Here is a 49,627-nt window from a genome sequence, read left to right as displayed (position 1 = left end):
TCTTTTTGAAGCTGATCGGGAAGTGGAAGCCGGCTTTGCCTCGCGACAAGCGCGTAACGCGTTTGCACGGAGATCAAGCTCAAACAAGCGATCAGATCATGATGCGATTTCGAACGATCGCGTCATGATCTAGATTTCTGCATCTAGATTTCTGCGATGGCGCCGACATGATCGGCGATCGCAAGCGACGACGTCAGTCCCGGCGACTCGATCCCGAACAGATTGATCAGGCCCTCGACGCCATGGTCCTGCGGACCCTGGATCAGGAAGTCCTGCGTCGCCACGGCGGGCGGAACGATCTTCGGCCGGATGCCCGAATAGCTCGGCATCAGTGCGCGGTCCGGCAGGCCCGGCCAGTATTTGCGGATGGCCGGGTAGAACCGTTCGGCGCGCGCCGGATCGACGGCGTAGTCGATGGCCTCGATCCACTCCACGTCGGGACCGAATCTGGCCTGGCCCGCCATGTCCAGCGTCAGATGAACGCCGAGCCCGCCGGGTTCAGGCACCGGATAGATCAGCCGCGAGAACGGCGCCCGCGCGCTGCAGCTGAAATAATTGCCCTTGGCGAGATAGGCGGGCGGAATCCGTTCCAGCGGCATCCCGTCGATGCCGCGCGCCACCGTTGTGGCTGAAAGCCCGGCGGCGTTGACCAGCAGCCGGCATTGCAGCGTCATCGGAGCTTTGCCGCCGGCGTCGATCTCGATCATGCCGCCGGCCGCCTTGGCGCGAAGCAGCGGCGTATGAAACGCAAAGGCGGCGCCGGCCTCCTCGGCCTCGCCGCGCAGCGAAAGCATGTAGGCGTGGCTGTCGACGATGCCCGTGGAGGGCGACAGCAGGGCGGCGTCGCAGGCGAGCGCCGGCTCCAGCGCGCGCGCGGCCTCGCCCGAGAGCAGCTGCATGTCGAGCACGTCGTTGGCCTCGGCGTGCGCCTTGATCGATTGCAGCTTCTCGGTCTCCTCCGGATTGGCCGCGACGATCAGCTTGCCGCAGTTCCTGTGCGGAATGCCGCGCTCCCTGCAGTAGCGATAGAGCGCGTGCCTGCCGCTGACGCAGAAGCGCGCCATCCAGCTGCCCGCGCGATAGTAAATCCCGGCATGGATCACCTCGCTGTTGCGCGAGGAGGTGATGGTGCCGATTCCCTCGGCCTCCTCCAGCACGATGACCTCGCGTCCGGCCTGCGACAGCCGCCGGGCCACCGCCAAACCGACCACGCCGGCTCCGATCACGACGCAATCGACTCTATCCATGGTTGCCGAGGGATTCGATTGGCCGCGAAGCGACGCCCGGCTCGCCCGGAACACGGGCCGCCGGATAGCTCGCCGTTAAGGAAGCATTTATCATGTCAGGGCAATTGCCGTATTTGACGTCACATTTTTCCGTCGCGCGAACAGGCGTTTACCCGATCCAAACGCGTGAAGCCAGACAATCCTCAGTTGAAATTGCGGGTGGCGGATGGCTGAGAAGAACTGGCACGCGGGCAGCACTATCCTGATTGCTGTGCAGGCCGTCGTGTGCCTCGGCTGCGCGATCGCGCCTGCACGCGCCTTTGCGTTGTCGGTCGATTTCGCCCCGCAAAGCTATGTCGGCAATCTCGATCCCAACCTGATCTGGGAAGCCCTGATCGGCGGCGTTGCCGTCTGCTCGCTTCTTGCGGCGATCGTGCTGTGGATCCACTCCGCATTGCGCCGGGCCAGGCGTATGCAGCTGCGGCGCAACGCCTTCGTCTCCTCCGCGCTCAATAATCTGAACCAGGGCGTGGTGATGACCGATTCGCGGCAGCGGGTCATCTTCTGCAACGACCGCTACCTCGAGATCTACGGCCTGTCGCGGTCGGACCTCTGGCACAGCATGTCCGGTGACGACATCCTCGAGTTGCGTCGCGACCGCGGCGTGCTCGGCGTCAGCAACGAGGAGTTCTACGAGAAGGCGCAGAGCCACAACGGCCTGATCACGGAGCTGCCGGGCGGCCGGGCCATCCTGGTCAAGTATTTCGTGCTGCCGAACGGCGGCTCGGTGGCGACCCATCTCGACGTCAGCGAACAGCGCAAGCTGTCGCGGCAGCTCGCCTCCACCAAGCAGTTCCTGGAATCGGTGCTCGACAACGTCCCGGTCTGCGTCGCCGCGAAGAACATCGAGGACGGCCGCTACATCTTCGCCAACCGCGCCTTCGAGCGCTTCTCGCGCTTCTCGCGCGACCGCATCGTCGGCAAGCGGGCCGACGAGATCTTCCGTCCCGCGACGGCGGCGAGCATCGAGGCCGCCGATCGCGCGGCGCTGGATTCCCCCGAGGGGCAGTTCCGCAACGAGTTCAAGGTCGAGCGCGGGCCGGAGACGCGCGTCCTGTCCTCCGTCCGCGTCCTCGCCCGCAACGAGCAGAACCAGCCGGAATTCCTGATCGCGCTGTTCGAGGACGTCACCGATCGCCGGTCGCTGTCGCGGGAGCTCGAGAGCACCAAGAAGTTCCTCGAGCTCGTGGTCGACAACATCCCGGTGTCGCTGATCGTGGAGCGGGTCAAGGACGGCCGCTATCTGCTCGCCAACCGCAGCGCCGAGGCAATTCTCAATCGCAGCCGCGAAGACGCCATGGGCCTGACCGCGGCGGACATCTTCAACGCCAAGGAAGCCAAGCTCATCATCGCGCGGGACGAGGCGGCGATCAAGAAACGGGGACTCCTCACCGAGGAACATCCGATCTCGACCAAGGACGGCCTGCGGCTGTTCCTGACCCGGCGCATGACCGTGCTCGACGACGCCGGCGAGCCGCAATACCTGATCAAGACCCACGAAGACGTTACCGACCGCAGGCAGACCGAGTCGCGCATGGCGCACATGGCCTATCATGATGGCCTGACCGATCTGCCGAACCGGGCCGCCTTCCTGCAGGCGTTGACGCAGATGATCGAAGCCTGCGAGGGCACGAGCGAGGAATTCGCGGTGCTCTGCCTCGATCTCGACGGGCTGAAGGAGGTCAACGACGTCTTCGGCCATGCGCTCGGTGACAAGCTGCTGGTCGAGGTGGCCCAGCGCTTCCAGGACGTCGCGCGCGGCGGTGTGGTCGCGCGCCTGTCCGGCGACGAGTTCGGCCTGATCATCGACGGCAGGCAGCCGGAGGCCGGCATGGCGCTGGCCCGCCAGCTCGGCGAGGCGCTCGCCCAGGAGTTCCAGATCGACGGCCGGGCGGTCCGCGCCGGCGTCACCACGGGCATCTCCGTGTTTCCGCACAACGGCACCGACGGCGCCTCGCTGCTGGCGAACGCCAGCGCGGCCCTGTTCCGCGCCAAGCAGAAGTCGCGCGGAACCATCAGCTTGTACCAGCCGGAGATGGACCAGCAGATCCGCGACCGTCGCGTGCTGCACCAGGACCTGTCGAAGGCCATCAAGAACGGCGAGCTCTCGCTCGCCTTCCAGCCGCAGGGGATCGCCGGCCACACCGTGGCGGAGAGTGAGATCATCGGCTTCGAGGCGCTGGCGCGCTGGCGGCATCCGGTTCGCGGACAGGTGTCGCCGGCCGAGTTCATTCCGATTGCGGAAGAGAGCGGCCTGATCGTCGAGATGGGCGAGTGGATCCTGCGCGAGGTCTGCCGCGAGGCCGCATCCTGGCCGAAGCCGCTCCAGGTCGCCGTCAACCTGTCGCCGGCGCAGTTCATGCACGGCGACGTGGTCGGGCTCGTGCATTCGATCCTGCTGGAGACCGGCCTTGCCCCGGGCCGGCTGGAGCTCGAGATCACCGAAGGCGTGCTGATCGAGGATTTCGACCGCGGCCTCGCCCTGCTGCGCCGGCTCAAGGCGCTGGGCGTGCGCATCTCGATGGACGATTTCGGCAGCGGCTATTCCTCGCTGAGCTACCTGCAGGCGTTCCCGTTCGACAAGATCAAGATCGACCGCGCCTTCGTCGTCAATCTCGGCCGCAACCCGCAATCGGCGGCGATCGTCCGCGCCGTGATCGATCTCGGACACGGCCTGGAGATGTCGATCATCGCCGAAGGCGTCGAGACGACGGAACAACTCGCCTTCCTCGCCAGGGAGGGCTGCGACGGCGTGCAGGGTTACCTGCTCGGGAAGCCGCTGCCGATCGGACGCTATGCCGGCCTGGTCGGCCGTGCGGAGACGATGGAGCTTGCGCTCAAGACCGGCTAGTGATGGGCGCGGCTCCTCTGTTCGTTCCCTCACGACGGCTTCATGGCGGATTACGATCTCGCGATCATCGGCGGCGGCCTGAACGGCGTCAGCATCGCGCGTGACGCCGCCGGTCGTGGCCTGCGGGTGATCCTGTTCGAGCAGGGCGACCTCGGCGGCGCGGCCTCCTCGGCTACGCCGCGCCTGGTCCACGGCGACCTGTCGGTGCTCGAGCGCCGCGGCTTCTGGCGGGTGCGGCGAGCCCTCGCCGAGCGCGGCACCTGGCTCAAGATCGCGCCGCATCTGGTCCGCCCGATGCGCTTCGCCATCCCCTCCCATTCGGATGAGCGGCCGCCCTGGCTCGTGCGCGCCGGCCTCCTGCTCTATGACCGCCTGACGCGGCGGAACGGTCTGCCGCCGTCGGCGACGATCGACATCACCCACCATCCGGTTGGCAATGCTCTGAAGCGGCCGTTCGGCACCGCCTTCGAATATTCGGACTGCGTGGTCGACGATGCCCGGCTCGTGATCTTGACCGCACTGGATGCGGCCGAACGCGGCGCCGTCATCCGCACCGGCGCGCGCTGCGTGCGTGCGGACCGGACGGATATCTGGCGCCTTGCGGTGGTTGATCGCGGGCATCGTCGGGCAATCACGGCGCGCGCGCTGGTCAACGCCACCGGCGGCTGGACCTCGATGGTCGCCGAGACCGTGCTGCGGCAGAAGCCGCCGGCCGCAGGCGCCATTCAGATCAGCCAGATCATCGTGCGCCGGCTGTTCGAGTCCGACGATGTCTACGTGTTCCAGCACAGCGACGGGCGGCTGATCTTCGCGAGCCCCTTCGAGCGCGACTTCACGCTGATCGGCACCGCCACGCATCCCTTCAAGGGCGATCCGGGGATTGTCGCCATGCCGGCGGCCGACGTCAGCTATCTCTGCGAGGCGGCCAACCGCTACTTCCGCGAACGGGTCGAGCCGACCGACGTGGTTCGGACCGTCTCCGGCGTCAACCTGGCGCAAGACCCCGCGCAGCGGCGCCTCACGCGGGACGGCGCGCTCGTCGTCGACGCGCGCAGGCGCCGGGCGCCGCTGATCACGATCTTCGGCGGCGACGTCACGATCTCGCGGTTGCGCGCGGAGCGGGCCGTCAGCCGGCTGACGCCGTTTTATCCGATGTCGCCGCGCTGGACGGCCGGCGCCGTTCTGCCGGGCGGCGATTTCGCCTGGCAGCGCTTCGACGACGAGGTCGACGTTGTGCGCGACCGCTGGCGATTCCTCGCCGAGCCGCAGGCCCGGCGCCTGGTGGCGGCCTATGGCTCGCGGCTTTCCGCCGTGCTGGGCGAGGCCACGAGCCGCGCCGACCTCGGTCCGACCTTCGGCCCGGAACTGACGGGCGCCGAGGTGCGCTATCTCATGACGACGGAATGGGCTCGCTTTCCCGACGACATCCTGTGGCGCCGCTCCAAGCTCGGCCTGACCATGTCGCAAGCCGACCGCGACGCGCTGGCCGCGTTCATGGCCAGCGTGTGTTGAAGTCGGTCAGCGAGCGCCAGGCATTCCGCCGGGGTCTTGCGCAGCGTGCCGGATGGCGTGGATGACGATTTCGTCGGCCGCGATTTCATTGAAGATCAGGAAGGGGTAAGGCGTCGTTGTCAACCTTCGAATATCCGGATCGTCGGTTCGGATGCCGATCTCCGGATGCGCCAGCAACAGATCGGCGACGTCCTGGATACGTCGCTGGACGCGTCCTGCTCCCTGTGGGGAAGCTGCTGCAATGTAGGTCAGGATCGAATCGAGGTCTGCGAGAGCGGGGAGGGTATATCGGAGCTTCACAGCCCGTGCTTCGCCCAGGTCGCGCGAACCTGTGCGTCCGTTGCAAATTCGCCGCGTGCGGCAGCCGCCTTCGATGTCGCGATCGCCGATCGTTCATCATCCGACAGTTTCACGGGCGATGACGCCTCACCACCGGCAAGCTGAAGAACGATACGGGCAATATCGTCCTGCGCCTCCGCGGGAAGGCTGCGCGCGATCTCAAGAGCCTGATCCAGCAGCTTGGTCATACAGTAATTATAGGTCGGTCGGGCTGGATATGAAGGGAGATCTTGCAGGGTTCGGCTCGAACCGGTTGAGCCGGGATCGATCCGCCGCTAGCGTGCGGCTGCATTTTCGGAGCCGGCGGGGACCATGGCTGAGGAACTATCCGACATCGAGGCGTCTGCGGATCGGACCGTCGCTGCCGCGGCCGGGCCGGACGCGTATCCGCCGTCGGATGAGCCGCTGCTGCGAATCGAGGGCGTGGTGAAATCGTTCGGCGGGTTTCGCGCCGTCGACGGCGTGTCGCTCGACATCAGGGCCGGGGAGTTCTTCGCGCTGTTGGGCCCCAGCGGCTGCGGCAAGACGACGCTGTTGCGCATGCTCGCCGGTTTCGAGGCGCCGGACGCGGGGCGCATCCTGCTCGGCGGGCGCGACATCGCGCCGACGCTGCCGCATGAGCGCCCGATCAACATGATGTTCCAGAACTACGCGCTGTTTCCGCATTTGTCCGTGCGCGACAACATCGCCTTCGGCCTGAAGCGCATGGGCATGGCGCGCGCCGATATCGCCGCGCGCGTGGCGGAGATGGTCGCGCTGGTCAAGCTCGGGGGGCTGGAGAAGCGCAAGCCGGACCAGCTTTCCGGCGGCCAGCGGCAGCGCGTGGCGCTGGCCCGCTCGCTCGCCCGCCGCCCAAAAGTGCTGCTGCTCGACGAGCCGCTCGCCGCGCTCGACAAGAAACTGCGCGAGAGCACGCAGGGCGAACTGCTGGAGCTGCAGCGCCGGCTCGGCATGACCTTCATCATCGTCACCCACGACCAGGAGGAGGCGATGACGATGGCTGATAGAATCGGGGTGATGGACGCCGGCCGGCTCGATCAGGTCGCGGCTCCGCGCGAGCTCTACGAGGCGCCGCGCTCGCGCTGGATCGCGGAGTTCGTCGGCGACATCAACCTGTTCGACGGCGAACTGCAGTCGCAAGACGGCCATCGCCTGACGATCGCGACTCGCGACGCCGGGGCGTTGCTGGTGGCCGCGCCCGACAGGGCGCTCGACAAGGCCAAGGTGTCGATCGCGATCCGTCCCGAGAAGGTGAAGCTCTCGCGCCGCGGCCCGGCGAGCGACGCGGGCCAGGGATCGGCGATCAACCGGCTGGACGGCGTGGTCACGGACGTCTGCTATCTCGGCGGCACCACCACCTACAAGGTCAGGCTCGACGCCGGCGGAACGGTGCGGTCCTCGATGGCCAATACCGCGCGCATCGACATCGACGCCTACGGCATCGACCAGCACGTGGTCGCCTGGTTCACGCCCGACGACTGCCTGGTGCTCGAGCAATGAGCGCGCGCCGCATCTTCACCCGGCCTGCGCGCTTCGCTGCGATCGCGCCCTATGGCTGGATGGTGCTGTTCTTCCTGGTGCCGTTCGCCTTCGTGCTGAAGATCAGCCTGTCGCAGACGGCGATCGCGCAGCCGCCCTACGAGCCGCTGTTCGACCTGACCGCGGGCTGGCAGGCGGTCCGCGCCGCGCTGGCGGCGCTGTCGCTCGACAATTTCAAGCTGCTGGCCTCCGACAGTCTCTACGTGTTCGCCTATGTGCGCAGCCTCTATGTCTCGCTCACGGCCACCGCGATTCTGCTGCTGATCGGCTACCCCATCGCCTACGGCATGGCGCGGCTGCCGAAGCGCTGGCAGGCGGTGGCGATGGTGCTGGTGATCGTGCCGTTCTGGACCTCGTTCCTGATCCGCATCTACGCCTGGATCAACATCTTGCAGCATGACGGCCTGCTGAACCAGATCCTGCTCGCGCTGCACATCGTGAGCCGGCCGGTGGTCTGGCTCTCCACCGACAGCGCGATGTATCTCGGCATCGTCTATTCCTATCTGCCGTTCATAATCCTGCCGCTCTACGCGACGCTCGCGAAGATGGAGCCGGCGCTGGAGGAGGCCGCCGCCGATCTCGGCGCGCCGCCCTGGCAGGTGTTCTGGCTCGTCACCTTTCCGCTGTCGCTGCCGGGCGTCGGCGCCGGTGCGCTGCTCTGCTTCATTCCGATCGTCGGCGAGTTCGTGATCCCCGATCTGCTGGCCGGCTCCAATTCGCTGATGATCGGCCAGACCCTGTGGCTCGAGTTCTTCACCAACAAGGACTGGCCGGTGGCCTCCGCGGCGGCGATCGTGCTGCTGGTCGTGCTGCTGGCGCCGCTCCTGCTCTACGACCGGCTGCAGCGCCGCCAACTGGAACAGGGGCGCTAAAGGCCATGCGCAGGATCGGCCGCCTCTCCAACTTCAACGTCGTCTCGCTGGCGCTGGGCCTCGCCTTCCTCTATCTGCCGATAATCATCCTGGTGATCTACTCCTTCAACGCCTCGCGCCTGGTGACAGTGTGGGGCGGCTGGTCGCTGCGCTGGTACCATGAGTTCTTCAACGATCGCGCCATGATCGAGGCGGCCTGGATGAGCCTGCGGGTCGCGGTGTGCTCGGCGAGCATCGCGACGCTGCTGGGGACGCTCGCGGCCGTTGCGCTCTCGCGCGGCGGGCGCTTTGCCGGCCGCACGCTGTTTTCGGGCATGCTGTATGCGCCGCTGGTGATGCCGGAGGTGATCACGGGGCTATCGCTTCTCCTGCTGTTCGTGGCGCTGAACGCCGAGCGCGGCTTCTGGACGGTGACGATCGCGCACACGACGCTGACGATGTGCTTCGTCGCGGTGGTGGTGCAGTCGCGCCTCGGCTCGCTCGACAGGAGCCTCGAGGAGGCCGCGATGGACCTCGGCTGCGATCCGGTCCGCGCCTTCCTCGCCGTCACGCTGCCGCTGATCGCGCCGGCGATCGCCGCCGGCTGGATGCTCGCCTTCACGCTGTCGCTCGACGATCTCGTGATCGCGAGCTTCACCACCGGCCCGGGATCCGCGACGCTGCCGATCCGCATCTATTCCGAGGTGCGGCTTGGCGTGAAGCCCGAGATCAACGCGATCTGCACGCTGGTGATCGCTCTCATCGCGGTGGTGATCATCGTCGCCTCCCTGGCCTCGAAGCTGTCGAGCACGCAAGGCGAGAGCGCCGCTCCGCTCTAGGCGCAGCTCACGACTTCACCGCGCCCGCCGTGAGCCCGCCCACCATGTAGCGGCGGAAGGCGTAGTAGATCGCGGCCGGCGGCAGCGCGTAGATGAAGCCCGTGGTCATCAACAGCTCCCACGGCGAATCGTCGGCGGCGAGGAAGTTGCCGAGCGCGACGGGGAGCGTGATCTCCTTGTCGTTGGACAGCAGCAGGAACGCGTAGAGATATTCGTTCCAGGCGAGCAGCACCGCGTAGGTGCCGATCGCGACCAGCGAGGGCATCATCAAGGGCAGATAGACCAGGCGGAAGATCTGCAAGGTGGTGGCGCCATCCATCACGGCGGCCTCGTCGAGCTCGACCGGCAGCTTGTCGGAGGCCTGCTTCAGGACCCAGATCGCGTAGGGCGAGGCGATCGTCACCATGGCGAGGATCAGCGACCAGTGATTGTTGAGCAGGCCGTAATTGCCCATGGTCCGGTACATCGGCACGGCGAGGAATGCGGCCGGAATGAAATAGGTGAACAGCGCGAGATTCATCACCGCGCGCCCGCCGGGCACGCGCAGCCGCGAGATCGAGAAGGCGGCTGCCGTCGCCACGAACAGCGTCAGCGCGCCGACCGCGACCGCGATCACCACCGAGTTCCAGAACTGGACGTAGAAGTCGCGCAGGAAATAATGCTGCTCGTTGAACACGATCGAGAAGTTGTGCAGCGTCGGATGCTCCGGCCACATCCTGCCGGAGAACGCGTCCTCCTTCGGCGAGATCGCGAACAGGAACATGTGATAGATCGGCACCATGGTCCAGATGAACACGGGAATGCCGATCAGCAGCAGCCGCGCCTCGGTCGCGACGTCGCGTAAGGTGGGGAGCTTCATCGCGACAGCCGTTTCATCATGAAGTAGACGAGCGGCAGCACCAGCGGCATCGCGCAGACGATGGAGGCCATCGCGAGCGAGAGCTGGTCGAGCCGGAGGTAGCGGATGCCGAGCGTCGACAGCACGTGGGTGAGGTCGGCGGGCCCGCCGCCGGTCAGGAGGTAGACGCTGTTGAAGTCGCCGAGCGTCCAGATCATCGAGAGCAGCGTGCAGGTGACGTAGAGCGTCTGCATCGACGGCCAGGTGATGTAGCGGAACTTCTGCCACCAGCTCGCACCGTCCACCTCGGCCGCCTCGAACAAATCGTGCGAGATGGCGAGCCGCCCGGTGATCAGGATCAGCGTCCAGAACGGCAGCGATTTCCAGATGTGCACGCCGATCGCCATGGCGAGCGCCACGGTCGGGTCATTCAGCCAGTTCGGGCCGTCATCGCCGGTGAACTTGAAGATGATCTGGTTGACCATGCCCCATTCGGGATTGAGCATGAAGCGGACCGACAGGATGGTCGGGATCGAGGGCACCGCCCAGGGCAGGATGAACAGCACCGAGAGCCATTTGATCCAGGTGCGCTGCTGGATGAAGAAGCCGGACAGGAACAGCGCGATCAGCATCTTGACGTTGATGCCGACGACCAGGAAGATCAGCGTGTTGACGGCGGCGCGCGCGAAGATCGGGTCGTTGTAGAGCGCGACATAGCTTGCCGGCTGGCGCGCCAGCCACAGCCCGTAGCCGACGGGATAGACGACGAAGGCGAGGAACACCAGCATATAGGGCGCGAGCAGCACGATGCCCCAGACCTGCGGCGGCGTCAGCCGCGCCGACAGCGGCGGCGCAGGCATCGCATGATCGCCAGAAAGCGTGATCGCCATATGCGTATCCTACACCGTGGCGTCGTCCCGGCGAACGCCGGGACCCATATTCACCGGCCGCGGTTATTGCGTGAAAGGCGTCGGGCAGCCTTTCCCACAACAAGCGATACGGTTCATGGGTCCCCGCTTTCGCGGGGACGACGGTGCATCCTGGCCTAGCCCGCGACCTGCTTGAGGCGGGCGATCAGTTCGTCGACCGCCTTGTCGACCGGGACCTTCTCGCTCACCACCCGGTTCATGGCCTTGGCCCAGACGTTCTCGTTGTTCAGGATCGTGAACTTCCAGTTCTTGGTGAAGTCGAACGGCGCGGTGCCGCCCATGAACTGATTGTAGACCGCCTTGCGGTGCTTGTCGGCCTGCCAGAACGGGCTCGCCTGGCTTTCCTTCGTCACCGGGAACCAGCGGCCGAGTGCGCCCTCGATATAGGGACGGACGTTCTCCTCCTGCAGCAGGAAGCTGATGAACTGCTTGCCTTCCGCCTTGTTCTTGGCGTTGGCGAAGATCAGCCCGGTCTTGACGTCGGAGCGATACCGGATGGTCGAGCCGTCGGGTGCCTTCGGGAAGGACGCGGTGATGATGTCCTCCTCATAGGCCTTCTTGCCGGCGGCGCGCTGTTCGGGCGTCAGCGCCTGGTTGGTCGAGTCCTCGTACCACTTCGCCGCGATCGAGATGGTGAAGTTGTGGGTCATCACGATCGTCTTGTTGTGGAAGGCGACGTTGTTGTCCGGATCCTTCCAGGTCGTGGAGGAGGGCGGCGTGCAGCCCTTGATGTAGGTGTCGGTATAATCCTTCAGTGCGTGGATCAGCCCGTCGCGCACCTTGGGATCGTCGACCAGGAGCTTGCCGTCGTCGTCGACCAGCTTGACGTGGTAGGCGTCCATGAAGGTGTAGAAGGACTGGAAGGAGTCGGTGGATTCCACGCCCATCGGCTGGCCGACCGCGTAGATGCGCTGGCCGGTGGCTTTACGGATCGCCGGCTGCACCTTGTCGCACCAGAAGGTCCAATAGCCGTTCCAGTCGTTCGGGATGTCGCTCTGCTTGAAGCCCGCCTTCCCCAGCATGTCGCTCCAGATGTTGACGTGCATGCTCTGCTGCTTCAGCGGGAAGCCGTAATAGGCCTTCTTCTTCGCGACGTTGTCGTAGAGCTTCGACGCCTCCAGCGTGTTCGGCGCGAACCGGTCCTGAATCGGCGTCATGACGTCCGAAAGGTCCTCGAGCTTGCCCTCATAGGCCCACTTGCCCTGCGCCTGGACGTCGTACGTGTCGGAATAGGCGACATCGGGTACCGTGCCGGAATCGAGCGCCGCCACCGTCTTCGGAATCATGTCCTGGATGGCGTATTGCGACAGCTCGACCTTGATGCCGGTCTTGGCTTCGAACTTCTTGATCGTGTCGAGCAGCGCGTCGTCTTCGGACTTGTAAAATCCCTTGCCCCACCAGACCGTGATGGTCTTCTGCTGGGCAAGAGCGGGTGCCGCGGCGGCAAACAGCCCGACTGCAGCGACCGCAAGCGAAAGTGCGCCAATAGCCTTGGATCTCACGTTTTTCTCCCTGAAACCGCCGGTGTTTTAACCGGTTGGATAAAACACTAGCGCAGGATGGTAGCGCAATCTAGCGGCATCTTGGCAGACCTAGGTCGCGCGTTTCGAGGGGCGTGGCGCATGCGCGAATCGTGAATTTCACTCGATCGGCGCATCAATCCGCCCCGCTCGATTCGCTTTCATCGAGAGGCTGGATCAATTCGACCGGGCGCCGCCCTTGCCGCCGTCCCTGGCGTTGTCGGCGGCGTCGTCGGGCGCGGCCGGCTTGCCGCCGGTGAAGCGCTCGAGCACGGAGCGCACGGCGTCGCGGGTCTTGCGGTCCTTGACTGCGTCGAGCAGCGGCGCGGAGGCCGGCGAGCGGCGGATCAGGCTTTCCGGATCGGGAAAAATCAGCGGATCGTCCCACGGGCCCTGCACCACGAAGGGCAGTTCGAAGCCGCCTGTCCCGTTCAGGCTCGCGATCCCCTTCATGTCGTATTCGCGCGTCGGCACCGAGGCGGTTCCGGTCAGCGTGATCTTCGCCGCCGGTCCCTCGATGTGGATGTCCTGGGCGGTCGCAATCCCGTCGGAGAACTTCATCGCGATGGTGAGGTTGTCGTAGGGCGTCGAGCCGCTGCGGAAATTGCCGCCGCCCGACAGCGGCCGCCGCTCCAGCCGCTTCAGGAGCTGCTCGGCGTTGAAGCCGCTGATGGCGCCATCATGCGCCGTCACGGTCGCGGTGCCGTCGAGCGACTGCGCGAGACCGAACGGGCTCGAGCCGGAGGCGACCAGGGACACGTTGATGTTGCCGCGGCCGGACAGCTTGCTGATGCCGAACAGTTCGGATGCGCAGGTCTGCAGGTCGACGTCGGTGAACTGGAGCTGCGCCTTGACGTCGGCGACGGTGTCGGAGCGCGCGATGCCGAACGAGCCCCTGGCGATGCCGCCATAGACCTGCGCCTCGCCGACCGACAGTGCGAGCGTGCCGTTGCGCAGGTTGGCGCCGATCGCGGTGCGGCCGAGCTTCGAGGGGCCGACCGTCAGCCGCGCCGCCGACAGGCGCATGTCGAGGTCGGTCGCGAGCAGCGCGTTGAGGTCGAACAGCTGCCGGTTCCAGTCGCGTGCGCCGCTCGCCAGCAGCCGGAAGGTCGAGATGTAGGGCGTGAAGTCGAGCGCATCGGCCGCCAGCGTCGCCTGTAGCGTCTGCCGGCCGTTGTTGGCGTAGGTCATCACGCCCTCGGCGACGTTGCCGTCGAGCTCGACATTGACGTTGGTGAGCGCGATCGAGGCGCCGACGACGTTGGCGCGGGCCTTCAACGCGAAGCGGCCGAAGCCGCCGCTGCCCGGCGCGGGCTGGCCGGTCCAGCGCAGGGCGTTGCGCAGCGACGGGCTGTCGACGGTGAGCGTGCCTTCCATCATCGGGCTGGTGCGGTTGGCGACGCTGCCGTCGAAGGCGACCTTGAGCGGCGCGCTGACCAGCCGCGCCTTCAGTCCGGAGCGGTCGCCGGACAGGGCGGCGACGAAATCGGAGAAGCTGATCGAGCCGTCGACGCGCTCGCCGCGCCAGTCGAACTGCCCGGTCGCGGCAAAGGAGCGCGAGATCGAGGGCCAGGCCAGCGACAGGTCGATGTCCTCGAGCTTCTCTGCGGCGTGGCTCGCGGCGTCGTCGTAGTTCAGCACGCCGTCCTGTACCCTGATCTCGGAAAACGAGACCTGGTTGTCGGCGCCGGGCTTCATCGTGCGCGCGATGGTCTGGATGAAGGGCGTCCAGTTGCTCTGGCCGTCGGCCGCCACGCTGACGCGGATGTGCGGCCGCAGCAGCAACAGGTCGGAAATCTCGAAACGCTGCAGCAGGAGCGGTAGGAGGCGCAAATTCGCGGTGAGCACGTCGACGTGGAGGGCGGGCTCGCTGCCGCTGCCCTTCAGCCCGACGTCGTGGAACGACACGTAGCTTGCCGGAAGCACCGAGACGTCGATCGCGCCGGCGACGCTGAGCTCGAGCCCGGTGACGTCGCGGATCTGGGCCTCCACGGCGTTGCGCAGCGCGTCGCGGTTGATCAGCCAGGAGGCCGCGATCAGGGCGACCAGCGCCAGCCCGAGCAGCGCCGCAATCGGCGTCCCAAGGCGCTTTATTCCGTCGGCCATCGTCAATGGCATGTCCTGGTCGGGTCGGTTGCTGGATGCTCGGAAGGGCGGGCCGGGAATGCGCGCCCCACGCCCAACCCTCGCAACTTGATGGGTTTTCTTGTCGCTTTCAAGGCCGCTGGTAGCGTTATGCCCACGGCGTGGGCAGCTTCTAGCATCGCGGTCGGGGGGCGGAGAAGCCCGTACGTTGACGGCTTTGGAGCATTTCGCCTAATACTCCGGGCCAATCGAGGCGCGCTGCCTCCAGATCAAGGTCCAGTTCAAGGTTTTCCGCATGAACAAGGTCTATCCCGACGCGAAGTCGGCGCTCGACGGCATTCTGAAGGACGGCATGATGATCATGTCCGGCGGTTTCGGCCTCTGCGGCATCGCCGAGACCCTGTCGGACGCCATCCGCGATTCCGGCGTCAAGAACCTCACGGTGGTCTCCAACAATGCCGGCGTCGACGGCGTCGGGCTGAGCCGCCTCCTGGAGACCAAGCAGATCCGGAAGATGATCTCCTCCTATGTCGGCGAGAATAAGCTGTTCGCCCAGCAATACCTCGCGGGCGAACTGGAACTCGAATTCAATCCGCAGGGCACGCTCGCCGAGCGCATCCGCGCCGGCGGCGCCGGCATTCCCGCCTTCTACACCAAGACCGGCGTCGGCACGCTGATCGCGGAAGGCAAGGAAGTGAAGGAGTTCGACGGCGAGAAGTACCTGATGGAGCGCGGGCTGTTCGCCGATCTCGCCATCGTGCATGCCTGGATGGGCGATACCGCCGGCAATCTCATCTATCGCAAGACCGCGCGGAACTTCAACCCGATGATGGCGACCGCGGCCAGGATCACGGTCGCCGAGGTCGAGCACCTCGTGCCGGCCGGCCAGCTCAATCCCGATCACATCCACACTCCTGGCATTTTCGTGAAGCGAATCGTCCAGGTCGGCACCGCCAAGAAACACATTGAATTCCGCAACACCCGCCCGCGGCCCTCGGCTGCGGCCGGAACGGGAGTAGAAATCTGATGGCCTGGACCCGTGAACAGATGGCCGCGCGCGCCGCGAAGGAATTGCGCGACGGCTACTACGTCAATCTCGGCATCGGCATCCCGACGCTGGTCTCCAACTACATCCCCGAGGGCATGGACGTGTCCTTGCAGAGCGAGAACGGCATGCTCGGCATGGGCCCGTTCCCCTACGAGGACGAGGTCGATGCGGACCTCATCAACGCCGGCAAGCAGACCGTGAGCGAGCTGCCCTCGACCAGCTATTTCTCGAGCGCCGATTCCTTCGGCATGATCCGCGGCGGCCACATGGACCTGTCGATCCTCGGCGCCATGCAGGTGGCCCAGAACGGCGACCTCGCCAACTGGATGATCCCCGGCAAGATGGTCAAGGGCATGGGCGGCGCGATGGATCTCGTCGCCGGCGTCAAACGCGTGGTCGTGGTGATGGAGCATTCCGCCAAGGACGGTGCAAAGCTCCTTAAGAAGTGCAACCTGCCACTGACCGGCGAGCGCGTGGTCGACATGGTCGTCACCGATCTCGCCGTCTTCACCATCGACAAGCACGGCACTGGCGGCATGGCGCTGATCGAGCTCGCCGACGGCGTCACGCTCGACGAGGTCAAGGAAAAGACCGAAGCCGAGTTCCGCGTCGCGCTGAAGAACACCTGACGCCGGGAAACTCGGCGCTCGTGTCCCGGACGCGATGCAGCGTGCAACGCTGCTGCGCAGAGCCGGGACCCAGAAAGCAATAGACACGGTGTGGGCGACATGGCCCCCGCTCTGCAGCGCACCGCTGAAGAAGCGCTGCGCTGCGTCGGGGGCACGATGACGCGCGAAGGGAGCCCGCTACGACCTCGCCGACAGCGCCTTGCTCACGCGGTGTGCGACACCGGCCACCCAGGATTTCGGCTCGCGCACCAGGCGGAAGCCGAGATTGGCGGGCGGCACGCCTGCGGCGCAGCCGCCGGCGCGGGCGTCGCGGATGAAGTCGGTGACGTAGGCGCGGTGCGCGCCTTCGGCGACACGCACGCCGCAATTGGCGGTGCTTCGCTCGGCTCGGCCGGCCTCATCGACCCGGCTGCGCACGAAGCAGGTCGAGGTCCACTCCCAGACGTTGCCGGCGAGGTCGAGCACGCCGTGCTCGTTGACGCCGAACTTGCCGAACGGATAGGCGGCGGTGTCGGAGAGGTCGCGATCGGATTCGCGCTCGTAGCGGCTGATCCAGCGCTTCGACGGATCGCTGGTATCGACCGGCAGGCCATCGTCCCTGAATTTGCTGCCGGCGGCAAACGCCCATTCCTCGTCGGTCGGCAGGCGATAATGCTCGCCGGTGCGGCGCGACAGCCAGGCGGCATAACTTTCCGCGTCGTGCCAGCTCACCTGCACGGCCGGGCGGTCCGGCGCGACCACGACGCCGCGGTCGAGCGCGCGGCAGCCGCCGTCGCGCACGCAGAGCTGATAGTCGGCGGAGGAGACCTGGTGCTGCATGATCGCGAGCGGCTTCCTGAAGCGCAGCGATACGAGCGGCGCTTCCGCCTGCCGGTTGCCGCGGGTGAAATCGCCGGCGGCGCGATAGGACATTGCGCCGGGAGCGATCTCCACCAGCGCCGGGCCGTCGCCGGCCCTGCGATTGGCGACGTCGGAGACGAGCGGCGCCAGCGCCAGCGGTCCGGCAAGGCCGGCCGCGCAGGCAACCGCCAGTTTGAGCTTGAACGCGATCAGCATGACATTCACCGAATGAAGACGGGGCCGGATTGCTCAGCCCCAGGAGCGCGACGATGTCGCGCTCCGGCTTCTTGTCTGGAGCATGATCTCTTCGGAAAACCGCGACGCACTCTTCCGGATCATGCTCTCGTCGTCAGTTGGTCTTGGGGGCGGGGATTTCCGCGGGCGCCTTCACCTGGGTCATCAGGTCGTCGTTCCACTTGCCTTCGACCTTGAAGTGGGCGGTGGCGCCGAGATCGGCGGCCTCGATCAGGTTGTGCGTGACATAGGCATAGATGCCGGGCTGCAGGAACTTGTACATCGCCGCTCCCGCAGAGCCGCCGCGGATGAACCAGGTCTCGAGTCCGGTCTCCGGTGCGTTGGAGAATTTTCCGGTCTCCCAGACATAGTCGCCATGGCCGCCGATCAGGTGCGGGCGGCTGTCGCGGTTGGCTTCCGAGTGCACGATCAGCACGTTCTCGCCGACCTTGGCCGTCAGCGCGTTCTTGCCGGTCAGCGCGCCGACCTTGCCGTTGAACACGACGTGCGTCGGAATCAGCTTCTTCATCACCTCTTCGGTGTCGGTGTAGGCCTCGCCGGGCGAGTCGTAGGACTTGAAGTTGCCCTTCTCGTCGCGCGGCACGTACATGTCCTGCTCGCCGATGTAGTAGACCTTGTCGTACTTCAGCGCGTGGCCCTTGCCGTCGTTCAGCCCGTCGCGCGGCAGCACCATCACGGCGCCGTTCATGCCGGAGACGACGTGCCAGGGGATCATCGGGCCGCCCGGGGCGCAGTGATAGACGAAGACGCCGGTGCGGGTCGCCTTCCAGCGCAGCACGACCTGCTCGCCGGGATTGACCAGCGTCAACTCGGCGCCGCCGAGCGCGCCGGTCGCGGAGTGGAAGTCGATGTTGTGCGGCATCGAGTTGGTCGACGGATTGACCAGCGTGACCTCGACATAGTCGCCTTCATGCACGACCATCAGCGGGCCCGGCATAGAGCCGTTGAAGGTCATGGCCTGGAAGGTAGTGCCCTTGTCGTCGATCACGACCTTCTTTTCCTGGACCGTGAGCGTGAACTCCATGATCTTGGGGCCCTGCTTGGTGGCCTGCTCGTGCGCGTGCACGAAGGGCGGCGCGACCAGCTCGACCTTCTGCCGCGGCAGCTTGAGATCTTCGGCGGCGAGCGCTGGCGTCGCCAGCATGAGGGCGGTCGCGGCGGCGCTGATGAGAGCGGCTCTGCGGGTCAACATCGGAGGCATCCTTTTCCTTACGTTCGATGCCCCGCACATTGCGCTGCTCGCGGCAACTTATGTTGCGCTGCGACAAACTTCGGCCGCCTTTGCCTCCGCACCACTACGTAAGCGCGTTACCTGAGCAGGATCGGTGATACGACGTTAACCGTATCGGACTCGCTGATGCCGATCGCGAGCCCGAGCGACCAGCGGCCCGACAGCGGCGCCGACATCTTCACGCACCATTGATCGTGTCCGACGCGTTCCGCACTCGCCGTCACCGGCGCGACGCCGTGCTGGCGTGCGCCTTTCGTGCGGGCGATGGAGATCGGGGGACGGGCGGCTAGAACAGCCGGATGGCGAGCCAGACCGTGGTCCAGACCGTGAGCGCCAGCACGGCAAGAACCGCGACGGTGACGGCGAGCACGCGCGCCGCATGAACGGGGCCGGCGGCGGGCACGGCCGGCTCCGGGCGAAAATCGTCGAAGCGCGGGATATGGCCGCGAACACCCACCAGCCAGAAAACGATGTCGAGTGCGAAAAGCGCCATGACGGCAGCTCCGGACGAGGTCGTGGATTGGCGATCGACCATGGACCGGGGCCCGGGCACTCACTTTGCGCGAGCGCAATGTTCCCGCTTACGCATGAACGCTGCCGGAATTCGATGATCTTTGCGCAAGCGCAAGGTGGGCCATCCGGTTCCGGGTTAGTCGAATTGCGATCAGGGGCCTGACGGGTTCACGGCAATGGGCAATTTTGGAACGGGACTGTCATGAGGGCGGATCTTGCGGCGGGCTACGGCGAAGAGCGTCTGCCGCGCTATACGAGCTATCCGACCGCGCCGCATTTTTCTCCGGCCGTCGGTTCCGATGTCTATGCCAAATGGCTAGCGGAGATTCCGGCCAATCTCAGCGCTTCGCTCTATCTGCACGTGCCGTTCTGCCGCGAGATGTGCTGGTACTGCGGCTGCCATACCCAGATCGCCCGCCGCGACGACCTGATCGCCGCCTATCAGCGGACGCTGCGCCGCGAGATCGAGCTCGTCGCGCAGACGATCGACCGCCGCATCAAGGTCGAGCACATTCATTTCGGCGGCGGCACGCCGACGATCATGGCGCCCGAGTCGTTCACCGACCTGATGGCGGCGCTCCGGCAGGCCTTCTTCGTGCTGCCCGAGGCCGAGATCGCGATCGAGATCGATCCGCGCACGCTGACGGCGGAGATGATCGAGGCGCTCAGGCTCGGCGGCGTCAATCGCGCGAGCCTGGGGGTGCAGAGCTTCGATCCCGGCGTGCAGGTCGCGATCAACCGCGTGCAGAGTTTCGAACAGACCAAGAGTGTCACCGAGAACCTGCGCCGCGCCGGCATCGCGGGCGTCAACTTCGACCTGATCTACGGATTGCCGCATCAGACGGTCGCCTCGTGCCTGGACACGGTGCGGCGCTGTCTCGAGCTGAAGCCCGACCGCTTCTCGGTGTTCGGCTATGCGCACGTCCCGAGCTTCAAGAAGCACCAGCGCAAGATCAACGAGAATTACCTGCCCGATACGCTGGCGCGCCACGACCAGTCCTGCGCCATCGCCAACGCGCTGAAGGAGGCCGGCTACGTCCAGATCGGACTCGACCATTTCGCGCTGCCGGACGACGCCATGGCGAAGGCCTTTGCCGAGCACCGGCTGCGGCGCAATTTCCAGGGCTACACCACCGACGCCAGCGAGTTGCTGATCGGCTTCGGTGCGAGCGCGATCGGCCATCTGCCGCAGGGCTACGTCCAGAACGACGTCCAGATCGGCGCCTATTCGCAGGCGATCGCGAACGGCCGGCTGGCGACCGTCAAGGGTTACGCGCTGACCGACGACGACCGGCTGCGCGCCGACATCATCGAACGCATCATGTGCGATTACCGCGTCGATCTCGGCGAGGTCTGCGCGCGCCATGGCGCTGCGCCGGAGACGATGCTGCAATCGGCCACCCGGCTGAAAGGCCTGATTTCGGACGGCGTGGTCAAGCTCGAGGGTGACCGCCTCGCGGTCGCCAACGATTCCCGCTTCCTGCTGCGCAGCGTCGCCGCCGCCTTCGACGCGCATCTCGACGCCGCCAAGCAGTTGCACAGCCGCGCGGTGTAGCTCGCGCCTCGTCCCCCGCTCGTCATGCGCAGGCGGAGAACTGCGCACCAGCTTGCGCTCCGACAAAGAGATGACGGCCGGATCCGCTACCGTCAAATCGGAGCGGAGTTGCCCATGCCCTTCCGATTTGACGATCTGGTCGACGACGTCATGAGCCAGGCGCCGCAGACCATTCGCGTGTTCCTCGCCTTCAAGATGGCCTGTGTCGGCTGCCCGATCGCCTGCTTCCACACCGTCGACGACGCCTGCCGCGAGCACGGCGTCGACCGCGAGGCGTTCCTCGACGCGCTGTGCGCCTGCGAGCCGGCGTGATCAGCGGGCCGCGCCGCCGTCCTCGGGGTGCTGCTCGGCGAGCACCACGATCTTGTGCGGCTCGCGCAGGATGATGCGCTGGCGGCCGCTTTCGATCAGGCCGAGTTGTTCCCAGCCGCTGAGGATGCGGCTCACCGTGTGCAGCGTGGTGCCGGTCATCTGCGCGATGTCCTGCCGGCTGATCGGGAAATCGATCTCGATGCCGTGATCGAGCTTCTTGCCGGATTGCTTGGCGAGGCGCAGCAAGGCATGCGCCACGCGCTGCTCGACCTGCTGCGTCGACATCTCCACCACGCGGGTGTGGGTCTCCTGCAGTCGGGCGCCGACGGTCTGCAGCGTGTTGGTGGCGAGCCCCGGAAACTTCTGCACCAGCCGCGGCCAGGTGCCGGTCGGCCAGGCCAGCACCACGCTGTCGTCCACCGCGGTCGCGGTCGCCGGATATTGCGTGAGCCCGATCGCCATCGCGAGGCCGAAGGTCTCGCCGGTCGAGACATAGCGCACCACGATCTGCTCGCCGGTCGGCGTGGTCTTGGCGGCGCGGACATGGCCGTGCAGCAGCAGGAAGAAGGAATGCGCGTCCTCGCCCTGCTCGAACACGGCAGTGTTCTTCGCATAGCGCGCCGAGCGGGCCTCGCGCAAAATCTCCTCCAGTTCCTCCGGCTTGAAGCCGGCGAACAGCGGCAGATGCGCAACCAGCGACGTGTCGACCTTGGCCATTCTGTCTCCCGGGCGGGCCGCCCCCTGGCGGAACCGAACCTTTCAATCGCACAGGTGTTTGCGTTAGCGCAAAACCAGTCCCCCGGTCAGCGGTATTTTTGCAAATAAACCCCTGATCTCACCGGAGCTTATACCATGGCTGGCCCCCGTTCCCGCGCCTATCAAGGCTGGCCCTTGTTTGCGAACAGCTTTCGGCCGTTTTTCCTGCTCGGCGCCATCCAGGCCGGGCTGGCGATCCTGGTCTGGCTGCCGGTTTTTCACGGCGAATTGTCGGTCGCCTCCGCCTTCGCGCCGCGGGACTGGCACGTGCACGAGATGCTGTACGGCTACCTGCCGGCGGTGATCACCGGCTTCCTGTTCACGGCGATCCCGAACTGGACCGGACGGCTGCCGATCCGCGGCGCACCCCTGGCGACGCTGGTGGCGGTCTGGCTCGCCGGGCGGGTCGCGGTGACCTGCTCGGCCACGACCGGCTGGGCGCTCGCGTTCGTGGTCGACGCCGCGTTCCTGGCGCTGGTCGCGGCCGCTGCGGCACGCGAGATCGTGGCCGGCAAGAACTGGCGTAACCTGCCGGTGGTGATGCTGGTGCTGCTCTTGCTCGCCGGCAACGTCGCCTTCCATCTCGAAGCGCATTTCGAGGGCGCGGCCGACTTCAGCATCCGGCTCGGCGTCGGCGTGGTCGTGCTGCTGATCTCGCTGATCGGCGGCCGCATCATTCCGAGTTTCACCCGCAACTGGCTGGTGCGGGAAAATCCCGGCCGCCTGCCGGTGCCGCACGGCCGTTTCGACGGCATCGTGCTCGGGGCGAGCGCGCTGGCGCTGCTCGCCTGGGTCGCAAGTCCCCTGCATCCGGTCACGGGCGCCCTTGCCGGACTGGTAGGCCTGCTGCATCTGGCGCGGCTGTCGCGCTGGGCCGGCGAGCGCACCGTGCGCGAGCGGCTGCTCCTGATCCTGCATGTCGGCTACGTCTTCGTTCCGCTCGGCTTCCTGCTGCACGCGGTCGCCGCCTTCGGCGCGCTGCCGTCGAGCGCCGGCATCCACGCCTGGATGGCGGGCGCGGCCGGCACCATGACGCTCGCGGTGATGACGCGCGCGAGCCTCGGCCATACCGGGCAGGCGCTGACCGCGTCGCCGGCCACGCAGGCGATCTATGTCGCGATCGTGATTGCTGCGGCGGCGCGGATCTGCGCGGTGCTGCATCCGCCGCTGAGCGACGTGCTGCTGCACGTTGCGGCCTTCTGCTGGGCGGCGGCGTTCCTCGGCTTTGCGGTCGCCTTCGGCCCGCTGCTGCTGGGCAGCCGCCTGCGCGCGTTGGCGATCCCGCGCCGCGTGGCCGCGGCGCGCTGAGGTCTTACGCCCGCGCCAGCGTCGGCGAAAACACCACCTCGATCAGCGTGCCGGAATTGGCCGCACTCTTGATGTTGAAGCGGGCGCGGTTGGCTTCGACCAGCGCACGCGTCAGCGACAGGCTCAGCCCCGAGGTCTCGGAGGAGTCGGACGGCGGCGCAGTGCGGAACGGCTCCATGGCCGCCGCCACGTCCGTCTCGCTCAGCCCGTGGCCGGTGTCGCGGATGCGCAAGGCCACCTCGCCGCGATCGGTCAGCGCGGTCGAGACGATCACCTGGCCGCCGGCGCCCGCAAGCCGGATCGAGTTGCCGATCAGGTTCATGGCGATCTGCCGCGTCGCGCGCGCGTCGGCATGGACCGGCGGCAGCGCGTGCGCGAGCGAGGTGCGGATGATGATGCGCTCGCGGTTGGCCTGCGGCTGCATCACCACGACGCAGGCCTCGACCAGATCGTTGAGGCTGAGATTGGCGAAGGAGAGGTCGAGCTTGCCGGTCTCGATGCGGGTCAGCTCCAGCAGATCGTCGATGATCGCGATCACTCGCTCGCCGGAGGCGCGGATGTCTTTCAGATACTCGCCGTAGCGCTCGTTGCCGAGCGCGCCGAACCGCTCGGAGATCATCACCTCGGCGAAGCCGATGATGGCGTTGAGCGGTGTGCGGATCTCGTGGCTGATGCGCGCCAGCATGTCGGCCTTGGCGCCGGCGGCGCGGTCGGCGAGCCGCTTCACCTCGCGCAGCTCGCTCTCGCCCTGCTTGCTCTGCGAGAGGTCGCGGAACACGGCGAAGAAGTTCGGGCCGTCGGGCCGGGTGCGGCCCATCGTCATCGCGAGCGGGATCAATCCGCCCTTGCTCTCGCGGCCCAGCACCTCGCGTCCGTGGTCGAGCAGGCTCGCGATGTCGGGCGTCTTCAGGCTCTCCAGGTAGTCGGAGATCACGCGCCGGCTTTCCGGCGCGAACAGCGTCGCGAGGTTCTCCTGCAGGAGCCGGTCGCCGTCATGGCCGAACAGCGCCTCCGCGCTGCGGTTGCAGGCGGTGATGTTGCCTTCGGCATCGAACATGATGATGCCCTCGGCGGTGGTGTCGAGGATCGCGGCGAGATCCTCCGCGTTGGCGTGTCCGGCCTGGGGCTGCGGTTCGGGCTCATGGGCCTCCATCGCGGCCGCGTCGACGACGATGGGCGCGGCCTGCGCCGGCGCGCAGATCAGCGCATGCGCGCTGTCGCCGTCCCAGGCGATGGCGTGCAGGCGTGCGGAGGTCGGCTCGGCGGCCGCGGCGCCTTCGCCCGCGCCGGTCGCCGAGATGGTCACCGGCGTGCCGGCCTCGGAGGTGCTGCTCGCCGCCGACACGCCGGGCTCGACATAGAGCGCGTCGAGACCGCCGGCCTCTTCCAGCGCCTGCAGACTGGCATAGCCCATCCGCGCCAGAAGCGCCGGGTTGGCATAGAGCAGGCGGTCGAGCCGGTAGATCAGGATGCCGGTCGGCAGCAGGTCGAGCAGCGTGCGGTCGCGCCCGCTGTCGCCGCGCGGTGCGGGCTCGGGCGGTGTCAGCCATTGCGCGGTTGCGCGCGGCGCGTCCGGTACGAACGGCGGCAGCTCGGTCGGAGCCGTCTCTTGCGCCATCTGCGTCACGGCGGCGGCGGCGTCCCTCTCGCGCTCCAGGCGCTCGGACAATTGTCGGGCGAGCTCGTTGAAGGCGCTGTTCTCGACGGGCGTCAGGCTCGGCGATTTGGCTTCGCCGAGGGGGCGGAACGGCACGACGTTGGGGGGCGTTTCCACGGCTTCGTCCGGATCGGTTGGTGGTGAATTCGTTTCGACGGCGGGTTCGGGCAACTCGGGACCGGTCGCCGGCCCCTCCGGCGCGGCCGGCGGCGGCTCGGCTTCCGCCTCGATGATTCTTGCGGGCTGCGGTACGGCGGCCGGTTCGGATCGCCGCAAAGCGTCGAGCCGGTTGAGGGCGTCGAGATCGCGGCACACGCCAAAACCCCTGAAGCCCGCGAAACTGCGCGCGCGGTCATAGACCGGCAGGCCTGCGAGTTCGACGGCAAGCGGCCTCTCGCCGTCGACCGGCCAGTTCACGGTGATGCCGGCCCAGGTGTCGTGCGTCGCGAGCGCCCGCGCGACGCGGCCTTCGGGATCGAGCGCGAGGTCTCGTGCGATCTCCGCCCAGGGCCGGCCGAACTGGGCCGCGGTGTGCGTACCGATCAGGCGGATGAAGTCGTTGGATGCGAGCACGAAGCGGCCGTCGGCGTCCATCTGCCACAGGAAGCGCAAGGGCAGAAGGCGCGGCGCCGGCGCTGCGAAAGCATCGAACAGCGTGTATTCGGACGGCGCTTCATTCGACAGCGCCGGCTGCTCGTAGTCCGGCAGTGCGGGTGCCGCGGGGACCGGTTCGCACTGCGCCGGCGCGGCTTCGGCCACCGCCTCCGGCAGCATGTGACGCATCGCATGCGCGGCCTGCGTTGCGCCGAGCTCGATCAACGCGACCAGGGCGGTATCGGCGCCGCTGCCGACCCGCTGCAGCACCATGTGGCCGATGCCGATCGGCGTCTCGACCCGGCCCCGGGCCAGCGCGTCGCGCCCCGCCTGCGCGAGGCCGGCTTCGGCAAGATCGCGAAAGCCGAGCAGGGGACGCGCCGCCTCGCTGGCGCCGACGAACAGCCCGTCGCTGGCAAACGCCGCCATCGGCGCCGGCGCGCCCTCGACGAGCCGCTGCAGTCGCTCGACCAGCGGCATGCCTCGCCCGCTCGCCGCCATGGCTGCGACCAGCACGCCCTGACCGCCGTCGTGGAATTCGAGCCGCGCGCAGGCGCAGGTCATCAGCGTGCCGAGCGGCGCGCCGAAGCCGCGCAGCCGTTCCAGCCGGATCGCGCCCGACGGCGGCAGATCTCGCGCGAGCCGCGCGACCTGGCGGCGGTGCGGATCGGCCGGTCCGAAAGTCTTGCCGGCGAGATCGGCGGCGTCGGCCGCGCCGAACAGTTTTGCTGCGACCGGATTGGCCCACAGCACGCGGCTGCCGTCGATCGACCACAGCCACGCCGGCAGCGCCGAGGTCGCATGCACGGCCAGCCGCGGATCGCTCACGCCTCGCAACTGGAAATCCGAACTCGTCATCCGACCGATTTGCTTTGGGGGCTCGATGTTGATGTGCCGGGGGCGGCCCGGATGGCAGCCTTAACAAAGGGTTACTATCGCGCGCGGGCGGCGTCAGGTCCACGTCGGGCAGGCGCCCGGCCGGCCCTTAAGCGGCGATAACCTTAATGTGGCCGGGCTCGCAAGCGGCCTGAGCATTGCCGCCACCGGGCGGACCACGCGACGCGATCGGGCCGCCCTACCTCCGCGCCGGACCGCGTGGCTCAACCAGGGGGAGCGTTCGAATGAGAATTGCATCCTGTTCGGGATGAAAATGCGGCGCCGCACCTCAGATTGCGTTGCGTTGCACAATATTGACATGATGTGCGTTCAAAGTACGGACGAGCTGCCATCCTACGCTTCCAGTTTTCGTTCCCGCTCCGGTCGGCGGGTGCGCCGGAAGGCTCACTCATTTCAGACATTGTAAGGGATAACTGCCATGACAGGTGCGACTGATCCATTCTCCGCCTCGATCATTCCGTTCGAGGTGCCCGAGCAGATGCGTGCGTTCGCCGAAAAGGGCGTTTCGCAGGCCCGCGAGAGCTACGCCAAGTTCAAGGACGCCGCCGAGAGCCAGAACGGCACCATCGAGGCCGTGTTCACCTGCGCCAGCAAGGGCGCCAGCGAATACGCCGCCAAGGTGATGGAGTTCATGAAGGCCAACACCAGCTCGACGCTGGACTTCGCCCAGGAACTGTTCGGCCTGAAGTCGCCCGCCGAGGCGCTCGAGCTGTGGACCAGCCACAGCCGCAAGCAGCTCGAGACGTTCCAGGCCCAGGCCAAGGAGCTCGCCGAGATCGGCCAGCGCGTCGCCGCCGAGACCGTGGAGCCGATCAAGACCAACGCGTCGAAGTTCTACAAGCCGGCCGCCTGATCGATCCGGCCTGATTGAATTGAAAACCCGGGCCCGCTGGCCCGGGTTTTCGTCTTGGAAGAGGTACTTTTCGCGGGCCGTTTCCGGGTGGCAGCGGCCTTGCAAAACAGAGCCGTTGCACCTAGTTTCCGCCCCGTTTGGCCCCCTCGGAAACCGAGGCGCGGCCCTGCCGGATGCAGTTGTAGCTCAGTTGGTTAGAGCGCCTGTCTGTGGAACAGGAGGTCGGTGGTTCGAGCCCACCCAACTGTACCAGCGCTGCCTCGTCCCTCATCGAAACCTAGCAAACGCAGCCGACCTGTCTTCGTGTATGGGCGGATTCGGCCGTCCGCGAAATCCCTGGCGGGCCTTGAATTCGCGTGTCCCGAAACGGTCGGCCGAGCCGATCTGGAAGCGATCTCGCAGGGGTGGGCGGAGGATCCCGAGGTCACACGAGAGTTGCTGCGGCCGTGGTTCGATGCGGCGAGGACGGCCGTGGCGGCCGTTCCCTCGGTCATCGTGCCGTTTGCCTCGAACTTCCTCATCAACCCGCGACATCCCGACGCGGCGCGAATTCGCGACGTCCACGCGGCACGTCATCCTCACGACCATCGCCTGTTTGCGTCCGCCTTGCGATCGCGCGCTGTTGCCCGCAACGCACGGCGGCCCTCTTCCCGTAGCCCTCGCCTTGCCAAGCCCGGGGGCATCACCCAGTATCGGCCCGCGACTCGACGATGGGGGAATCAATGCCGGCGTTCCGCTTGGGGAGTTTTCGACTGGCCGCGGTCTCCGGGATCGCGCTGGCGACGCTGATCGCGCCCGGCCATGCCTATACGCCGGAGCAGCAGCAAGCCTGCACGCCCGACGCCATGCGGCTGTGCGGCGAGTTCGTTCCGAACGTCGATGCCATCACTGCCTGCATGATCCAGAAGAAGGCGCAATTGTCGCCGCAATGCGCGGTGTACTTCCGCAGCGGACCGGAGCCGACCGAGGCCTCGTCCTCGCGTGCCGTCGGCAAGCCGCTGAGCATCAAGCCGACCGCGGCGAAGACGAAGAAGCCGAAGGCGACCGCCAGCAAGAAGAAACCGGCGAAGCCCGACGCCTAGCCTCCGATCCAAGGCAAGGGGCGAAGGCAAGAGCGGAACGGACCCCTTTTGTTCGCCCGCGTCGCGCCATTCGGCGACAGCAAGTCTGGGGACGACTTCCGAAAAAGAGTCGGAAAACGGTTTGCTCGGGAAGGTTGAATGCTGTTTTTTCCCGAATCGTTGCCCAAGGAATGCCCGCTTTGAGCCTCGAAAGGCATTTTTAGGGCTTGGCGACCGCGTTGTGGCAGGCAGTGTGACTCAAAAGCCAACGCCTGTTGTTATCTCGTGGCTTGAACGCAACTCTCGGTAAATTTTTCTTTCGCGAATCACGGCGCTGATTCATTTTCGCGCTCTGGGGTCAATCTGGAGGCCAAAGGTATGAACGTCATTGTCTTTGCATCGCGTAAGGGGGGCTCGGGCAAAAGTACCTTGGCTGCCCATCTCGCCGCGCAGATCAAGGCGACGAAGCCCATTCTGCTCGTCGATGCGGATCCGCAAGGGTCCCTCACGCTGTGGCACAAGCTGCGCGGCACCAACGAGCCGCCGATCAAGGCCGCAGTGAACTCGGTCAGCGGCATCGTCTCCGCCGCCAAGCGCGACGGCTATGAGTGGGTGCTGATCGACACGCCGCCGAACCTCTCGGCGGTCGTCGACGACGCCATCCGCAACGCCACCATGGTGATCATCCCGGCGCGTCCGGGCGTGTTCGACGTCAATGCGGTGCAGGAAACGATCCAGATGTGCCGTGCGGCCCGCAAGCCCTACGCGGTCGTGCTCAACGGCGCGCCGGCCCGCCGCGACGATGCCGAAAGCCCGATCGTCACCATTGCCCGCGAGGCGCTGGCGAAGTTCCGCGCGCCAGTGTGGGGCGGGCAGATCACCAATCGATCCGACCTGTTGATGGCGCTGAGCCACGGCGAGGGTGCGCGCGAGTACCAGGCCGAAAGCCGGGCGGCGCAGGAGATCGCAAGGCTGTGGGCGGCGATCGAGCGATCGGTCAAGGCCATCCGCGGTACGGCGTCGGCCTCCGGCGCGATGCACAAGCAGGCGGCCTGAGTTTCCCGATCGATGTGCGGGCGAGAAACGCGCGGTTGACCGCGCGTTTTGCGTTTCGCCTGCGCGGTGCGGCTTACGCCACCATCAGCATGTAGAACACGATGACCGGCGACAGCGTCAGGATCACCGACCAGATGCCGACGGCCCAGAGGATGTCCTCGGTGGTGAAGCCCTGCTGCTCGGCCGCCTGACAAGGCGGCGCAATGTCGTTCTGAATATCCACGAAACGCCCCCGCGATTTCTTCGCTCGTGCGTCCAGGACTACCTCGCCGGATTTAAAATCCCGGCCGCGATTTCGCGCGCAATTCGAACACGGGCACTACCGCGGATTAACCACGTCGCGCATTTCGTCAGGCTGCGAGCCAGACGCGAAACAGCAGCGCCGGCATCAGGCCGAGCATCACCGCCCAGAAGCCGAACGACGAGACCAGCAGGATTCCCTGCAGGAGATCGGCCGGCGCATAGTGTTGCGCCGCCGGATCGCGAGTCCTTAGCTCCATGGATTTTCCCCCTCGAGGAGTTTCTTTGCAGGCGACGATACGGCGCGAGGCGTAAACGGGACGTGGACGCGCCATGCGGCGCTGCCGAACGCGATTCAGCGCGGGTTAACCACGGCGCACGCGGGCGGCAGGGCTGTCGCATATGGCGAGCTCGAGGTTGCGAGACTGTGCCCGCCCTTCATGGTTCGAGACGCGCCGCAAGCGGCGCTCCTCACCATCAGGGCTGCGAACCAGACCTCATCCTGACGAGCCGCGCTTGCGCGGCGTCTCGAAGGATGGGCCGCAAAGAAACTCCCACCGCGTTCTTCTTCAAGTGCGATAGCCCAGCCGCAAGCGGGGAGAGGTGGGAGATGGAGCGCGCTACGCGGCAACGGCCACCCGCCGCGCGATCTCGCGGTCGAGCGTTCCGGCCAGCTCCGCGCCCACCTCGACCATCGGCAGGCGCACCTCGGCGCTGTCGATCAGTCCGGTGCGCCACAGCCAGTACTTTGCCGGCGCCGGGCTCGGTTCGGCGAACAACAGCCGCGTCAACTCGCTGACCTCTCGCCAGCGCGCCAGCGCCGCCTCGGCGTTGTCGCGCTTCAGCTCGCTGCGCACCGCGGCGAAGGTTGCGGTCTCCAGATGCGCGGAGAGCAGGATGGCGCCGTCGGCGCCGTCGCTCAGCGCGTCGTGGGCGTGCGCATCCTCGCCGGTCAGCACGCGGAAGCCGGCCGGCCGGTCGCGCAGCAGCGCGATGGTCCGCTCGCGGCTCGCGCCGCAATCCTTCAGCCCGACGATGTTGGGATGTCCGGCAAGCCGCAGCAGCGTATCGTTGTCGATGTTGACCCCGGTGCGATAGGGAATGTTGTAGAGCACGAGCGGCCAGGCGGCGTGGTCGGCGAGCGCCTCGAAATGCGCGGCCAGGCCGCGCTGCGACGGCCGCAGGTAATAGGGGCTCGCGATCAGATAGCCGTCGATCGGCCAGTCCGCGGTCTCATCCAGCAGATCCTTCAGCCGCTGCGTGTCGGCGCCCGACAGTCCGAGGCAGAGCGGAACGTTGCGGCCATCCGTCGCCATCGCCTCGCGCACGGTCGCGACGAGTCGCTCGAGCTCGCCGGACCGCAGCGTCATGCCTTCGCCCGAGGTCGCCCCGAGGATGAAGCCGTCGACCGGCTGCCTGGTGTAGTGGCGCGTCAGCCGCCGCAGCGATGTCTCGTCGAGCACGCCGTCGCGAAACGGCGTCACGAGCGGCAGCCAGAGGCCCTGCAAATGCTGTCCCAGATCGGTCATCTCTCATCTCCTTTTCGGTGAAGCCGGCCGGAGACGGGCATGAAAAAACCCCGTCCAGGCGGCGGGGTTTTGGGATCGCGACGAAGCGGAAGTTTCTAGCGCGCGCAAATATCCCTGATCCCCGGACGGGGAGCTTTTTTCGAGACTGCGGTGCACGACATCGTGATCATTGTGAAATGATGCGCGGGATGCGCGGAACTGTCAATGCGCGCGGAACGCGAAAGCCGATCGAGACGAAAAAAAGCCGGGCCCGAAGGAGCCCGGCTTAGGTATTGGCCACGTGAGGCCGACACAATCACCTTCCAAGAGGGATTACTGAGCTCCCGCGCCACTGGAGGAGGGGGACAAATGCGCAACGCGAGCGCTCAGCGTGCAAGCAGTATGGGGTCGCCGAGCGCCCCGCAGCAACCGCCGAGGCCGCATGTCAGTCATGCGGAAATCAGGACGGCCAGCGCTGCGCCTTGCTCACCACGAAATCGCGGAATACCTGCACGCGCGCGACCGTCTTCAACTCCTCCGGATAGACGAAGTAGGTGTCGAGCTGGATCGAGTCAGATTCGCCGAACAGCTGCACGAGCCGGCTGTTGTCCTCGACGAGGTAATCCGGCAGCGCGGCGATGCCGAGGCCCTGCTGGCAGGCGCGCACGAGGCCGAGGATGTTGTTGACGCGGAAGTAGGCTTCGCGCGGGCCCGAGCCGTTGCGCCCGGCTTCCACCAGCCAGTTGCGGTTCTGCAGATGCGGCGCGAAGCTGCCGTCGGCCAGCGTGATGATGCGGTGAGAGTCGAGTTCTTCCAGAGTCCGCGGCGTGCCGAAACGCTTGATGTATTCCGGCGAGCAGTAGGCGTGAAAACCCATCGCGAACAGCTTGCGCTGGATGAGGTCCGGCTGCGTCGGCTTGCGGGTCCGGATCGCGACGTCGGCCTCGCGCATCGACAGATCGAGCTCCTCGTCGGTCACGATCAGCGAGATGCGAATCTCCGGATAGAGCGCGGTGAACTCGCCGAGCCGCGGGATCAGCCAGTTGATGCCGACACCGGGCGTGGTGGTGATCTTGAGGTCGCCGCTCGGCCGCTCGCGGCTGTCGGTCAGCTTGGCGCGTGCCGCCTGCAGCTGCATGAACACGTCATGCGCGGTGCGGAACAGCAAGTCGCCCTGCTCGGTCAGGATGAGGCCGCGGGCGTGGCGATGGAACAGCGAGACCGAGAGCTCCTGCTCCAGGGCCGAGACCTGGCGTGACACGGCCGATTGCGACAGGCCGAGCTGCTCGCCGGCATGCGTGAAGCTGCCCGCTTCCGCAGCCGCGTGGAACACCTTCAGCTTGTCCCAGTCCATATCGGTAAATCCGTCGCGTGCTCTGGGCATGATCTTCATTCCGCTGCCGCGCGCTCGCTGGCGCGCAGGGCCAGGAATCGCTCGGCTTCGAGCGCCGCCATGCAGCCGAGGCCCGCGGCTGTCACGGCCTGACGATAGGTCTCGTCGGCGACGTCGCCGGCGGCGAACAGGCCCGGCACCGAGGTTGCGGTCGAGTTCGCTGCGACCTCGACATAGCCCGACGATTTCAGCTTGACCTGTCCGGCCACGAGCTCGGTCGCCGGCGCATGCCCGATGGCGATGAAGACGCCGTCGGCCTTGATCTCGCCGAGCGCGCCGGTCTTGACGTTCTTCAGGCGGACATGGGTGACCTTGCTTGGGTTCTCGGCCCCGCAGATCTCGTCGATGGCGCTGTCCCAGATCACCTTGACCTTGGGATGCTTGAACAGGCGGTCCTGCAGGATGCGCTCGGCGCGGAAATGGTCGCGGCGATGCACGACCGTCACCTGGTTCGCGAAATTGGTCAGGAACAGCGCCTCCTCGACCGCGGTGTTGCCGCCGCCGACCACCACGACCTCCTTGCCGCGGTAGAAGAAGCCGTCGCAGGTGGCGCAGGCGGAGACGCCGAAGCCCTTGAACTTCTCTTCCGAGGGAATGCCGAGCCAGCGCGCCTGGGCGCCGGTGGCGAGGATCACGGTCTCGGCGAGGTAAACGTCGCCGCTGTCGCAGGTGATGCGGAACGGCCGCTGCGCGGTCTCGAGCCGGGTGACCAGATCGGTCTTGATCTGCGTCCCCACATGGGTCGCCTGCTTCTCCATCTGCTCCATCAGCCAGGGGCCCTGGATCACGTCGGCAAAACCCGGATAGTTCTCGACGTCGGTGGTGATGGTGAGCTGGCCGCCCGGCTGGATGCCCTGGATCAGGATCGGCTCAAGCATCGCGCGTGCCGCATAGATCGCTGCCGTGTAGCCGGCGGGTCCGGAGCCGATGATGACGACCTTGGCATGGATCGGAGCGGACATGGAGCGGTGTGCCTTTCTCGGGGGAACTGCAGCGCGGGCGCGGAAAGTGCCTGGAAAGGCCTCGCGGAGGCGCTGAAATGTCGGGGTAATCTAAGCCTTCTGGCGAGCCATGCAAGAATTGCAGCCCATCTCGGCGGATTTTTCCCACCGGGAACAAAAGCTGCGCTGGTTGCGCGCAATAAAATTGCGCCCGTCAGCCCGACTGGGTTATGAGGATTACGATCGCCCCGCCCGTACCTTTGGAAGGCCCAGGAGTTCCATCCCCGTGTCCCGGAACCTAGACGAGATCGATCTCAAAATTCTCGCCGAAATCCAGGCCGATGGGCGAATCACCAATGTCGAGCTCGCCAAGCGGGTTGGCATCTCGCCGCCGCCCTGCCTGCGCCGGGTCCGAGCGCTGGAGGAGGAGGGTTACATCCAAGGCTATCGCGGGCTGCTCGATCCGCGCAAGCTCGGCTTCGACGTCACGGTGTTCGCCTCTGTGCATCTGTCGAGCCAGGCCGATGCGGACTTGCGGGCGTTCGAGGAGTTCGTGCGCGCCGAGCCCCTGGTGCGGGAATGCTGGATGCTGTCGGGCGAGGTCGACTTCATCCTGAAATGCGTGGCACCCGACATGGCGACCTTCCAGGATTTCGTCACCCACCTCACCGCGGCGCCGCATGTGCGCAACGTCCGCACCTCGCTCGTGCTGCATAATTCCAAGTACGAGGCCGCCGTACCGCTCGACGTGAAGGTGCGGCGGTAGCTCTTCTCCCTCCGCGGCTTCGCGCTATCCCGTCTTCTCCGTCATTGCGCGCCAACGGGTCCGCGCGAAGCGCGGCCCGATGACAGGCTCCGCGAAGATTCCATGGGGAGTGGATAGCGACCGGGTCTGAGGCCAGACTGAGGTCGCAAGACCACTCAACCTGGAGAGAACGATGTTGCTCGATCATCCTACCGACGGACCGGCCGCTATCCACACGCATATTGGCGCAATTCTTGTGTCGCTGGAACTGAGCCGTTCGAGTTGGCTGGTGACCTCGCTGTCGCCTGGCAAAGGCGAGTCCTCGCGGCCGCGACGGACCGCGCAGCCGAGCATGACGGAGGAAGCTTCGTTCACAATCGCGTCAGTGTGGTCTCCATGACGCGACAAAAAGGGCCGCGCAGATAGCGCGGCTCTTGTCGCGGAACGATCGCGCCGATGGTTAGCGCCACTCGACCTTGGTGATCTCGTAGGCCTTGGCGCCGCCGGGCGTGTTCACCTCGACCGAGGCACCCTTCTTCTTGCCGATCAGGGCGCGCGCCAGCGGCGAGGTGACGGAGATGCGGCCCTTCTTGGCATCGGCCTCGACCTCTCCGACGATCTGCCACACCGTCTTCTTCTCGGTGTCCTCGTCGACCAGCGTGACGGTGGCGCCGAACTTGATCGTGTCGCCGGAGAGTTTCGAGATGTCGATGATGTCAGCACGCGCGAGCTTGTCCTCGAGCTCGGCGATGCGGCCCTCATTGTGCGACTGCTCTTCCTTCGCAGCGTGATATTCCGCGTTCTCCGACAGGTCCCCATGCGAGCGCGCCTCGGCGATATGTTCGATGATGCGCGGACGATCCACCGACTGGCGCTTCTTCAATTCTTCCCCGAGCGCGGCGAAGCCGGCCAGAGTCATCGGAACCTTTTCCATCGTCTCTCTCGTTCTCCGATCGTGCGCCCCCAAACGCGAGGGGGCGCCGCAACCCTGATTCGTCATTTATTCCGGGGTTCAACCACGCGGCCGCCGGAACGTTTCTCGTCACCCTGGCGGTGGGACGGAACAGCCGCATGGCCGGATCGTTCCGGCCAATACCGGCTTCATCGCCAATCACTTAGCGGAGCTCCGCCCCGCTAACGGATCAGGTTTCCGAAAAATAGCTCTGCAGGGTACGAACCTCAAGGTCCCCGCCCAGATAGGCGCGGATGCCCTGCGCCGCCGCCACGGCCCCGGAAAGAGTGGTGTAATACGGCACTTTATGCAAGAGGGCGGCACGACGCAGCGAGCGGCTGTCGGCGAGCGCCTGCGGGCCTTCGGTGGTGTTGAACACGAGCTGGATGTCGCCGTTGGTGATGGCGTCCACGATGTGCGGCCGGCCCTCCAGCACCTTGTTCACCTTCTCGGTCGGGATGCCCTTGTCGGCGAGATAGCGCTGGGTTCCCGAGGTCGCCATCACCTTGAAGCCGAGCGAATGCAGGAGGCGCACGGCCTCGGTGATGCGCACCTTGTCGCTCTCGCGCACCGAGACGAACACCGTGCCCTTGCGCGGTACCCGCGTGCCGCCGCCGAGCTGGCTCTTGGCGAACGCCACCTCGAACGAGCGGTCGATGCCCATGACCTCGCCGGTCGAGCGCATCTCGGGGCCGAGCACGGTGTCGACGCCGGGGAAGCGCGCGAAGGGGAAGACCGATTCCTTGACGCCGACATGCTTGAACGCGGTCTTCTTGAGCTTGAAGTCGGCGAGCTTCTCGCCGGCCATGATGCGCGCCGCGATCTTCGCCACCGGCGTGCCGACGACCTTGGCGACGAACGGCACCGTGCGCGAGGCGCGCGGGTTGACCTCGAGCACGTAGATCTCGCCGTCCTTGATGGCGTATTGCACGTTCATCAGGCCGACCACGTCGAGCCCGAGCGCGAGCTCGCGGGTCTGCCGCTCCAGCTCGCCGATCATCGTGGCATCGAGCGAGTAGGGCGGCAGCGAGCAGGCCGAATCGCCGGAATGGATGCCGGCTTCCTCGATGTGCTCCATGATGCCGACGATGAAGGTGTCCTTGCCGTCGCAGAGGCAGTCGACGTCGACCTCGGTCGCGTCCGACAGATAGCGGTCGAACAGCAGCGGATTCTTGCCGAGCACGGTGTTGATCTGCCCGGTCTTGTCGTTCGGATAGCGCGCCTTGACGTCGGCCGGCACGAGTTCCGGCAGCGTGCCGAGCAGGTAGTCGTTGAGCTGGTTCTCCTCGCGGATGATCTGCATCGCGCGGCCGCCGAGCACGTAGGACGGGCGCACCACGAGCGGCAGGCCGAGATCGGCGGAGACCAGGCGCGCCTGCTCGACCGAATAGGCGATGCCGTTCTTCGGCTGCTTCAGGCGCAGCTTGTCGAGCACCCGCTTGAAGCGGTCGCGGTCCTCGGCGAGATCGATGGCGTCGGGCGAGGTGCCGAGGATCGGCACCTCGGCCGCCTCCAGCGCGCGCGCGAGCTTCAGCGGGGTCTGGCCGCCGAACTGCACGATCACGCCGTGCAGCGTGCCGTTGCGGCGCTCGGTCGCGATGATCTCCAGCACGTCCTCGGCGGTCAGCGGCTCGAAATAGAGGCGGTCGGCGGTGTCGTAGTCCGTCGACACCGTCTCCGGGTTGCAGTTCACCATGATGGTCTCGTAGCCGGCGTCAGACAGCGCGAAGCAGGCATGGCAGCAGCAATAATCGAATTCGATGCCCTGGCCGATGCGGTTCGGCCCGCCGCCGAGGATGATCACCTTCTTCTTGTCCGACGGCTCGCTCTCGTCGGCGAGATGGCCGGCGAAGGGCGCTTCGTAGGTCGAGTACATGTAGGCGGTGGGCGAGGCGAACTCCGCGGCGCAGGTGTCGATGCGCTTGAACACCGGGCGGACGCCGAGGGCGTGGCGCTTCGCCGTCACCTCGGTCTCGGTCGTCCCGGCGAGCACGGCGAGCCGCGCGTCGGAGAAGCCCATCGCCTTCAGCGTGCGCATGCCGAACGCGTTCGACGGCAGGCCGCTTGCCTTGATCTTCTCCTCCATGTCGACGATGCCGCGCATCTCGGCGAGGAACCACGGGTCGATCTTGCAGGAGTTGAAGATGTCCTCGTTCGACCAGCCGAGCCGCATGGCCTGGGCGACCTGCAGGATGCGGTTCGGCGTCGGCCGGCCGAGCGCGGCGCGGATCGCGTTCTTGTCGTCGTCCTGGCCGAGGCCTTCGATCTCGATCTCGTCGAGGCCGGTCAGCCCGGTCTCGAGCCCGCGCAGCGCCTTCTGCAGGCTCTCCTGGAAAGTGCGGCCGATCGCCATCACTTCGCCGACCGACTTCATCGAGGTCGTCAGCGTGGAGGAGGCGCCGGGGAATTTCTCGAAGGCGAAACGCGGGATCTTGGTGACGACGTAGTCGATGGTCGGCTCGAACGAGGCCGGCGTCGCACCGCCGGTGATGTCGTTGGCGATCTCGTCGAGCGTGTAGCCGATCGCGAGCTTGGCCGCGACCTTGGCGATCGGGAATCCGGTCGCCTTCGAAGCCAATGCCGAAGAACGAGAAACACGCGGATTCATCTCGATCACGACCATGCGGCCGTCGACCGGATTGATGCCGAACTGCACGTTGGAGCCGCCGGTCTCCACCCCGATCTCGCGCAGCACTGCGATCGAGGCGTCGCGCATGATCTGGTATTCCTTGTCCGTCAGCGTCAGCGCCGGCGCGACCGTGATGGAGTCGCCGGTGTGCACGCCCATCGGATCGAAATTCTCGATCGAGCAGATGATGATGCAGTTGTCGTGTCTGTCGCGCACCACCTCCATCTCGAACTCTTTCCAGCCGAGAACGGATTCCTCGATCAGGACCTCGTTGGTCGGCGAGGCGTCGAGGCCGCGCTCGACGATGTCCAGGAATTCTTCCTTGTTGTAGGCGATGCCGCCGCCGGTGCCACCGAGCGTGAAGGAGGGGCGGATGATCGCGGGCAGCCCGACCTCGGACAGCGCCATCAGCGCCTCGGCCAAGGCATGCTGCTGGTACTGCTTGCGGCGCTCGTTCTCGCCGAGCGTCCACTGCCGCTCGAGCTCTTCCAGGGCTTTGCCGGAGAGCTCTTCGCGCTGGGCGAGGTATTTGTCGCGATAGCTCTTCTTCAGCGCGGACGCATTGGCGAGACGCGATTTCGGCGTCTGCAGCCCGATCTTCTCCATGGCGTTGCGGAACAGCTGGCGGTCTTCCGCCTTGTCGATCGCATCCGCCGTGGCGCCGATCATCTCGACGTCGAATTTTTCCAGCGTGCCCTGCCGGCGCAGCGACAGCGCGCAATTCAGCGCGGTCTGCCCGCCCATGGTCGGCAGCAGCGCGAAGCCGCCGGGGATGACGTGGCGTTCCTTCTCGATGATTTTTGCTACGATCTCGGGCGTGATCGGCTCGATATAGGTCGCATCGGCCAATTCCGGGTCGGTCATGATGGTGGCCGGGTTGGAATTGACGAGGACGATGCGATAGCCCTCCTCCTTCAGCGTCTTGCAGGCCTGCGTGCCGGAATAGTCGAACTCGCAGGCCTGGCCGATCACGATCGGACCGGCGCCGATGATCAGGATGGTCGAGATGTCTGTACGTTTGGGCATCAACGCTCGCGAGCTGGAAAACGGGCACAAAAAAAGGGCGCGCTTGCCGCGCGTCCCCTGGAGCAGGAGCGCGATCAGCAAAAGTGGCGCCCGGTTTTGCGTCCGATCGCGCTCCCGACATTATAAGAGCGCATGATCTTCGCGCCAAACCGCCAACACTTTGGCGGATCATGCGCGTGCGCGGGGGTCACCCTCGCGCGCGGCTGGTCTTTAGACCAGATTTTCGGGCCGCGAAACCCCGAAAAACGCCCATCAACCGGCAATTTTGGGGGGATTTGGGCCTTCGGGCGGCTGGCCTGGCGGTTACAGCCCGCCTTCGCTCTTCGAGCTGCGGCGAGGCAGCCTTCGCCTACTTCCGGCTCGCCCAGCCGTAGCTGCGGAGCAGCGAAGGCTGGAGACCCGGCCTGGATTTGAACCAGGATAAAGGGCGTTGCACCGCCCTCGCGTTGACGCTTCCGCCACCGGGCCGGCTCGATCATGGCCGATCAGGGCGGGGGAGGCCACCGCAACGCCTCGTTAACACTAACCGCGGGCGAAGGCGGGGCGGGCGATGAAGGTCATGCGCGAGGGATTGTGGCCGATATTGGCGTGCGCGCGCTGGGCGTCGAAGCCGGCCCTGGCGAGCTTTGCGATGATTTCGGCCTCGCCGTAGCGCTGCAGGCCGATGCGCGTGCGCAATTGCCGGTAATCGGACAGCGCGGTCGAGACCAGCCCGATCAGCGCGTCCTTCAGGAAGCCGTGGCGCGCGCCGAACTTGAGCAGCGCCAGCACGTCGGTGAACATGCCGACGTCGGGCTGCAGGATGTCGCCGAGCACGAGCTTTCCCGACGGCTTGAGCAGCCGCAGGATCACCGCGAAGGCGGAATCGAGTTCGTCCTTGGTCATGTATTGGGCGACCGAGTTCATCACGACGAGATCGATGGTGTGCTCGGGCATCTTGCGCAGGTCGTCCAGCGAGCGGACGCGGATCCTGGTGTTGGGCGCAAACCGAGCGATCAGCCGGCCCCGCACGCCGGGGGCGGGTTCGGCCAGGATGAGCTGGCCGCAGGCCTCCGCCACCCTGGCGGCCGACAGCGCTTCGCCGCAGGCATAGTCGAGCACGACGGCGTCGGGCGAGGAGATGTAGCCGATGATGTCGCGCGCAATGGCCTGGAAATGCAGGTCGCGATGCAGCCTGCTGACGTAAATCGTGTGCGTGGAATCGTAGTAGTCGATCCAGTCGTCCATGGCAGTCGGGGATCCCGGAAAGGACGGTTCCGAAGCGGAACCGGGGCTGATCGCCAGCGTTAGGGGTGCGACGGCGCGCCGTCAATGTGCGGTCCTAACAGGAAGGTTCCCCGTGAGCAAAGCCAAGTTCGACAACGACAAGTCCGACAACGACAGGTCTGTCTCGCCCGATCTCGATACCCCGACCGATCTGCCGGCGGCGGCGGTCGACAAGATCTCCGAAGCGGTCAACGCGCTGCTGGCCGACGCCTTCGCGCTCTACCTGAAGACCAAGAACTTCCATTGGCATGTCAGCGGGCGGCATTTCCACGACTACCATCTGCTGCTGGACGAGCAGTCGGATGCGATCTTCGCCACCACCGACCAGCTCGCCGAGCGCGTCCGCAAGCTCGGCGGCACCACGCTGCGCTCGATCGGCCAGGTCTCGAAGCTGCAGACCATCCAGGACAACAACGAGGCCTACGTGCCGCCGCGCGAGATGCTGCGCGAGCTGATGGAGGACAACAAGCACGTCGCGGCCGCCATGCGCAAAGCCCACAAGCTGTGCGAGGACAACGGGGATGCCGGCACCGCAGCGCTGCTGGAGACCTTCATCGACGAGACCGAACGGCGTACCTGGTTCCTGTACGAGGCGAGCCGCCAGGAAGGCAGCAACGCGGCGTGATACCCGACTCACTGCTGTAGGGTGGGCAAAGGCGCGACGCGCCGTGCCCACCACTGGCCGACCGGTGGGCACGCTTCGCTTTGCCCACCCTGCAATTGCGTGACCGCTGCTACGCTCTCGTCCACAGCCTCACCAGCGGCCCGTCCCTGCCGCGCACGGGATCGCTGTCCGGCCCCTTCACCGCCGGAATCGTCTTCAATGCCTTGGCGTGGTTTTCAGGCGTCGGGCGTGTGATCTCCATCGTCCATCCCGGCGGATAGGCGCCGACCACGCAGAAATCGGGGCTTGCGGATACCAGCTGATGCCCGGTGCCGGCGGGCAGGATCGCGACGTCGCCGGCCGATATCTCCAGCACCTCTCCGTGGTCGCCGCCGAAGCGAACGCGGGCGCTGCCGCGCGCCACCCCGAGCGCCTCATGCACGGTCGAATGATAATGGAGATAGTCGTAGACGCCGTTGCGCCACATCTCGCTCCAGCCGTTGCGCGCGAACAGGTCCTCGATGGTCTCCTCGGGACGGTCGCGGTCGAGCTCGATAGCGTCCTGGTAGACCAGGAAGGGCAAAATGTTGTTGGGCACGAGGCCGTCGTCCTCGAAGACGATCGCAAGCGGCTCGGCATTGTCGCGGACCACGGACATGGCGGGCTCCGGGCGTAACACGCTGACGGTTCAACCTCGGTAGCCGATTCGCGTTCCTTCTCGTGTCCCGGACGCGCTGTGGCGCACAGTGCCGCTGCGCTGAGCCGGCAACCCAGACCTTCGCAAGCGGGTAGGCCCCGGATCAGCAGCGCATCACGCCGCAAAGAAGGGGCGCGCGGCGCATCCTCCGGGGCACGAGGGCGTGCTATGCCCGCTTCTTCTCGCGCATCAAATCGGCGAAGCGCTGGAACAGATAGTGGGAGTCGCGCGGGCCGGGCGAGGCCTCGGGGTGATACTGCACCGAGAACACCGGCTTGCCGTCGAGCTGGATGCCGCAATTGGAGCCGTCGAACAGCGACACGTGGGTCTGCGTCGCGCCCTTCGGCAAGCTGGCCTGGTCCACGGCAAAGCCGTGGTTCATCGAGGTGATCTCGACCTTGCCGGTGGTCTCGTCCTTGACCGGATGGTTGGCGCCGTGATGGCCCTGATGCATCTTCCTCGTCTTGGCGCCGACGGCGAGCCCGAGCATCTGGTGGCCGAGGCAGATGCCGAAGGTCGGCGTGCCCGACTTGATCACCTGCTGGATGACGGGCACGGCATATTTGCCGGTCGCGGCCGGATCGCCCGGACCGTTCGACAAGAACACGCCGTCGGGCTTCATCGCCAGAATGTCGTCGGCCGAGGTGGTCGCCGGCACCACCGTCACCTTGCAGCCGACGCCGGCGAGCAGGCGCAGGATGTTGCGCTTGATGCCGTAATCGATGGCAACGACGTTGAACTTGGGATCGCTCTGCCGGCCAAAACCCTCATCCCAGACCCAGGGCGTCTCGTCCCAGGTGAAGCGCTGGCCGGAGGTGACCATCGGCACGAGGTCCATGCCTTCGAGCCCCGGCCATTCGCGCGCCTCCTCCTTCAGCCCGTGCAGGTCGAATTCGCCGTTCCTCGCATGCGCGATCACCGCGTTCGGCATGCCCTTGCTGCGGATCAGCGCGGTCAGCGCGCGGGTGTCGATGCCGGAGAGGCCGATGATGCCGCGAGCCTTCAGCCACTGGTCGAGATGGCGGGTGGCGCGGTAGTTCGAGGGATCGGTGATGGCGGTGCGCAGGATCACGCCGCGCGCGCCGGGCGTCGCGGCCATGTTCACCGTCTCGATGTCGTCCTCGTTGGTGCCGACATTGCCGATGTGCGGGAAGGTGAAGGTGATGATCTGCCCGGCATAGGAAGGATCGGTCAGGATCTCCTCATAGCCGGTCATCGCGGTGTTGAAGCAGACCTCGCCGACGGCCTGTCCTTCGGCGCCGAGGCCGAAACCTTCGAGCACCGTTCCATCGGCGAGCACGAGCAGCGCGGTCGGTTTGTGGTCCGGCCAGGCGGAAGCGTTTTCGGATTGTGTCATGAGCCCGCTTCTTAGTCCCGCCCGGGGCCGCCGTCAAAGCGGGAGAGCGCGGATTCACATGCGTTTTTGCATATTTGACAGGCCCCTTCAGGCACTTAAGCTCGAACCGAGAACTTCCGGGAAGATTCGAGCCTTGCCGCGCAAGAAAGCACCCGGCCGCCGCGGGATCTCCGGATTCGGCCAGAACCGAGTTGTTTCCTGCCGTGAACCGGCTAGATCAGGCGCGGCACGGCTTTAGAGGGATTTCGGCCATGATGCGCGACGACATCAACACTGCGGTCAAGGAGGCCATGAAGGCCAAGGACGAGCGGAAGCTCTCCACGCTGCGCATGGTCAACGCGACCATCAAGAACGCCGACATCGAGGCGCGGGGCCATGGCAAGCCGCCGCTGTCGGACGCCGACCTGCTCGGCGTGCTGCAGAAGATGATCAAGCAGCGCCAGGAAGCGGTCGAGCTCTACGACAAGGGCGGCCGCGCCGAGCTTGCCGCCCAGGAGCGCGAGGAGATCGCCGTCATCTCGGCCTATCTGCCCAGGCAGATGTCGGACGATGAGGTGAAGAAGGCGATCTCGGCTGCGATCGCCGAGACGGGAGCCGCCGGCATGAAGGACATGGGCAAGGTGATCGCCGCCCTGAAGGCGAAGCACGCCGGGCAAATGGACTTTGGCAAGGCGTCCGGTCTCGTGAAGGCCGCGCTGTCGGGCTAGTGAAGGCCATCGATGGGCGCCGCCATCAAACCATTCCGCATCGACGTCGGCGACGACGTCCTCGCCGATCTGAAGTCGCGGCTTGCGCGCACGCGGTGGCCGGAGGCGGAGTTGGTGGACGACTGGAGCCAGGGCGCGCCGCTGAAATGGATCAAGGAGATCTGCGCCCATTGGGCGAGCGGCTACGACTGGCGCGCGCGCGAGGCGCGGCTCAACGGCTTTGCGCAGTTCACGACCGGGATCGACGGGCTCGACATCCACTTCATCCATGTGCGCTCGAAGGAGCCGTCGGCGCTGCCGCTCGTCATCACCCATGGCTGGCCCGGCTCGATCGTCGAATTCACCAAGGTGATCGCGCCGCTGGTCGACCCGGTCACGCACGGCGGCGATCCCGCCGACGCCTTTCACGTCGTGTGCCCGTCGCTGCCGGGTTTCGGCTTCTCGGCGAAGCCGAAGACCACCGGCTGGGGCGTCGACCGCATCGCCGCGACCTGGGCCAGGCTGATGGAGCGCCTGGGCTACGGGCGCTACGGCGCGCAGGGCGGCGACTGGGGTTCGGCGGTGACGTCCTCGCTCGGCGCGCAGGATCCGCAGCATTGCGCCGGCATCCACATCACGCTCGCCTTCAATGCGGCGCCGAAGGTCGAGGGCGAGCCGACGCCGGAAGAGAGGCGCGCGCTCGCCGGGCTCAAGCACTATGTCGATCTCGATTCCGGCTACTCAAAACAGCAATCGACGCGGCCGCAGACGCTCGGCTATGCGCTCACGGATTCGCCGAGCGGGCAGGCGGCCTGGATCCTGGAAAAGTTCTGGGCCTGGACCGATTGCGACGGCCATCCCGAAAACATCTTCACGCGGGACGAACTGCTCGACAACGTCATGCTGTACTGGGTGACGGAGACGGCGACCTCGTCGGCAAGGCTCTACTGGGAAAGCTTCGGCAAGCGCCGCACCGCGCCCGTCGTCAACGTGCCGACGGGGGTTGCGGTGTTCCCCGGGGAGATCATCACGCCGGTGCGGCGCTGGATGGAGCCGAACTTTTCCAACATCACCCATTGGAGCGAGATGGAGAAGGGCGGCCATTTCGCCGCCTTCGAGCAGCCGGAGCTGTTCGTGCGCGACGTGCGGAAGTTCTTCAGGACGTTGCGATAGCGCGCCAACGTCCTTCCGGATTCACCGAGGGCGTGGGGGCCTGCGTCATTCACCCTCCAGCGCAGGATGTCGTGAAACACCTGTTGCGGTATCAATTGACCGCTCTCCTCCGCATCTTGAAATCAACTCGCACGTGCAAGCGGCGAGCGAGCCGGCTAACATCGCTCCCAACGCGCGCGGCAAAGATCGCGCCGACCAAGAGGGGAGGAAGCCAATGTCCATCTCGGGCAAAGTCGATCCTGTGGTACGGACCGTGGCGGCGACCGATATCGCCGAGGCGCTCGCCGAGGGTCTTCGCGATTTTCAGGCGCTGCCGCTCTACGGGCTCTGTTTCGGCGTGCTCTATGCGCTCGGCGGCATCGCCATCGTGCTGTGTCTCACGGCCTTCGGCATGGTCTACCTCGCCTATCCGCTCGCCGCCGGCTTTGCGCTGATCGGGCCGTTCGTCGCGATCGGCCTCTACGAGGTCAGCCGCCGCCGCGAGGCCGGCGAGCCCGTGTCCTTCGGCGCGATCTGGACCACGGTGCGCTCGCGCAGCGAGATCGGCTGGATGGCCTTCGTCACGCTGTTCGTGTTCGTGGTCTGGATGTACCAGGTGCGGCTCCTGATCGCGCTGATCCTGGGCCTGCACGCCTCGTTCTCCAGCATGCACGAATTCATGACGGCGGTGCTGACCACCAACGAGGGGCTGGTGTTCCTGGCGATCGGCAACGCGGTGGGCGCGGCGCTGTCGCTGATCCTGTTCTCGCTCACCGTGGTGTCGTTTCCGCTGCTGCTCGACCGCGAGGTCGACTTCGTCACCGCGATGGTGACGAGCGTGCGCGCGGTCGTTGGCAGCCCCTTGCCGATGATCGGCTGGGCCGCGGTGATCGTGATGCTCCTGATCGTGTCGGCGCTGCCGTATTTTCTCGGGCTGATCGTCACGCTGCCGGTGCTCGGGCACGCGACCTGGCATCTCTATCGCCGCCTGGTGGCGCCGCTGCCGGCGTAGCCCGTCGCCCCCGCGAAGGCGGGGGCCTGATCTCGGTGTCGTCCCCGCGAACGCGGGGACCCATACCGCGCGATCTATCGGTTGCGGACGGTGGCAGTACCGAACGACCAGTCTTCGCCAAACGATCTCCTGTAGCTATGGATCCCGGATCTGCGCCGCTGGTCCGGGACGACACCATTTGCTGGGCAGCTACGGCGTCCTGATCCCCATCGCCTTCAACGCCGCGAGCATCGCCTGCGGCGGGGTCATCTTGATCTGCGGCACGGTGCCTGTCTCGAGCAGACTCTTCAGGCCGGACAGGATCGCGGGCCAGCCCCGGCGTCCGCCGGAGAGGATGTCGTCCGAGAGCGCGCGGTCGTGCCGTTCGCTCATGGTGAGTCTGACGGCCTCGCCGGCCGGCTCGATCTCGTAGGTTACGAGCGTCGGGCCGAGCTTCTCGACCAGATCGGGCCAGTTGACGTTCCAGCTCACCGTCAGCTTCCGCGGTGGATCATGTTCGAGCACCTCGCCCGAGATGTGCGTCGAGCCATCCGGCGCGCGCACCAGGAATCTGCCGCCGAGCCTTTCCTCCATCTCCACCGCAAAGCCGGAAAAGTATTTTCGGCTGAACTCGGCCGTGGTCAGCGCCTGCCATACCTGCTGCGGCGTGGCGGCAATGTAGATGGTGTAGACCGTGAGCGGCCTGAACGCGTCGAGATTCATCGCTTCCACTCTTGCTTGCCGAGCGCCTCCCGCGGAATGGGCAGCACCTTGCCGGTCTCAAGGAGGCTCTTCAGCCCGGACAGGATCGCCGGCCATCCCGTGGAGATGGCGCCGAGATACTTGCCGCCCTCGACGAGCCCGTCATGCGCCACGGTGAGCTTCACGAGATTGCCGAACGGCTCGAGCGTGAACGTGACCCTCGATATCGGCTCGTTGCGCAGTTCTTCGTAGAGCTCGTGCTTGAAGGAGTAGGACAGTCGCCGCGGCGGATCGGCTTCCAGAATCTCGCCACTGTCGGTGGTCCTGCCGTCGATCACCAGCGCGAAGGGCGAGCCGACCTTCCAGTCCGAGCGGACCTCGCTGCCGAACCAGTACCGTCGTGTGAAGTCGCTCGAGGTGAGCGCCTCCCACAATTTCTCCGGCGTGGTCTCGATGTAGGTGACGTAGACGAATTGCGGCTTACTCATCACGCTTCTCCAACTGGCGTTTCAACTCGCCGAGAGCGGCGAGCCTGCCGCGCTCGAATTTCCGGATCCAGCGCTCGCCGATCTGGTGGATCGGCACCGGATTGAGATAGTGCAGCTTCTCGCGGCCGTGCCTGAACGTCGTGACCAGGTTCGCCGCTTCCAGGATCGCAAGGTGTTTCGTGACGGCCTGGCGCGTCATCTCCAGGCCTTCGCAGAGTTCGTTCAGCGTCTGTCCGTTCCTGGCGTGAAGCCTGTCCAGCAGCGACCGCCGCGACGCGTCGGCCAGCGCTTTGAAGACCTCATTCATGGCGGTGATAATAGGCAACCAAATGGTTGCTTGTCAAGATAGTGTCTTTGGCGGGCTCCGACCGCCGTGCTAGCGTCTCATGTCAGCCAACGCAGATTGGTTCCGGGAGGGCACATGATCGGTCGGGTCTCACTTGCTGCCGGCCTCGTTCTTCTTGCCTGCAGCACGATCGCCCTCGCGCAGAAGCAGCAGGTGATCGGAGCGCCGCCGGAAGCCTCCAACATGAAGCTGGTCGGATATAGCGACCTGCAGGCGCGCAGCGGCTATCAGCCGACCATCCACCATCAGGGCGATCGCTGGATCGCCTATATCGGCCATCACGGCGGCACCGAGGCGGTGCCGGAGCCGGTCAATCCGCTGACGGGGCGGGCCGAGCCGAACGGCACCTCGATCGTCGACGTCACCGATCCCGCGCGGCCGAAATATCTGCGCCATCTTCCCGGGGCGCCCGGCAAATACGAGTCCGGCGGCGCGCAGATGGTGCGGATCTGCGACGGCGCGTCGCTGCCGAAGGGCGATCCCGGCGCGGTCTACATGCTCCGCACCTTCGGCGGCGAGGCGCACGAGATCTGGAACGTCGCCGATCCCGCAAATCCCGTCCTCGTCAGCCGCATCGGCGGCTTGAAGGACACGCACAAGAACTGGTGGGAGTGCGACACCGGCATCGCCTATCTCGTGTCGGGCGCGCCGGACTGGCGCACGCGGCGCATGACGCAGGTCTACGACCTCAGCGATCCCGCGAAGCCGCAGAAGATCCGGGATTTCGGCCTGCCGGGCCAACAGCCGGGCGCGACCGGCGCGGTGCCGACCGAACTGCACGGGCCGATCTCGACCGGACCGCAAGGCAATCGGGTCTATTTCGGCTACGGCACCAACAAGGGCGGCATTTTGCAGATCGTCGACCGCGAAAAACTGTTGAACGGTCCGAAGGAGCCGACGCCGGAAAACCTGCGCTATCCGGAAGTCGCGCGGCTGCCGATGTCGGCCTTCAACGGCGCACACACCACATTCCCGATGCCGGACATGCCGATTGCCGAATTCGCCGCGGACAGGGACGGCAAGACCCGCGACATCGTCATGATCGTGGACGAGGCGATCCTGAACGAATGCGCCGAGGCGCGGCAGATGGTGTGGTTCGCCGACGTCACCACCGAGACGCGGCCGATGATGATCTCGAGCTACACGGTGCCGGAGGCGAGCGGCTCGTTCTGCCAGCGCGGCGGCCGCTTCGGCTCGCATTCCTCCAACGAGAGCATGGCGCCGGTCTACTACAAGAAGCTGGCCTTCATCGCCTTCTTCAACGCCGGCGTCCGCGCGCTCGATATCCGCGATCCCTATCATCCGAAGGAAATCGGCTACTTCATTCCGGCGATCACGGAGGCCACCGACAAGCGCTGCGTCCCGGTCGAGGGCGGCGAGCGCTGCAAGGTCGCGATCCAGACCAACAACGTCGAGACCGACGACCGCGGCTACATCTACGTCGTCGACCGTGCCAATACCGGCATGCACATTCTCGAACTGACCGGGGCGGCGCGGGCCGCCGCCGGCCTCAAGAACTGACCGTGTGGCGCGCGGCGGCGATCGTGGTGGCGATGGTCGCGCTCGGCGCGCTGGCGGGCGTCGGCGCCGACCAGTTGGCGCCGCCGCGGGCAGAACCTGCGCACTGGCGCGAGATCGCCTGGCCGTTTCCGCGCGACGGCTGGCCGGCGGGGCGCGCCTTCCGCTGCGAAGGCGGTGTCTGCGCGGACGGCGTCGAACTCATCGTGCGCGCCAAGCGCGGCTTCTGCAACTGCGACCGCGGCGTTGCCGATGACGACGAGGTGGATCGCGTCGCCGACATCGACCTGATCAGCCCGCGCTTTGCGGCGGCGGGAACGGGCGAGCCGATCCGCCTCGGCGGGATGCAGGGGCGCGCCAGGTCGTACGATCTCGAGATGCCCGACGGCATCAGGCACGCGGCGACCGGCATCGCCGTCTCGCGCCGCTGTGATGTGCTCGTCGCGGTCACGCAGGGCAGTACCACGGCGGGAGCGATGCGGCACGAGGCGCTCGCGTTCCTGGAGCGGGTCGACATGAAGGCCTGGATGATCGCCGCGCTGGACGGGCGATGAGCGAGAGTGGCCCATTTCCGGATGGTCGTCATGCCCGGGCAGGTTCTGGCCGAGATCGACACTTGTTGACCGTAGAGATCTAAAGCCTGCCCCTGCAACCACCTATTATAACTCAATCACCATACCGGTCTAACCGCCGCGATGGATATGGCGCTTACTGGGAAACTCAAGTTCGGCTAGGTGCGGTGTTACCAGATCGCCCTCCGAATGTCGGAAGGACGTCAGCGACGAGCTCGAATCTTTTCGGGCGCGCCAAACCGCCGAATGCAGCCATCTCTACGATCTCCGCGCCTTCACGCGACGAGGGTTCAAGGATGCCGACTGCAACCGCGGCGACACATTCCCTGGGCTGACCAGTTAGTCCATCTAGCGCTGGCTATTCACACCGCGCGTGTCGGCGCAGCGCAGCGTCGCGCGATGATGATTGCTCGCCGACGGCCATGAACTTCTAAAGCCCCATGATTCGCCGGTAAGTCTTGTACGCAAAATCGAGATGAGCCCGCATCGCCTCCTCCGCTGCGGATTGGTTGCGCTCCTTCAATGCTTTCAGGATCCGTCCGTGGTCTGCCTGATTGACCTTGAACTCACGTTCAGTGGTGAGCCCCGCAATTCGCTGATTGAAGTAGAATTGACCAGCTCTAAAAATAGCATCCGCCAAGCGCCCGTTGTGCGCCGCAG

At 66.2% G+C, this 49,627-nt stretch carries 48 protein-coding genes, 2 tRNA genes and 1 pseudogene; 23 read left to right on the top strand and 28 right to left on the bottom strand.

The window, feature by feature from the left end; all coding sequences use genetic code 11:
* Window positions 1–143 precede the first annotated feature (143 nt).
* Entirely contained in the window at window positions 144–1,247 is a 1,104-nt protein-coding gene (locus KGM94_RS02640; RefSeq protein WP_300254676.1) for an NAD(P)/FAD-dependent oxidoreductase, read from the bottom strand.
* Window positions 1,248–1,452: 205 nt separating this feature from the next.
* Between KGM94_RS02640 and KGM94_RS02635 the strand changes: the two genes are divergently transcribed.
* Both KGM94_RS02635 and KGM94_RS02630 read left to right on the top strand, forming a co-directional pair.
* Window positions 1,453–4,137, top strand: a complete 2,685-nt coding sequence (locus tag KGM94_RS02635; RefSeq protein WP_300254674.1) for an EAL domain-containing protein — start codon at window positions 1,453–1,455, stop codon at window positions 4,135–4,137.
* A 42-nt stretch (window positions 4,138–4,179) separates the two neighbouring features.
* Window positions 4,180–5,649: a glycerol-3-phosphate dehydrogenase gene (locus tag KGM94_RS02630; protein ID WP_300254672.1), complete on the top strand. Its 1,470-nt coding sequence runs from the start codon at window positions 4,180–4,182 to the stop codon at window positions 5,647–5,649.
* 6 nt (window positions 5,650–5,655) lie between these two features.
* Here the strand turns inward: KGM94_RS02630 and KGM94_RS02625 are convergent, their stop codons facing one another.
* Both KGM94_RS02625 and KGM94_RS02620 read right to left on the bottom strand, forming a co-directional pair.
* Entirely contained in the window at window positions 5,656–5,949 is a 294-nt protein-coding gene (locus KGM94_RS02625) for a type II toxin-antitoxin system RelE/ParE family toxin (protein ID WP_300254670.1), read from the bottom strand.
* Window positions 5,946–6,176 (bottom strand): hypothetical protein, encoded by a 231-nt coding sequence (locus KGM94_RS02620; protein ID WP_300254667.1) that lies wholly within the window; start codon window positions 6,174–6,176, stop codon window positions 5,946–5,948. Before KGM94_RS02620 ends, KGM94_RS02625 begins: the two co-directional genes overlap by 4 nt.
* A gap of 124 nt (window positions 6,177–6,300) precedes the next feature.
* Between KGM94_RS02620 and KGM94_RS02615 the strand changes: the two genes are divergently transcribed.
* The 3 genes from KGM94_RS02615 to KGM94_RS02605 are packed head-to-tail and all read left to right on the top strand — an operon-like array spanning window position 6,301 to window position 9,217.
* Window positions 6,301–7,488, top strand: a complete 1,188-nt coding sequence (locus tag KGM94_RS02615; protein ID WP_300254664.1) for an ABC transporter ATP-binding protein — start codon at window positions 6,301–6,303, stop codon at window positions 7,486–7,488.
* Entirely contained in the window at window positions 7,485–8,399 is a 915-nt protein-coding gene (locus tag KGM94_RS02610) for an ABC transporter permease (RefSeq protein WP_300254660.1), read from the top strand. The genes KGM94_RS02615 and KGM94_RS02610 overlap by 4 nt, the downstream gene beginning before the upstream one ends.
* 5 nt (window positions 8,400–8,404) lie before the next feature.
* Window positions 8,405–9,217 carry an ABC transporter permease subunit gene (locus KGM94_RS02605; protein ID WP_300254657.1) on the top strand — a complete coding sequence of 271 codons (813 nt, stop codon included), beginning with the start codon at window positions 8,405–8,407 and terminating at the stop codon, window positions 9,215–9,217.
* 7 nt (window positions 9,218–9,224) lie between these two features.
* Here the strand turns inward: KGM94_RS02605 and KGM94_RS02600 are convergent, their stop codons facing one another.
* From KGM94_RS02600 to KGM94_RS02585, 4 genes are all read right to left on the bottom strand, one after another.
* Window positions 9,225–10,076 carry a carbohydrate ABC transporter permease gene (locus tag KGM94_RS02600; RefSeq protein WP_300254654.1) on the bottom strand — a complete coding sequence of 284 codons (852 nt, stop codon included), beginning with the start codon at window positions 10,074–10,076 and terminating at the stop codon, window positions 9,225–9,227.
* The gene (locus KGM94_RS02595; RefSeq protein WP_300254651.1) at window positions 10,073–10,945 is read right to left on the bottom strand and encodes a sugar ABC transporter permease; all 873 of its coding nucleotides are present in this window, start codon (window positions 10,943–10,945) and stop codon (window positions 10,073–10,075) included. Before KGM94_RS02595 ends, KGM94_RS02600 begins: the two co-directional genes overlap by 4 nt.
* 155 nt (window positions 10,946–11,100) lie before the next feature.
* Window positions 11,101–12,486: an ABC transporter substrate-binding protein gene (locus tag KGM94_RS02590; RefSeq protein WP_300254648.1), complete on the bottom strand. Its 1,386-nt coding sequence runs from the start codon at window positions 12,484–12,486 to the stop codon at window positions 11,101–11,103.
* Window positions 12,487–12,681: 195 nt separating this feature from the next.
* Window positions 12,682–14,610, bottom strand: a complete 1,929-nt coding sequence (locus KGM94_RS02585; protein WP_300254647.1) for an AsmA family protein — start codon at window positions 14,608–14,610, stop codon at window positions 12,682–12,684.
* A 274-nt stretch (window positions 14,611–14,884) separates the two neighbouring features.
* Between KGM94_RS02585 and KGM94_RS02580 the strand changes: the two genes are divergently transcribed.
* Together KGM94_RS02580 and KGM94_RS02575 are read left to right on the top strand one after the other, a co-directional pair.
* Window positions 14,885–15,616 carry a CoA transferase subunit A gene (locus KGM94_RS02580; protein WP_300254644.1) on the top strand — a complete coding sequence of 244 codons (732 nt, stop codon included), beginning with the start codon at window positions 14,885–14,887 and terminating at the stop codon, window positions 15,614–15,616.
* Entirely contained in the window at window positions 15,616–16,266 is a 651-nt protein-coding gene (locus KGM94_RS02575) for a 3-oxoacid CoA-transferase subunit B (protein WP_300254641.1), read from the top strand. Before KGM94_RS02580 ends, KGM94_RS02575 begins: the two co-directional genes overlap by 1 nt.
* Before the next feature lie 177 nt (window positions 16,267–16,443).
* On the opposite strand, the gene KGM94_RS02570 is transcribed toward KGM94_RS02575, so the two are convergent.
* From KGM94_RS02570 to KGM94_RS02555, 4 genes are all read right to left on the bottom strand, one after another.
* Window positions 16,444–17,322: an SUMF1/EgtB/PvdO family nonheme iron enzyme gene (locus tag KGM94_RS02570; RefSeq protein ID WP_300254638.1), complete on the bottom strand. Its 879-nt coding sequence runs from the start codon at window positions 17,320–17,322 to the stop codon at window positions 16,444–16,446.
* A 133-nt stretch (window positions 17,323–17,455) separates the two neighbouring features.
* Window positions 17,456–18,553, bottom strand: coding sequence for a copper-containing nitrite reductase (gene nirK, locus KGM94_RS02565; RefSeq protein WP_300254636.1), 1,098 nt, complete (start codon window positions 18,551–18,553; stop codon window positions 17,456–17,458).
* Between the two features lie 116 nt (window positions 18,554–18,669).
* Window positions 18,670–18,816, bottom strand: coding sequence for a hypothetical protein (locus KGM94_RS02560; RefSeq protein WP_300254633.1), 147 nt, complete (start codon window positions 18,814–18,816; stop codon window positions 18,670–18,672).
* A gap of 62 nt (window positions 18,817–18,878) precedes the next feature.
* On the bottom strand, window positions 18,879–19,085 hold the full coding sequence (locus KGM94_RS02555; RefSeq protein ID WP_300254630.1) for a hypothetical protein: 207 nt from the start codon (window positions 19,083–19,085) through the stop codon (window positions 18,879–18,881).
* A 222-nt stretch (window positions 19,086–19,307) separates the two neighbouring features.
* On the opposite strand from KGM94_RS02555, the gene hemN reads away from it, so the two are divergent.
* Together hemN and KGM94_RS02545 are read left to right on the top strand one after the other, a co-directional pair.
* Entirely contained in the window at window positions 19,308–20,660 is a 1,353-nt protein-coding gene (hemN, locus tag KGM94_RS02550) for an oxygen-independent coproporphyrinogen III oxidase (RefSeq protein WP_300254627.1), read from the top strand.
* 114 nt (window positions 20,661–20,774) lie between these two features.
* Complete coding sequence (locus tag KGM94_RS02545; RefSeq protein ID WP_300254625.1) at window positions 20,775–20,972, top strand: DUF1858 domain-containing protein; 198 nt, start codon at window positions 20,775–20,777, stop codon at window positions 20,970–20,972.
* Here KGM94_RS02545 and KGM94_RS02540 read toward each other — a convergent pair whose 3' ends face one another.
* Complete coding sequence (locus KGM94_RS02540) at window positions 20,973–21,689, bottom strand: Crp/Fnr family transcriptional regulator (RefSeq protein ID WP_300254622.1); 717 nt, start codon at window positions 21,687–21,689, stop codon at window positions 20,973–20,975.
* Window positions 21,690–21,824: 135 nt separating this feature from the next.
* Here KGM94_RS02540 and KGM94_RS02535 point away from each other — a divergent pair, with 135 nt between their 5' ends.
* The gene (locus KGM94_RS02535; protein WP_300254619.1) at window positions 21,825–23,036 is read left to right on the top strand and encodes an NnrS family protein; all 1,212 of its coding nucleotides are present in this window, start codon (window positions 21,825–21,827) and stop codon (window positions 23,034–23,036) included.
* A 4-nt stretch (window positions 23,037–23,040) separates the two neighbouring features.
* Here KGM94_RS02535 and KGM94_RS02530 read toward each other — a convergent pair whose 3' ends face one another.
* Window positions 23,041–26,145 (bottom strand): PAS domain-containing protein, encoded by a 3,105-nt coding sequence (locus KGM94_RS02530; protein ID WP_300254617.1) that lies wholly within the window; start codon window positions 26,143–26,145, stop codon window positions 23,041–23,043.
* A 457-nt stretch (window positions 26,146–26,602) separates the two neighbouring features.
* Between KGM94_RS02530 and KGM94_RS02525 the strand changes: the two genes are divergently transcribed.
* The 5 genes from KGM94_RS02525 to KGM94_RS02510 all read left to right on the top strand — a co-directional run bounded on the left by KGM94_RS02525 (window position 26,603) and on the right by KGM94_RS02510 (window position 29,154).
* Window positions 26,603–27,037, top strand: a complete 435-nt coding sequence (locus tag KGM94_RS02525; RefSeq protein ID WP_300254614.1) for a phasin — start codon at window positions 26,603–26,605, stop codon at window positions 27,035–27,037.
* 175 nt (window positions 27,038–27,212) lie between these two features.
* Window positions 27,213–27,289: transfer RNA gene (locus KGM94_RS02520), tRNA-His, on the top strand.
* Window positions 27,263–27,826, top strand: a complete 564-nt coding sequence (locus KGM94_RS25255) for an RES domain-containing protein (protein WP_366526205.1) — start codon at window positions 27,263–27,265, stop codon at window positions 27,824–27,826. Before KGM94_RS02520 ends, KGM94_RS25255 begins: the two co-directional genes overlap by 27 nt.
* On the top strand, window positions 27,760–28,119 hold the full coding sequence (locus KGM94_RS02515) for a hypothetical protein (RefSeq protein ID WP_300254612.1): 360 nt from the start codon (window positions 27,760–27,762) through the stop codon (window positions 28,117–28,119). The genes KGM94_RS25255 and KGM94_RS02515 overlap by 67 nt, the downstream gene beginning before the upstream one ends.
* Before the next feature lie 357 nt (window positions 28,120–28,476).
* Window positions 28,477–29,154, top strand: coding sequence for a ParA family protein (locus KGM94_RS02510; protein ID WP_063702116.1), 678 nt, complete (start codon window positions 28,477–28,479; stop codon window positions 29,152–29,154).
* A gap of 73 nt (window positions 29,155–29,227) precedes the next feature.
* On the opposite strand, the gene KGM94_RS02505 is transcribed toward KGM94_RS02510, so the two are convergent.
* From KGM94_RS02505 to trxB, 5 genes are all read right to left on the bottom strand, one after another.
* The gene (locus tag KGM94_RS02505; RefSeq protein ID WP_300254678.1) at window positions 29,228–29,377 is read right to left on the bottom strand and encodes a hypothetical protein; all 150 of its coding nucleotides are present in this window, start codon (window positions 29,375–29,377) and stop codon (window positions 29,228–29,230) included.
* 127 nt (window positions 29,378–29,504) lie between these two features.
* Complete coding sequence (locus tag KGM94_RS02500) at window positions 29,505–29,654, bottom strand: hypothetical protein (protein WP_300254607.1); 150 nt, start codon at window positions 29,652–29,654, stop codon at window positions 29,505–29,507.
* 360 nt (window positions 29,655–30,014) lie between these two features.
* The gene (locus tag KGM94_RS02495) at window positions 30,015–30,923 is read right to left on the bottom strand and encodes a 4-hydroxy-tetrahydrodipicolinate synthase (protein WP_300254605.1); all 909 of its coding nucleotides are present in this window, start codon (window positions 30,921–30,923) and stop codon (window positions 30,015–30,017) included.
* Window positions 30,924–31,362: 439 nt separating this feature from the next.
* Window positions 31,363–32,286, bottom strand: coding sequence for a LysR family transcriptional regulator (locus KGM94_RS02490; RefSeq protein ID WP_300254603.1), 924 nt, complete (start codon window positions 32,284–32,286; stop codon window positions 31,363–31,365).
* Between the two features lie 5 nt (window positions 32,287–32,291).
* Window positions 32,292–33,257: a thioredoxin-disulfide reductase gene (gene trxB, locus KGM94_RS02485; RefSeq protein WP_300254600.1), complete on the bottom strand. Its 966-nt coding sequence runs from the start codon at window positions 33,255–33,257 to the stop codon at window positions 32,292–32,294.
* A 265-nt stretch (window positions 33,258–33,522) separates the two neighbouring features.
* On the opposite strand from trxB, the gene KGM94_RS02480 reads away from it, so the two are divergent.
* Together KGM94_RS02480 and KGM94_RS02475 are read left to right on the top strand one after the other, a co-directional pair.
* Complete coding sequence (locus KGM94_RS02480; RefSeq protein WP_300254598.1) at window positions 33,523–34,002, top strand: Lrp/AsnC family transcriptional regulator; 480 nt, start codon at window positions 33,523–33,525, stop codon at window positions 34,000–34,002.
* A 172-nt stretch (window positions 34,003–34,174) separates the two neighbouring features.
* Window positions 34,175–34,300 (top strand): annotated as a pseudogene (locus KGM94_RS02475) (IS110 family transposase); the annotation flags it as partial.
* A gap of 141 nt (window positions 34,301–34,441) precedes the next feature.
* Here the strand turns inward: KGM94_RS02475 and greA are convergent.
* From greA to KGM94_RS02455, 4 genes are all read right to left on the bottom strand, one after another.
* The gene (gene greA, locus KGM94_RS02470) at window positions 34,442–34,915 is read right to left on the bottom strand and encodes a transcription elongation factor GreA (protein WP_300254596.1); all 474 of its coding nucleotides are present in this window, start codon (window positions 34,913–34,915) and stop codon (window positions 34,442–34,444) included.
* A gap of 208 nt (window positions 34,916–35,123) precedes the next feature.
* Window positions 35,124–38,588 carry a carbamoyl-phosphate synthase large subunit gene (carB, locus tag KGM94_RS02465; protein WP_300254595.1) on the bottom strand — a complete coding sequence of 1,155 codons (3,465 nt, stop codon included), beginning with the start codon at window positions 38,586–38,588 and terminating at the stop codon, window positions 35,124–35,126.
* Between the two features lie 392 nt (window positions 38,589–38,980).
* A tRNA-OTHER gene (locus KGM94_RS02460) sits at window positions 38,981–39,056 on the bottom strand.
* 54 nt (window positions 39,057–39,110) lie between these two features.
* Complete coding sequence (locus KGM94_RS02455; RefSeq protein ID WP_300254592.1) at window positions 39,111–39,815, bottom strand: class I SAM-dependent methyltransferase; 705 nt, start codon at window positions 39,813–39,815, stop codon at window positions 39,111–39,113.
* 112 nt (window positions 39,816–39,927) lie between these two features.
* Between KGM94_RS02455 and KGM94_RS02450 the strand changes: the two genes are divergently transcribed.
* Window positions 39,928–40,479: a DNA starvation/stationary phase protection protein gene (locus tag KGM94_RS02450; protein ID WP_300254589.1), complete on the top strand. Its 552-nt coding sequence runs from the start codon at window positions 39,928–39,930 to the stop codon at window positions 40,477–40,479.
* Window positions 40,480–40,588: 109 nt separating this feature from the next.
* On the opposite strand, the gene KGM94_RS02445 is transcribed toward KGM94_RS02450, so the two are convergent.
* Window positions 40,589–41,116, bottom strand: a complete 528-nt coding sequence (locus KGM94_RS02445; protein WP_300254586.1) for a cupin domain-containing protein — start codon at window positions 41,114–41,116, stop codon at window positions 40,589–40,591.
* Window positions 41,117–41,321: 205 nt separating this feature from the next.
* Entirely contained in the window at window positions 41,322–42,512 is a 1,191-nt protein-coding gene (gene carA, locus KGM94_RS02440) for a glutamine-hydrolyzing carbamoyl-phosphate synthase small subunit (RefSeq protein ID WP_300254583.1), read from the bottom strand.
* Between the two features lie 251 nt (window positions 42,513–42,763).
* Here carA and KGM94_RS02435 point away from each other — a divergent pair, with 251 nt between their 5' ends.
* The 3 genes from KGM94_RS02435 (at window position 42,764) to KGM94_RS02425 (ending at window position 45,362) form a co-directional block, all read left to right on the top strand.
* Window positions 42,764–43,219, top strand: coding sequence for a GatB/YqeY domain-containing protein (locus KGM94_RS02435; protein ID WP_300254581.1), 456 nt, complete (start codon window positions 42,764–42,766; stop codon window positions 43,217–43,219).
* A 12-nt stretch (window positions 43,220–43,231) separates the two neighbouring features.
* Window positions 43,232–44,371: an epoxide hydrolase family protein gene (locus KGM94_RS02430; RefSeq protein WP_300254579.1), complete on the top strand. Its 1,140-nt coding sequence runs from the start codon at window positions 43,232–43,234 to the stop codon at window positions 44,369–44,371.
* A gap of 214 nt (window positions 44,372–44,585) precedes the next feature.
* A complete protein-coding gene (locus KGM94_RS02425; protein ID WP_300254577.1) occupies window positions 44,586–45,362 on the top strand; it encodes a DUF2189 domain-containing protein in 777 nt (258 codons plus the stop codon).
* A gap of 189 nt (window positions 45,363–45,551) precedes the next feature.
* On the opposite strand, the gene KGM94_RS02420 is transcribed toward KGM94_RS02425, so the two are convergent.
* Genes KGM94_RS02420 through KGM94_RS02410 form a run of 3 tightly spaced genes read right to left on the bottom strand, consistent with a single transcriptional unit; the run spans window position 45,552 to window position 46,838 of the window.
* A complete protein-coding gene (locus tag KGM94_RS02420) occupies window positions 45,552–46,064 on the bottom strand; it encodes an SRPBCC family protein (RefSeq protein WP_300254574.1) in 513 nt (170 codons plus the stop codon).
* On the bottom strand, window positions 46,061–46,531 hold the full coding sequence (locus KGM94_RS02415) for an SRPBCC family protein (RefSeq protein ID WP_300254570.1): 471 nt from the start codon (window positions 46,529–46,531) through the stop codon (window positions 46,061–46,063). The genes KGM94_RS02420 and KGM94_RS02415 overlap by 4 nt, the downstream gene beginning before the upstream one ends.
* Window positions 46,524–46,838: a metalloregulator ArsR/SmtB family transcription factor gene (locus KGM94_RS02410; RefSeq protein ID WP_300254567.1), complete on the bottom strand. Its 315-nt coding sequence runs from the start codon at window positions 46,836–46,838 to the stop codon at window positions 46,524–46,526. Before KGM94_RS02410 ends, KGM94_RS02415 begins: the two co-directional genes overlap by 8 nt.
* A 114-nt stretch (window positions 46,839–46,952) precedes the next feature.
* Between KGM94_RS02410 and KGM94_RS02405 the strand changes: the two genes are divergently transcribed.
* Both KGM94_RS02405 and KGM94_RS02400 read left to right on the top strand, forming a co-directional pair.
* A complete protein-coding gene (locus tag KGM94_RS02405; RefSeq protein ID WP_300254564.1) occupies window positions 46,953–48,398 on the top strand; it encodes a hypothetical protein in 1,446 nt (481 codons plus the stop codon).
* 2 nt (window positions 48,399–48,400) lie between these two features.
* Window positions 48,401–48,949 carry a hypothetical protein gene (locus tag KGM94_RS02400; RefSeq protein ID WP_300254561.1) on the top strand — a complete coding sequence of 183 codons (549 nt, stop codon included), beginning with the start codon at window positions 48,401–48,403 and terminating at the stop codon, window positions 48,947–48,949.
* Window positions 48,950–49,397: 448 nt separating this feature from the next.
* On the opposite strand, the gene KGM94_RS02395 is transcribed toward KGM94_RS02400, so the two are convergent.
* The coding region (locus tag KGM94_RS02395) for an FCD domain-containing protein (RefSeq protein ID WP_300254559.1) at window positions 49,398–49,627 on the bottom strand (230 nt) is incomplete at its 5' end.

Origin of the sequence: Bradyrhizobium sp., from assembly GCF_028868675.1 — a bacterium.
In the GTDB taxonomy this organism is placed as follows: Bacteria; Pseudomonadota; Alphaproteobacteria; order Rhizobiales; family Xanthobacteraceae; genus Bradyrhizobium.
This window is presented reverse-complemented; position numbering and strand designations above follow the sequence as displayed.

What these genes read in the sequence shown, in the direction of transcription:
- KGM94_RS02580 (WP_300254644.1), top strand. Translation starts at nt 14,885, where the DNA reads ATGAACAAGGTCTATCCCGACGCGAAGTCGGCGCTCGACGGCATTCTG.
- KGM94_RS02530 (WP_300254617.1), bottom strand. Translation starts at nt 26,145, where the DNA reads ATGACGAGTTCGGATTTCCAGTTGCGAGGCGTGAGCGATCCGCGGCTG.
- KGM94_RS02610 (WP_300254660.1), top strand. Translation starts at nt 7,485, where the DNA reads ATGAGCGCGCGCCGCATCTTCACCCGGCCTGCGCGCTTCGCTGCGATC.
- KGM94_RS02575 (WP_300254641.1), top strand. Translation starts at nt 15,616, where the DNA reads ATGGCCTGGACCCGTGAACAGATGGCCGCGCGCGCCGCGAAGGAATTG.
- trxB (WP_300254600.1), bottom strand. Translation starts at nt 33,257, where the DNA reads ATGTCCGCTCCGATCCATGCCAAGGTCGTCATCATCGGCTCCGGACCC.
- KGM94_RS02585 (WP_300254647.1), bottom strand. Translation starts at nt 14,610, where the DNA reads ATGGCCGACGGAATAAAGCGCCTTGGGACGCCGATTGCGGCGCTGCTC.
- KGM94_RS02445 (WP_300254586.1), bottom strand. Translation starts at nt 41,116, where the DNA reads ATGTCCGTGGTCCGCGACAATGCCGAGCCGCTTGCGATCGTCTTCGAG.
- KGM94_RS02635 (WP_300254674.1), top strand. Translation starts at nt 1,453, where the DNA reads ATGGCTGAGAAGAACTGGCACGCGGGCAGCACTATCCTGATTGCTGTG.
- KGM94_RS02630 (WP_300254672.1), top strand. Translation starts at nt 4,180, where the DNA reads ATGGCGGATTACGATCTCGCGATCATCGGCGGCGGCCTGAACGGCGTC.
- carB (WP_300254595.1), bottom strand. Translation starts at nt 38,588, where the DNA reads ATGCCCAAACGTACAGACATCTCGACCATCCTGATCATCGGCGCCGGT.
- KGM94_RS02420 (WP_300254574.1), bottom strand. Translation starts at nt 46,064, where the DNA reads ATGAATCTCGACGCGTTCAGGCCGCTCACGGTCTACACCATCTACATT.
- KGM94_RS02555 (WP_300254630.1), bottom strand. Translation starts at nt 19,085, where the DNA reads ATGGCGCTTTTCGCACTCGACATCGTTTTCTGGCTGGTGGGTGTTCGC.
- KGM94_RS02415 (WP_300254570.1), bottom strand. Translation starts at nt 46,531, where the DNA reads ATGAGTAAGCCGCAATTCGTCTACGTCACCTACATCGAGACCACGCCG.
- KGM94_RS02430 (WP_300254579.1), top strand. Translation starts at nt 43,232, where the DNA reads ATGGGCGCCGCCATCAAACCATTCCGCATCGACGTCGGCGACGACGTC.
- KGM94_RS02500 (WP_300254607.1), bottom strand. Translation starts at nt 29,654, where the DNA reads ATGGAGCTAAGGACTCGCGATCCGGCGGCGCAACACTATGCGCCGGCC.
- KGM94_RS02525 (WP_300254614.1), top strand. Translation starts at nt 26,603, where the DNA reads ATGACAGGTGCGACTGATCCATTCTCCGCCTCGATCATTCCGTTCGAG.
- KGM94_RS02615 (WP_300254664.1), top strand. Translation starts at nt 6,301, where the DNA reads ATGGCTGAGGAACTATCCGACATCGAGGCGTCTGCGGATCGGACCGTC.
- KGM94_RS02410 (WP_300254567.1), bottom strand. Translation starts at nt 46,838, where the DNA reads ATGAATGAGGTCTTCAAAGCGCTGGCCGACGCGTCGCGGCGGTCGCTG.
- carA (WP_300254583.1), bottom strand. Translation starts at nt 42,512, where the DNA reads ATGACACAATCCGAAAACGCTTCCGCCTGGCCGGACCACAAACCGACC.
- KGM94_RS02620 (WP_300254667.1), bottom strand. Translation starts at nt 6,176, where the DNA reads ATGACCAAGCTGCTGGATCAGGCTCTTGAGATCGCGCGCAGCCTTCCC.
- KGM94_RS02545 (WP_300254625.1), top strand. Translation starts at nt 20,775, where the DNA reads ATGCCCTTCCGATTTGACGATCTGGTCGACGACGTCATGAGCCAGGCG.
- KGM94_RS02435 (WP_300254581.1), top strand. Translation starts at nt 42,764, where the DNA reads ATGATGCGCGACGACATCAACACTGCGGTCAAGGAGGCCATGAAGGCC.
- KGM94_RS02490 (WP_300254603.1), bottom strand. Translation starts at nt 32,286, where the DNA reads ATGCCCAGAGCACGCGACGGATTTACCGATATGGACTGGGACAAGCTG.
- KGM94_RS02510 (WP_063702116.1), top strand. Translation starts at nt 28,477, where the DNA reads ATGAACGTCATTGTCTTTGCATCGCGTAAGGGGGGCTCGGGCAAAAGT.
- KGM94_RS02605 (WP_300254657.1), top strand. Translation starts at nt 8,405, where the DNA reads ATGCGCAGGATCGGCCGCCTCTCCAACTTCAACGTCGTCTCGCTGGCG.
- KGM94_RS02405 (WP_300254564.1), top strand. Translation starts at nt 46,953, where the DNA reads ATGATCGGTCGGGTCTCACTTGCTGCCGGCCTCGTTCTTCTTGCCTGC.
- KGM94_RS02595 (WP_300254651.1), bottom strand. Translation starts at nt 10,945, where the DNA reads ATGGCGATCACGCTTTCTGGCGATCATGCGATGCCTGCGCCGCCGCTG.
- KGM94_RS02570 (WP_300254638.1), bottom strand. Translation starts at nt 17,322, where the DNA reads ATGCTGATCGCGTTCAAGCTCAAACTGGCGGTTGCCTGCGCGGCCGGC.
- KGM94_RS02515 (WP_300254612.1), top strand. Translation starts at nt 27,760, where the DNA reads ATGCCGGCGTTCCGCTTGGGGAGTTTTCGACTGGCCGCGGTCTCCGGG.
- KGM94_RS02540 (WP_300254622.1), bottom strand. Translation starts at nt 21,689, where the DNA reads ATGGCCAAGGTCGACACGTCGCTGGTTGCGCATCTGCCGCTGTTCGCC.
- KGM94_RS02640 (WP_300254676.1), bottom strand. Translation starts at nt 1,247, where the DNA reads ATGGATAGAGTCGATTGCGTCGTGATCGGAGCCGGCGTGGTCGGTTTG.
- hemN (WP_300254627.1), top strand. Translation starts at nt 19,308, where the DNA reads ATGAGGGCGGATCTTGCGGCGGGCTACGGCGAAGAGCGTCTGCCGCGC.
- nirK (WP_300254636.1), bottom strand. Translation starts at nt 18,553, where the DNA reads ATGTTGACCCGCAGAGCCGCTCTCATCAGCGCCGCCGCGACCGCCCTC.
- KGM94_RS02495 (WP_300254605.1), bottom strand. Translation starts at nt 30,923, where the DNA reads ATGACCGATCTGGGACAGCATTTGCAGGGCCTCTGGCTGCCGCTCGTG.
- greA (WP_300254596.1), bottom strand. Translation starts at nt 34,915, where the DNA reads ATGGAAAAGGTTCCGATGACTCTGGCCGGCTTCGCCGCGCTCGGGGAA.
- KGM94_RS02425 (WP_300254577.1), top strand. Translation starts at nt 44,586, where the DNA reads ATGTCCATCTCGGGCAAAGTCGATCCTGTGGTACGGACCGTGGCGGCG.
- KGM94_RS02535 (WP_300254619.1), top strand. Translation starts at nt 21,825, where the DNA reads ATGGCTGGCCCCCGTTCCCGCGCCTATCAAGGCTGGCCCTTGTTTGCG.
- KGM94_RS02600 (WP_300254654.1), bottom strand. Translation starts at nt 10,076, where the DNA reads ATGAAGCTCCCCACCTTACGCGACGTCGCGACCGAGGCGCGGCTGCTG.
- KGM94_RS02455 (WP_300254592.1), bottom strand. Translation starts at nt 39,815, where the DNA reads ATGGACGACTGGATCGACTACTACGATTCCACGCACACGATTTACGTC.